At 69.1% G+C, this 55,256-nt stretch carries 54 protein-coding genes, 1 tRNA gene and 1 pseudogene (1 of these 56 running past the window's edge); 20 read left to right on the forward strand and 36 right to left on the reverse strand.

Annotated elements, in window-relative coordinates; all coding sequences use genetic code 11:
* Nucleotides 1-39: 39 nt before the first annotated feature.
* From QZX79_RS16840 to QZX79_RS16850, 3 genes are all read right to left on the reverse strand, one after another.
* A complete protein-coding gene (locus QZX79_RS16840; protein WP_294570104.1) occupies nt 40-2,421 on the reverse strand; it encodes an excinuclease ABC subunit UvrA in 2,382 nt (793 codons plus the stop codon).
* A 140-nt stretch (nt 2,422-2,561) separates the two neighbouring features.
* Complete coding sequence (locus QZX79_RS16845; RefSeq protein WP_294570105.1) at nt 2,562-3,587, reverse strand: zinc-dependent alcohol dehydrogenase family protein; 1,026 nt, start codon at nt 3,585-3,587, stop codon at nt 2,562-2,564.
* 180 nt (nt 3,588-3,767) lie between these two features.
* Nucleotides 3,768-4,310: a hypothetical protein gene (locus QZX79_RS16850; protein WP_294570107.1), complete on the reverse strand. Its 543-nt coding sequence runs from the start codon at nt 4,308-4,310 to the stop codon at nt 3,768-3,770.
* 309 nt (nt 4,311-4,619) lie between these two features.
* On the opposite strand from QZX79_RS16850, the gene QZX79_RS16855 reads away from it, so the two are divergent.
* The 4 genes from QZX79_RS16855 (at nt 4,620) to QZX79_RS16870 (ending at nt 8,151) form a co-directional block, all read left to right on the forward strand.
* Nucleotides 4,620-5,945, forward strand: coding sequence for an amino acid permease (locus QZX79_RS16855; protein ID WP_294570214.1), 1,326 nt, complete (start codon nt 4,620-4,622; stop codon nt 5,943-5,945).
* A gap of 99 nt (nt 5,946-6,044) precedes the next feature.
* Entirely contained in the window at nt 6,045-6,617 is a 573-nt protein-coding gene (locus QZX79_RS16860) for a dienelactone hydrolase family protein (RefSeq protein ID WP_294570109.1), read from the forward strand.
* Between the two features lie 212 nt (nt 6,618-6,829).
* Nucleotides 6,830-7,480 carry an AAA family ATPase gene (locus QZX79_RS16865; RefSeq protein ID WP_294570111.1) on the forward strand — a complete coding sequence of 217 codons (651 nt, stop codon included), beginning with the start codon at nt 6,830-6,832 and terminating at the stop codon, nt 7,478-7,480.
* Between the two features lie 20 nt (nt 7,481-7,500).
* A complete protein-coding gene (locus QZX79_RS16870) occupies nt 7,501-8,151 on the forward strand; it encodes a peptide deformylase (RefSeq protein WP_294570113.1) in 651 nt (216 codons plus the stop codon).
* Between the two features lie 23 nt (nt 8,152-8,174).
* Here the strand turns inward: QZX79_RS16870 and QZX79_RS16875 are convergent, their stop codons facing one another.
* Complete coding sequence (locus tag QZX79_RS16875) at nt 8,175-10,211, reverse strand: S9 family peptidase (protein WP_294570115.1); 2,037 nt, start codon at nt 10,209-10,211, stop codon at nt 8,175-8,177.
* A 46-nt stretch (nt 10,212-10,257) separates the two neighbouring features.
* Between QZX79_RS16875 and QZX79_RS16880 the strand changes: the two genes are divergently transcribed.
* Complete coding sequence (locus tag QZX79_RS16880; protein WP_294570116.1) at nt 10,258-11,094, forward strand: putative RNA methyltransferase; 837 nt, start codon at nt 10,258-10,260, stop codon at nt 11,092-11,094.
* A 29-nt stretch (nt 11,095-11,123) separates the two neighbouring features.
* On the opposite strand, the gene QZX79_RS16885 is transcribed toward QZX79_RS16880, so the two are convergent.
* A complete protein-coding gene (locus tag QZX79_RS16885; protein ID WP_294570117.1) occupies nt 11,124-11,753 on the reverse strand; it encodes a YitT family protein in 630 nt (209 codons plus the stop codon).
* A gap of 98 nt (nt 11,754-11,851) precedes the next feature.
* Between QZX79_RS16885 and QZX79_RS16890 the strand changes: the two genes are divergently transcribed.
* From QZX79_RS16890 to QZX79_RS16900, 3 genes are all read left to right on the forward strand, one after another.
* On the forward strand, nt 11,852-12,394 hold the full coding sequence (locus QZX79_RS16890) for an NfeD family protein (RefSeq protein WP_366485108.1): 543 nt from the start codon (nt 11,852-11,854) through the stop codon (nt 12,392-12,394).
* Nucleotides 12,395-12,446: 52 nt separating this feature from the next.
* Nucleotides 12,447-13,391, forward strand: coding sequence for an SPFH domain-containing protein (locus QZX79_RS16895; protein WP_294570118.1), 945 nt, complete (start codon nt 12,447-12,449; stop codon nt 13,389-13,391).
* Nucleotides 13,392-13,580: 189 nt separating this feature from the next.
* On the forward strand, nt 13,581-13,928 hold the full coding sequence (locus QZX79_RS16900; protein WP_120168085.1) for an RNA polymerase-binding protein RbpA: 348 nt from the start codon (nt 13,581-13,583) through the stop codon (nt 13,926-13,928).
* 93 nt (nt 13,929-14,021) lie between these two features.
* On the opposite strand, the gene QZX79_RS16905 is transcribed toward QZX79_RS16900, so the two are convergent.
* The 18 genes from QZX79_RS16905 to QZX79_RS16990 all read right to left on the reverse strand — a co-directional run bounded on the left by QZX79_RS16905 (nt 14,022) and on the right by QZX79_RS16990 (nt 34,789).
* The gene (locus QZX79_RS16905; protein WP_294570120.1) at nt 14,022-14,750 is read right to left on the reverse strand and encodes a polyprenol monophosphomannose synthase; all 729 of its coding nucleotides are present in this window, start codon (nt 14,748-14,750) and stop codon (nt 14,022-14,024) included.
* Between the two features lie 442 nt (nt 14,751-15,192).
* Nucleotides 15,193-16,830, reverse strand: coding sequence for an amidohydrolase (locus QZX79_RS16910; protein WP_294570122.1), 1,638 nt, complete (start codon nt 16,828-16,830; stop codon nt 15,193-15,195).
* A 52-nt stretch (nt 16,831-16,882) separates the two neighbouring features.
* A complete protein-coding gene (locus QZX79_RS16915; RefSeq protein WP_294570124.1) occupies nt 16,883-19,696 on the reverse strand; it encodes an RNA helicase in 2,814 nt (937 codons plus the stop codon).
* Nucleotides 19,697-19,754: 58 nt separating this feature from the next.
* Nucleotides 19,755-20,582 carry a twin-arginine translocase subunit TatC gene (gene tatC, locus QZX79_RS16920; RefSeq protein ID WP_294570126.1) on the reverse strand — a complete coding sequence of 276 codons (828 nt, stop codon included), beginning with the start codon at nt 20,580-20,582 and terminating at the stop codon, nt 19,755-19,757.
* 5 nt (nt 20,583-20,587) lie between these two features.
* The gene (gene tatA / locus QZX79_RS16925; protein WP_294570128.1) at nt 20,588-20,908 is read right to left on the reverse strand and encodes a Sec-independent protein translocase subunit TatA; all 321 of its coding nucleotides are present in this window, start codon (nt 20,906-20,908) and stop codon (nt 20,588-20,590) included.
* 187 nt (nt 20,909-21,095) lie between these two features.
* A complete protein-coding gene (locus tag QZX79_RS16930) occupies nt 21,096-21,431 on the reverse strand; it encodes a hypothetical protein (protein WP_294570129.1) in 336 nt (111 codons plus the stop codon).
* Nucleotides 21,432-21,452: 21 nt separating this feature from the next.
* Nucleotides 21,453-23,435, reverse strand: coding sequence for a YafY family protein (locus tag QZX79_RS16935; RefSeq protein WP_294570130.1), 1,983 nt, complete (start codon nt 23,433-23,435; stop codon nt 21,453-21,455).
* 114 nt (nt 23,436-23,549) lie between these two features.
* A complete protein-coding gene (locus tag QZX79_RS16940; protein ID WP_294570131.1) occupies nt 23,550-23,945 on the reverse strand; it encodes an FKBP-type peptidyl-prolyl cis-trans isomerase in 396 nt (131 codons plus the stop codon).
* Between the two features lie 39 nt (nt 23,946-23,984).
* Nucleotides 23,985-24,920, reverse strand: a complete 936-nt coding sequence (locus QZX79_RS16945; protein WP_294570133.1) for an FKBP-type peptidyl-prolyl cis-trans isomerase — start codon at nt 24,918-24,920, stop codon at nt 23,985-23,987.
* A 127-nt stretch (nt 24,921-25,047) separates the two neighbouring features.
* Entirely contained in the window at nt 25,048-26,409 is a 1,362-nt protein-coding gene (pafA, locus tag QZX79_RS16950; RefSeq protein WP_120168099.1) for a Pup--protein ligase, read from the reverse strand.
* Nucleotides 26,409-27,134 carry a proteasome subunit alpha gene (gene prcA, locus QZX79_RS16955; RefSeq protein WP_294570136.1) on the reverse strand — a complete coding sequence of 242 codons (726 nt, stop codon included), beginning with the start codon at nt 27,132-27,134 and terminating at the stop codon, nt 26,409-26,411. The genes pafA and prcA overlap by 1 nt, the downstream gene beginning before the upstream one ends.
* A 3-nt stretch (nt 27,135-27,137) precedes the next feature.
* Nucleotides 27,138-27,959 (reverse strand): proteasome subunit beta, encoded by an 822-nt coding sequence (gene prcB, locus QZX79_RS16960; RefSeq protein ID WP_294570220.1) that lies wholly within the window; start codon nt 27,957-27,959, stop codon nt 27,138-27,140.
* A gap of 8 nt (nt 27,960-27,967) precedes the next feature.
* Nucleotides 27,968-28,171 carry a ubiquitin-like protein Pup gene (locus tag QZX79_RS16965; RefSeq protein ID WP_294570138.1) on the reverse strand — a complete coding sequence of 68 codons (204 nt, stop codon included), beginning with the start codon at nt 28,169-28,171 and terminating at the stop codon, nt 27,968-27,970.
* 33 nt (nt 28,172-28,204) lie between these two features.
* Nucleotides 28,205-29,824, reverse strand: a complete 1,620-nt coding sequence (dop, locus tag QZX79_RS16970; RefSeq protein WP_294570223.1) for a depupylase/deamidase Dop — start codon at nt 29,822-29,824, stop codon at nt 28,205-28,207.
* A gap of 23 nt (nt 29,825-29,847) precedes the next feature.
* The gene (gene arc, locus QZX79_RS16975; protein ID WP_294570140.1) at nt 29,848-31,611 is read right to left on the reverse strand and encodes a proteasome ATPase; all 1,764 of its coding nucleotides are present in this window, start codon (nt 31,609-31,611) and stop codon (nt 29,848-29,850) included.
* Between the two features lie 106 nt (nt 31,612-31,717).
* Entirely contained in the window at nt 31,718-32,812 is a 1,095-nt protein-coding gene (locus QZX79_RS16980) for a tRNA (adenine-N1)-methyltransferase (protein WP_294570142.1), read from the reverse strand.
* Between the two features lie 70 nt (nt 32,813-32,882).
* Nucleotides 32,883-34,049, reverse strand: a complete 1,167-nt coding sequence (locus tag QZX79_RS16985) for a site-2 protease family protein (protein WP_294570144.1) — start codon at nt 34,047-34,049, stop codon at nt 32,883-32,885.
* The gene (locus QZX79_RS16990) at nt 34,046-34,789 is read right to left on the reverse strand and encodes an HAD family phosphatase (RefSeq protein ID WP_294570146.1); all 744 of its coding nucleotides are present in this window, start codon (nt 34,787-34,789) and stop codon (nt 34,046-34,048) included. Before QZX79_RS16990 ends, QZX79_RS16985 begins: the two co-directional genes overlap by 4 nt.
* Nucleotides 34,790-34,896: 107 nt before the next feature.
* Here QZX79_RS16990 and QZX79_RS16995 point away from each other — a divergent pair, with 107 nt between their 5' ends.
* Nucleotides 34,897-35,787 (forward strand): PAC2 family protein, encoded by an 891-nt coding sequence (locus QZX79_RS16995; protein WP_198810228.1) that lies wholly within the window; start codon nt 34,897-34,899, stop codon nt 35,785-35,787.
* 65 nt (nt 35,788-35,852) lie between these two features.
* Here QZX79_RS16995 and mshC read toward each other — a convergent pair whose 3' ends face one another.
* Together mshC and QZX79_RS17005 are read right to left on the reverse strand one after the other, a co-directional pair.
* A complete protein-coding gene (mshC, locus tag QZX79_RS17000; protein WP_294570151.1) occupies nt 35,853-37,130 on the reverse strand; it encodes a cysteine--1-D-myo-inosityl 2-amino-2-deoxy-alpha-D-glucopyranoside ligase in 1,278 nt (425 codons plus the stop codon).
* Between the two features lie 57 nt (nt 37,131-37,187).
* The gene (locus QZX79_RS17005) at nt 37,188-38,012 is read right to left on the reverse strand and encodes an undecaprenyl-diphosphate phosphatase (RefSeq protein ID WP_198810226.1); all 825 of its coding nucleotides are present in this window, start codon (nt 38,010-38,012) and stop codon (nt 37,188-37,190) included.
* Nucleotides 38,013-38,062: 50 nt separating this feature from the next.
* On the opposite strand from QZX79_RS17005, the gene QZX79_RS17010 reads away from it, so the two are divergent.
* Nucleotides 38,063-38,998 carry an aldo/keto reductase gene (locus QZX79_RS17010; RefSeq protein ID WP_294570154.1) on the forward strand — a complete coding sequence of 312 codons (936 nt, stop codon included), beginning with the start codon at nt 38,063-38,065 and terminating at the stop codon, nt 38,996-38,998.
* Nucleotides 38,999-39,109: 111 nt separating this feature from the next.
* Here QZX79_RS17010 and QZX79_RS17015 read toward each other — a convergent pair whose 3' ends face one another.
* Nucleotides 39,110-39,412 carry a hypothetical protein gene (locus QZX79_RS17015; protein ID WP_294570155.1) on the reverse strand — a complete coding sequence of 101 codons (303 nt, stop codon included), beginning with the start codon at nt 39,410-39,412 and terminating at the stop codon, nt 39,110-39,112.
* A gap of 41 nt (nt 39,413-39,453) precedes the next feature.
* Here QZX79_RS17015 and QZX79_RS17020 point away from each other — a divergent pair, with 41 nt between their 5' ends.
* Nucleotides 39,454-39,687 (forward strand): DUF5703 family protein, encoded by a 234-nt coding sequence (locus QZX79_RS17020; protein ID WP_133402452.1) that lies wholly within the window; start codon nt 39,454-39,456, stop codon nt 39,685-39,687.
* On the opposite strand, the gene QZX79_RS17025 is transcribed toward QZX79_RS17020, so the two are convergent.
* Both QZX79_RS17025 and QZX79_RS17030 read right to left on the reverse strand, forming a co-directional pair.
* Complete coding sequence (locus tag QZX79_RS17025; RefSeq protein ID WP_294570158.1) at nt 39,684-40,844, reverse strand: acyl-CoA dehydrogenase family protein; 1,161 nt, start codon at nt 40,842-40,844, stop codon at nt 39,684-39,686. The genes QZX79_RS17020 and QZX79_RS17025 overlap by 4 nt on opposite strands.
* A gap of 7 nt (nt 40,845-40,851) precedes the next feature.
* Complete coding sequence (locus tag QZX79_RS17030) at nt 40,852-42,153, reverse strand: M20/M25/M40 family metallo-hydrolase (protein WP_294570160.1); 1,302 nt, start codon at nt 42,151-42,153, stop codon at nt 40,852-40,854.
* 228 nt (nt 42,154-42,381) lie between these two features.
* On the opposite strand from QZX79_RS17030, the gene QZX79_RS17035 reads away from it, so the two are divergent.
* Nucleotides 42,382-42,465, forward strand: a tRNA-Leu gene (locus QZX79_RS17035).
* 402 nt (nt 42,466-42,867) lie between these two features.
* Here the strand turns inward: QZX79_RS17035 and QZX79_RS17040 are convergent.
* Nucleotides 42,868-44,346 (reverse strand): HNH endonuclease signature motif containing protein, encoded by a 1,479-nt coding sequence (locus tag QZX79_RS17040; protein WP_294570162.1) that lies wholly within the window; start codon nt 44,344-44,346, stop codon nt 42,868-42,870.
* A gap of 335 nt (nt 44,347-44,681) precedes the next feature.
* Between QZX79_RS17040 and QZX79_RS17045 the strand changes: the two genes are divergently transcribed.
* The 3 genes from QZX79_RS17045 to QZX79_RS17055 are packed head-to-tail and all read left to right on the forward strand — an operon-like array spanning nt 44,682 to nt 45,920.
* On the forward strand, nt 44,682-45,101 hold the full coding sequence (locus tag QZX79_RS17045) for a hypothetical protein (protein WP_294570164.1): 420 nt from the start codon (nt 44,682-44,684) through the stop codon (nt 45,099-45,101).
* Nucleotides 45,098-45,277: a hypothetical protein gene (locus QZX79_RS17050; RefSeq protein ID WP_120168128.1), complete on the forward strand. Its 180-nt coding sequence runs from the start codon at nt 45,098-45,100 to the stop codon at nt 45,275-45,277. The genes QZX79_RS17045 and QZX79_RS17050 overlap by 4 nt, the downstream gene beginning before the upstream one ends.
* A 52-nt stretch (nt 45,278-45,329) precedes the next feature.
* Entirely contained in the window at nt 45,330-45,920 is a 591-nt protein-coding gene (locus tag QZX79_RS17055; RefSeq protein ID WP_294570168.1) for a GNAT family N-acetyltransferase, read from the forward strand.
* Nucleotides 45,921-45,991: 71 nt separating this feature from the next.
* Here the strand turns inward: QZX79_RS17055 and QZX79_RS17060 are convergent, their stop codons facing one another.
* A complete protein-coding gene (locus tag QZX79_RS17060; protein ID WP_294570170.1) occupies nt 45,992-46,534 on the reverse strand; it encodes a TetR/AcrR family transcriptional regulator in 543 nt (180 codons plus the stop codon).
* A gap of 128 nt (nt 46,535-46,662) precedes the next feature.
* On the opposite strand from QZX79_RS17060, the gene QZX79_RS17065 reads away from it, so the two are divergent.
* Entirely contained in the window at nt 46,663-47,172 is a 510-nt protein-coding gene (locus QZX79_RS17065; protein WP_294570172.1) for a hypothetical protein, read from the forward strand.
* Between the two features lie 82 nt (nt 47,173-47,254).
* The gene (locus QZX79_RS17070) at nt 47,255-47,794 is read left to right on the forward strand and encodes a GNAT family N-acetyltransferase (RefSeq protein ID WP_294570174.1); all 540 of its coding nucleotides are present in this window, start codon (nt 47,255-47,257) and stop codon (nt 47,792-47,794) included.
* 21 nt (nt 47,795-47,815) lie between these two features.
* Here the strand turns inward: QZX79_RS17070 and QZX79_RS17075 are convergent, their stop codons facing one another.
* Nucleotides 47,816-48,763: a phosphotransferase gene (locus QZX79_RS17075; RefSeq protein ID WP_294570176.1), complete on the reverse strand. Its 948-nt coding sequence runs from the start codon at nt 48,761-48,763 to the stop codon at nt 47,816-47,818.
* A 92-nt stretch (nt 48,764-48,855) separates the two neighbouring features.
* On the opposite strand from QZX79_RS17075, the gene QZX79_RS17080 reads away from it, so the two are divergent.
* On the forward strand, nt 48,856-49,491 hold the full coding sequence (locus tag QZX79_RS17080; RefSeq protein WP_294570178.1) for a hypothetical protein: 636 nt from the start codon (nt 48,856-48,858) through the stop codon (nt 49,489-49,491).
* 23 nt (nt 49,492-49,514) lie between these two features.
* Here QZX79_RS17080 and QZX79_RS17085 read toward each other — a convergent pair.
* A pseudogene (locus tag QZX79_RS17085) lies at nt 49,515-49,745 on the reverse strand (RidA family protein); the annotation flags it as partial.
* 46 nt (nt 49,746-49,791) lie between these two features.
* Entirely contained in the window at nt 49,792-50,583 is a 792-nt protein-coding gene (locus QZX79_RS17090; RefSeq protein ID WP_294570226.1) for a ZIP family metal transporter, read from the reverse strand.
* Between the two features lie 317 nt (nt 50,584-50,900).
* Between QZX79_RS17090 and QZX79_RS17095 the strand changes: the two genes are divergently transcribed.
* Nucleotides 50,901-52,055, forward strand: coding sequence for a N(5)-(carboxyethyl)ornithine synthase (locus tag QZX79_RS17095; RefSeq protein WP_294570180.1), 1,155 nt, complete (start codon nt 50,901-50,903; stop codon nt 52,053-52,055).
* Nucleotides 52,048-52,491 (forward strand): MarR family winged helix-turn-helix transcriptional regulator, encoded by a 444-nt coding sequence (locus QZX79_RS17100; protein ID WP_294570182.1) that lies wholly within the window; start codon nt 52,048-52,050, stop codon nt 52,489-52,491. Before QZX79_RS17095 ends, QZX79_RS17100 begins: the two co-directional genes overlap by 8 nt.
* A 19-nt stretch (nt 52,492-52,510) precedes the next feature.
* Here QZX79_RS17100 and QZX79_RS17105 read toward each other — a convergent pair whose 3' ends face one another.
* The 3 genes from QZX79_RS17105 to QZX79_RS17115 form a co-directional block, all read right to left on the reverse strand.
* Nucleotides 52,511-53,254 carry a GAF and ANTAR domain-containing protein gene (locus QZX79_RS17105; protein WP_294570184.1) on the reverse strand — a complete coding sequence of 248 codons (744 nt, stop codon included), beginning with the start codon at nt 53,252-53,254 and terminating at the stop codon, nt 52,511-52,513.
* A gap of 91 nt (nt 53,255-53,345) precedes the next feature.
* The gene (locus QZX79_RS17110) at nt 53,346-54,596 is read right to left on the reverse strand and encodes a kynureninase (RefSeq protein WP_294570187.1); all 1,251 of its coding nucleotides are present in this window, start codon (nt 54,594-54,596) and stop codon (nt 53,346-53,348) included.
* Nucleotides 54,597-54,605: 9 nt separating this feature from the next.
* A protein-coding gene (locus tag QZX79_RS17115; protein ID WP_294570188.1) for a MaoC/PaaZ C-terminal domain-containing protein crosses the window boundary here: on the reverse strand, nt 54,606-55,256 show its 3' portion. 336 nt of this gene lie beyond the right edge of the window; the window shows 651 of its 987 coding nt (coding positions 337-987); its start codon lies off the right edge, out of view; its stop codon occupies nt 54,606-54,608.

Raw genomic sequence — 55,256 nt, forward strand, 5'->3', positions numbered from 1 at the left:
CGAAGACCGCGATGTACGGCATTGACGCGTACTGACCGTTCAGGCGCCGACGTAGGCCGCCAGGTGCTCGCCGGTGAGGGTTGAGCGCTGGGCGACGAGGTCGGCGGGCGTACCCTCGAAGACGATCCGGCCGCCGTCGTGCCCGGCACCCGGGCCAAGGTCGATGATCCAGTCGGCGTGCGCCATGACCGCCTGGTGATGTTCGATGACTAGAACCGATTTGCCGGAATCGACGAGCCGGTCCAGCAGGCCCAGCAGGTTCTCGACGTCGGCGAGGTGCAGGCCGGTGGTCGGCTCGTCGAGGACGTAGATCCCGCCCTTGTCCGCCATCTGGGTGGCCAGCTTGAGCCGCTGCCGCTCGCCGCCCGACAGCGTGGTGAGCGGCTGGCCCAGACTGAGGTAGCCCAGGCCGACGTCGGCCAGCCGGGAAAGGATCGCGTGTGCTGCGGGTGTGCGCGCCTCCCCCGCACCGAAGAACTCCTCGGCCTCGCTCACCGGCATGGCCAGCACCTCGCTGATGTTCTTCCCACCGAGGTGGTATTCGAGCACCGACGCCTGGAACCGCTTGCCCTCGCATTCCTCGCAGGTGGTGGCGACCCCGGCCATCATCGCCAGGTCGGTGTAGATGACGCCGGCGCCGTTACAGGTGGGGCAGGCGCCCTCGGAGTTCGCGCTGAACAGCGCGGGCTTGACCCCGTTGGCCTTGGCGAAGGCCTTCCGGATGGGTTCGAGCAGCCCGGTGTAGGTGGCGGGGTTGCTGCGCCGTGAGCCCCGGATGGCCGCCTGGTCAACGGAGACCACGCCGTCCCGCCCGGAGACCGACCCGGCAATCAGCGAACTCTTGCCCGAACCGGCGACCCCGGTGACGACGACGAGGACCCCCAGCGGAATGTTGACGTCGACCCCGCGCAGGTTGTGTGCGGTGGCGCCCCGGACCTCCAGCGCCCCACCGGCCGTCCGGACCGACTCCTTGAGGGACGCCCGGTCGTCGAAGTGGCGGCCGGTGAGGGTGTCGCTGGCCCGCAGCCCCTCCACGGTGCCCTCGAAGCAGACGTTGCCGCCCGCGGTGCCGGCGCCGGGGCCGAGGTCCACGACGTGGTCGGCGATGACGATCGCCTCCGGCTTGTGCTCAACCACCAGCACGGTATTGCCCTTGTCGCGCAGGCGCAGCAAAAGGGCGTTCATGCGCTCGATGTCGTGTGGGTGGAGTCCGATGGTGGGTTCGTCGAAGACATAGGTGACATCCGTGAGCGAGGATCCGAGGTGGCGGATCATCTTGGTCCGCTGAGACTCGCCCCCGGAAAGCGTCCCGGTCGACCGGTCGAGGCTGAGGTACCCGAGGCCGATCTCGACGAAGGAGTCGAGGGTCTCCCCCAGGGCCGTCAGCAGCGGCGCCACGGACGGTTCGTCCAGCCCGCGTACCCATTCGGCGAGGTCGCTGATCTGCAGGGCGCAGGCGTCGGCGATGCTGATCCCCCGGATTTTCGACGACCGGGCGGCCTCGCTGAGCCGGGTTCCGCCGCATTCGGGGCAGGTGGTGAACGTCACTGCCCGGTCCACGAAGGCCCGGATGTGCGGCTGCATGGCCTCCCGGTCCTTGGCGAGCAGGGATTTCTGGATCTTCGGGATCAGGCCCTCGTACGTGAGGTTGATGTTGTCGACCTTGATCTTGGTCGGCTCCTTGTAGAGCAGGTCGTGGAGTTCCCGCTTCGTGAACTTCCGGATCGGCTTGTCTGCGTCGAAGAAACCGGAGCTGCTGAAGATGCGGCCGTACCACCCGTCCACGCTGTACCCCGGGATGGTCAGCGCGCCCTCGCTGAGCGACTTGCTGTCGTCGTAGAGCTGGGTGAGGTCGAAGTCGGTGACCGATCCCATTCCTTCGCAGCGCGGGCACATGCCGCCGGTGACGCTGAAGCTGCGGCGCTCCTTCGTGGTCGTTCCACCGCGTTCAAGGGTCACGGCGCCCGATCCGCTGATCGAGGCGACATTGAAGGAGAACGCCTGCGGTGACCCGATGTGCGGCTGGCCGAGGCGGCTGAAGACAATGCGCAGCATCGCATTGACGTCGGTGGCCGTCCCGACGGTGGAGCGGGGGTTGGCGCCCATCCGTTCCTGGTCGACGATGATCGCCGTGGTCAGGCCGTCGAGCACGTCGACGTCGGGCCGGGCCAGGGTCGGCATGAAACCCTGAACGAAGGCGCTGTAGGTCTCATTGATCATGCGCTGGGACTCCGCCGCGATGGTGCCGAAGACCAGGGAGCTCTTGCCCGAGCCGGAGATACCCGTGAACACCGTCAGCCGGCGCTTCGGGATCTCAATGCTGAGATTCTTGAGGTTGTTCTCCCGCGCGCCCTGTACGCGGATCACATCGTGGCGGTCGGCAGTGTGGAGCGGCTGCGCGTCGGTACTCGCCATGCTCATGGTGACTCTCCGTCTGTGAAGCGGGCCGTGGAACGGTCTCCGGCGTCGTCTGGGTCAATCTAACCAGCTTGGTGAGCCGGCACCAGCCGGCGCTTCGGAGGGCCGGTGCCGGGCGGGTCTCCCCCGCCATCGATGCACGGTCAGGGGCGGACGAGCACCTTGAGCGCTTCCCGCTCCGCCATGGCCCGGTAGCCCTCGGCGATATCGTCAAGTTTCACGGTGCGGTCGAACACCCGGCCGGGCTGGATCCTGCCGTCGAGCACCTCCGGGAGGAGCTCCTCGATGTAGGCCCGCGCCGGCGCCACACCGCCGGTCAGGGAGACGTTCCGCATGAACACGGACGGCATCGGCACCTCCTTGTACTGGGGCACCCCGACGCGGCTGACGAAGCCGCCGTCGCGCACCGCGGCGAAGGCCGTCTCGATGGCCGGCAGGGTACCGACGCACTCGAGGACGGCGGCGGTGCCGTCTCCCCCGGTCAGTTCCTTCACCCGCGCGGCACCTGCTTCACCCCGTTCGGACACCACCTCGGTGGCGCCGAAATCCCTTCCCAGGTCGGTCCGCGCCTGGTGGCGGCCCATCAGGATGATCTGCTCCGCACCGAGCCGCTTGGCCGCAATGACGGCGGACAGTCCCACCGCCCCATCGCCGATCACGGTCACGGTCGATCCCTTCCCGACCTTCGCCGTCACGGCACTGTGGTGGCCGGTGCACATCACGTCCGAAAGCGTCAGGAGCGCCGGGAGGAGGTCCGAGTCCTCGGGGACCGGCACCTTCACGAGGGTTCCGTCGGCCTGCGGAATCCGGGCGGCCTCGCCCTGGCCGGCGTCGGGATTGCCCCAGTTGCCTCCGTGCCGGCACGACGTGTGCAGGCCCGCCTGACAGAAGTCGCAGGTGCCGTCGGACCATACGAACGGTGCGATCACCACATCCCCGCGCTTGAACGAGGCAACGTCGCGGCCGGTGTCTTCAACGACGCCGATGAACTCGTGCCCCATCCGGAAGCCGGCCGAGTTGGGCTTCATCGAGCCGTACGGCCAGAGGTCGCTGCCGCAGATGCACGAGACCAGCACGCGGACGACGGCGTCGGTGCTCTTCTCCAGGGTCGCGTCGGGAACATTCTCCACCCGGACATCTCCGGCTCCGTACATCAAGGTTGCGCGCATGGTTTCCTTTCCCGGGGCTGCCCGGCGGCGGCAGCGTCACTTTCCTGTCTGCGGGGCCTCCGGCCGCCTGCACCTGCCGGATGCCGGTCAAAAATGGGGCTTCCGCGGAGCCGACGAAAAGGCGTGGGCCCTGCCGCCGGCCGATCGCCTGGACCGGGGTGCCGGGCCACCTCCCCGAGACTACCCCGGCCGAACAGGCGGGGAACAGTCCCGATCGGCGGGGTGCCGGCGCCGGCGGACGGCCGCACGGGCCCAGGACAGCATCGCGGTCCCGCGGGCCGCGATGAGCGTCGCCAGGAGGGCGGCCGCCGCATGCGCGTACAGCATGGAGTGCAGATCCTGCCCCGGCGCCCCGGTCGCAGGGGCAGGACCAGCCGCCCCCGCTGCGGCACCGTGTCCGTGGGCGGGTACGACGTCGGCCGTTCCGCCAACGAACGCGCTGAAGGCGAAGTGGAGAAGCTGCTGGGTCAGCCCGCACAGCACCAGGATCGACCACCCGGGCAGCCGCACACGCGCCAGCATTGATGCCGCGAGGCCCAGCAGTGCCGTGAGGGTAAGGAGCAGGGCCAGCGCCGGCACGACGCCGCCGGAGGCGACATGCGCACCAAGGCCGGCGGCCACGGCCAACGGGCCGGAAAGCCACGCGAGGAAGACCTGCGGTCTCCCGCCTGGCAGGCCCGTGGACACCCGGTCTTCCATGCCGTCCTCCTCCCCCATCGACATTGCACCTCGGTCCGTCCCCCGGTCCCGGCGGACGGATCGGCACGCCGGGCCACCCGGCCCGCGGCACCGTTCCTCCCTCCTTGCTACCGCCACCACCCGCTGCGTGCAAGTGCCGGCGTCAGTGCCCGCCCGACCCCAGGGGCCAGCCCTCCCGGGCCAGCCTTCCAACCTGACGGGGGTTCACAATGTGACATCGGTGACATATAGGCCCCCGATATGCCGTTGACCCCGCCGGTCGGATAGAAAGGAATGATGTCCACCCCGCCAGGAGAAGCAGCAAACCGTCAACCACTTCGGGCGACGCTGCTCATGAAGCAACGGCAGCTGACCATGATGGGGCTCGGAAGCGCCATTGGCGCTGGGCTCTTCCTCGGCTCCGGTGCCGGAGTCCAGGCCGCCGGCCCCGCCGTCCTGATCTCCTACCTCGTGGCCGGCACGCTGATCATCCTGGTGATGTGGGCCCTGGGCGAGATGGCCGCCGCCCACCCCAGCAGGGGTGCGTTCTCGGTCTACGCGGAGAAGGCGATGGGCCCGACCGTAGGCTCAACCATCGGCTGGCTGTGGTGGTTCCAGCTCGTGGTGGTCATCGCGGCCGAAGCCCTCGGCGCGGCCGCCCTGCTCTCGACGATCTGGCCGGCCCTGCCGGTCTGGGCGCTGGCCCTGGTTTTCATGATCCTCTTCACGGCGATCAACCTCACCGGCGTGCGCAACTTCGGGGGGTTCGAATACTGGTTCGCGATCTTCAAGGTCGCGGCGATCGTCGTCTTCCTCGCCATCGGCGCCGCCCTCGTCCTGAATCTGCTTCCCGCGGTGCAGTCGCCGGGATTGACCAACCTCACCACCGATTTCGCCCCCGCCGGGCTCGAGGGCGTCGCTACGGCCTTGTTCATCGTCATCTTCGCCTTCGGCGGCACGGAGATCGTCAGCGTGGCCGCAGCCGAGACCGAGGATCCCTCCCGGAGCATCGGCCGGGCCGTGCGGACCGTGGTCTGGCGCATTCTCGTGTTCTATGTGGGTTCCGTCCTGGTGATCATCCTCGTGCTGCCCGCCACCTCGCCGGCACTGGCCTCGCCGTTCAGCGGGGTGCTCGACGCTGCGCGGATCCCGGGAGCGGGCACCGCCATCACCATCGTCGCGGTCCTGGCACTGCTCTCGGCCCTCAACGCCAACCTCTACGGCGCCTCGCGGATGATCTACTCCCTCGCCGAGCGCGAGCAGGCACCCCGGTACATCCAGCATCTCAGCCCCGCCCGGGTGCCACGGCGGGCGGTGACCGTCTCGGTGGTGTTCGGCTTCGCCGCAACCGTCCTTGAACTGTTGTTTCCGGAACGCATCCTGCCTGCCCTTTTTCAGCTCCTGGGTTCCACCTGCCTTGTCGTCTGGGGTTCCGCCCTCGTGTCGCAGATCATCCTTCGGCGGCGGGCGGACCGCGCCGGCACACCCCTGCCGGTGAGGATGAAGGGATTCCCCTGGCTCACCGGCTTCGCGCTGATCATCCTGGCCGCGATCTTTGCCGTGGGGCTCAGCGCCGAATCGAGCCGCACCCAGCTGATCAGCACCGCCCTCCTCATCGCCGCCATCGCCGCCGCGAGCACCCTGTTCCGCAAGGCACGTTCCCGCCAGCCGGCTGCCTGAAGGCAGCAGCCGCGGTGCCCGCACCGGGATACCTTGCCCGGCGGAAAGACACCGGCCTATAGTGGCGGATCGTTCAGGCTGCCTGGTAGGAGAGCTGAGATGGCCGAGATCCTGATGTTCCACCACGCCCAGGGGCTGACCGCCGGGCTGAAAGAGTTCGCCGGCACCCTCCGAGCCGCGGGCCATACCGTCTCCACGCCGGACCTGTTCGACGGGCGGACCTTCGACTCCCTCGACGGCGGCCTGGACTACGCAGGCACGCTGGGCTTCGACACCGTTCTGCGCCGGGGCGTCGAGGCTGCAGCCGATCTCCCGGCCGGCCTGGTCTACCTCGGCTTCTCCCTTGGGGTGATGCCGGCGCAGCTGCTGGCCCAGACCCGCGGAGGCGCCCGGGGCGCCCTCCTCCTGCACTCCTGTCTCCCGGCCGGCGAGTTCGGCGGATGGCCCACGGGGGTGCCGGTCCAGGTCCACGCCATGGAGCAGGACCCGTTCTTCGCCGGCGAGGGTGACCTCGAGGCCGCCCGTGCCCTCGCCAGCGCAGCGGCCGACGCCGGCCTGTTCCTCTACCCCGGTGCGGAGCACCTCTTCGCCGACAGCTCCCTGCCGTCCTACGACGCCGCCGCCACCGCGCTGCTCACCTGCCGGGTGCTCGACTTCCTCGACACGCCCTAGGGGCGAGGGCTGCTGGGCCGCGACGGCGGCGGCACACGCCCACCGCCCGCGGCGCGGAGGTTTCGCCGCCGGAAAAGCGGCGTTGTCAGGGCTCAACGAGGGTGTACCCAGCACCGGCACAGCTTTCTGGCGCATCCTAGGAGGGAACACCGCGGAAAATCCGGGACGCCCGGCCCGCCACCACCGGCCCGCACGTCCCTGAAAGGACCTCCATGACCCTGGTGCTGATCGGCATCGACGGCGCAGGAAAGACGACGGCCGCGCACGCCCTGGCCGCCCTTGTGCCGCCGGGCACCGGCGTCCTGGTGCTGGGCAACTACTCGGGGCGGAAGACCTTCACCCGCTGGGCCCGGCGGTTCGGCCTGCAGCCGCCGGCCCGGCTGCTCGACACCGCTGAGACACTGGTGCGCCTGGTCAACGTGCTGCTGAACTCCGCGCGGGCCGCCCGCTTCGACGGCCTGGTGATCATGGACCGGCACCTTCACTGCCAGCTCGCACTGAGGGCCGCGCGCGGCCTGCGCCGCGGCGTCCTCCTGCCGGCTGCGCTGAGGCTGCTGCCGCGGCCCGACGCCGTCGTGCTCCTCGACCTGCCCGCCGAACAGGCCCAGCTGCGCATCGCGGCGCGCGGCACGGACAGCGAAAACCTCGACGAACTGCAGGCGTACCGCACGGCGTACCTGGCTCAGGCGGTGGAAGCCGGGCACCTGGTGATTGACGCCGGAAGAGCACCAGAGGCGATCATGGCGGACCTGCGGGGCGTCCTGGCCGGGCTCCGCCTTGATCCCGCCCTGGAGCCGGCGCGGACGGGTCAGGGTCCGAGCGGTCCGGGTCCAAGCGGTGCGGGGCCGGAGCTCCCCGGGTGAGTTCCTCGTACGATGAGTCCATGGAGACTCCGTCCGCGCCCGCTGCCAGCTACACCCCCTCCCAGCTCCATGACCTGGTGCATTCGGTCCTGGGCCAGGAGCTGCCGCCGATCGTCCGGGCCGGGCACCCGGTGCTGCGGATGCAGGCTCAGGCCTTCGACGGCCAGCTGGGCGATGCGGACCTGGCGGCCCTGATCATCCTGATGCGCCGGGTGATGCATCACGCCCCCGGTGTGGGGCTCGCTGCTCCGCAGCTGGGCATCCCCCTGAGCATCGCCGTCGTGGAGGACAAGGGCGTGGAGGACGACGCCGTCGCCATCGAACGCGGCCGCACTCCCCTGCCGTTCTTCGCCATGATCAACCCCCGCTATTCCGCGGCGGGCGCGGCCACCGCGTCCTTCTACGAGGGGTGCCTGTCGGTCCCCGGGTATCAGGCCGTGGTGGAGCGGCACCGGGAGGTTGCGCTGGAGTACACCACGGCCGACGGCCGGGGCGTGACGACGCGCCTGAGCGGCTGGCCGGCGCGCATCGTGCAGCACGAGACGGACCACCTCAACGGCATTTTGTACCTTGACCGGGCCGAGACCCGGTCCCTCGCCGACAACCTCGAATACACGCGCCGCTGGGCGCATCCATCGATCGAAGACGCCCGCCGGGGCCTCGGGTTCTAGGCCCCGGCGGCTGCTCCGCCGGCCTACCGCTCCGGGCTTGAGTCCGCCCGCTGGTTCCGCCCGCTGGGCAGCCACTCCGCCCACCATCGAAGGATGTGCTCAAACCGCTGGCGGCGGTGCCAGGGGGTGCCGGAGCGGGAGAGCTCGTGGTTCTCCCCCGGGAACAGGAGGAGTTCGGTGGGTACGCCCTGTTTCTTGAGCGCCGTGTAGTAGCGCTGTGCCTGCTCGACCGGGCACCGCAGATCCTCCTCCGAATGGATCACGAAGGTCGGGGTGTCCACCGAGCCGATCTGGGCGAAGGGATTCTGGCTCCGCACCTTCTCGGGGTCGGTGCCCGTGTACTCGTCGGAGAAGAACCAGCCGATGTCCGAAGAGCCGACGAACGACGGCGGGTCGAGGTAGCCCCGCTCCACGATGGCGGCTGTGAACCGGTGGTCCTGCGAGATGGTCCAGGCGGTGAGGTAGCCGCCGTAGGAGCCGCCCATGATGCCGACCCGGCTGCCGTCCATCGCGGCGTACTTGCCGAGGGCGCCCTCGAGGAACGCCAGGACGTCCTGGAGGTCGAGGGTCCCCATCGCCTCCTTGATGGCCCGCCCGTGCTCCTGCCCGTATCCGGCCGACCCCCTCGGGTTGCACATCAGCACGGCGTAGCCGGCGCGGGCGTACACCTGGGCCTCGTCGAAGTAGCCCCAGCCGTACTGCGAGAAGGGGCCGCCGTGGATGTTCAGCAGCACCGGGTGGGGGCCTTCCCCCTCGGGCAGGAGCACCCAGCCGTGCACCTGGGCCCCATCGGGCGCCGGGAAGGTTTCCTCGACCGCGGGTGAGACCGTCGTGGCGCTGCGAAGTTCAGCGGAGAAATCGGTGAGGGGCTCCAGCCCGTCCGGGCCCACCAGCGCCGCGTCGCCGGCCGTGCCGGGGCCGGTGTAGCTGACGAGGACGCGGCCGGCGGCGGAGGCAGCGCCGGTCACCACGACCGGTCCGTCGACGAGCGTGGACGCCGTGCCGTCCGCGTCGACCTCCAGCAGCTCGCACGCACCGCGGGCGAGGCTGATGACCAGCACCGAGGAGTCCCCGTGCGGCACCACCTCGAGGACCTCGCCAAGGTTCACGGTTTCGGCGTCGGTCAGCCGGCGGGCCTCCCCCGGTGAGTCCATCGGCGCGGCATACAGTCCGGTGTTGCGCGCCACAAAGTCGAGGCCGGTGGCGGAGAGCTCACCGGCCAGGTAGAAGAGCCACCGGCCGTCCCTGCTCTGGACCGGCGCCGCGCAGTCGAGCCGCTGGGCCGCAGAGAACCCCGAGAGCTGCTCCCTGCCGGTACCGTCCCGGCGGACCGAGTAGACCTCGCTGGCCAGGGTCGAGTCCGCGTCGGGGCTGAGGGCCGCGGTGAACAGGATCCGGGCGCCGTCGGAGGTGAACCGCGGGCTGTTGTGGTCCGCTGGGTCCGAGGTGAGCTGGACGGGCTCGGGCAGAGGACCGGGACGGTCCGCGCCGGCGTCCTTGGCGGCCCGGCCCACGGGCTCGATGAAGGGTTCGGCGTCGAGGCTTGGGACATCGACCAGGAAGAGCTGGGCCCGCTTGTCCGCCGTGTAGCCGAGCCCGTTGGCGCGGTACTGGAACGTGGTGATCCGCCGTGGGTCCTCGGCCGAGGCGCCGACTCCCTCGACGGTGCCGTAGCGGCCGGCCTCGGGCACGCGGGCGACGAACACGATCGAGCGCGAATCGGGCGCGAAGCGGAAGTCCTCGACTCCGAGGGGCTGGTCGGTGACCTGCAGCGGCTCACCGCCGCGGGCGTCCATAAGGTGCAGCTGCGGCTTGTCGCCCGGGCGGGACCGCAGGAAGCCCAGCAGCGAGCCGTTCGGAGAGAACTGGGGTGCGGTGTCGCGGAAGCCGCGGGTGAGGCGGCGGTGCGAGCCCGAGTCCGTCTGGAGCTCCCATAACTGGCCCACGTACGCGTCGGCGTCGAAGTCAGGGCGGGTCACGGCGAACACCGCCCGTCCGCCGTCGGGGTGGAGCGTCGGGGTGCCGACGGAGTGCAGGAGGTTCAGCTGATCAGGTTCCATCCATCCGAGACTAATGCGGTAAGTCCGCTCCGCCTAGGATGGTGGGATGCCCGCCGCGCCCGAGACCCTGCTCCTGTGCCCCGTGTGTGGTTCCTTCCTCCGGCCGGACGGGCGCGGCCTTGCCTGCGCTTCAGGGCACCGGTTCGACGCCGCCCGGCAGGGCTATGTCAACCTGCTGACCGGCAGGGGAACGCCGTTCGAGGCCGACAGCGCCGCGATGGTGGAGGCCCGGGCCAGGTTCCTCGCCGCCGGACACTACGCGCCTCTGAGGGACGCGATCGCGGAGGCCGCGCAGCGGCACGCGCCCGAGCCGGGCGTGATCGTCGACGCCGGCGCCGGGACCGGCTACTACCTGCGCGGCCTGGCCGACCGCTTCCCCGGGGCGCTGCCGGTCGCACTCGACATCTCGAAGTTCGCCCTGCGCAGGGCCGCCCGCGAGCTGCCCGGTGGCATCGCGCTCGTATGGGACCTGTGGCGGCCGCTCCCCCTGTCGTCAGGCAGCGCGGACCTGCTCCTGAATGTCTTCGCTCCCCGCAATGTCGACGAGTTCGTGCGCGTGCTCTCCCCGGGAGGGCTGCTGGTGGTGGCGACGCCGCTGCCGGGGCACCTGGCCGAGGCTGCCCGGCTGGTCCCGATGCTCGAGGTCCCGGCCGATAAGGCCGAGGACCTCGCCGGGTCGCTGGACGGGCGCCTGACCGAGGTGGAGCGCCGGGAGGTCGTCCACGAGATGCGGCTGTCCCCGGAGGAGCTCGTGGACGTGGCCGCCATGGGCCCGGCGGCGCGGCACCTCGAGCCCCGGCAGATTGCGGCCCGTGTCGAGGGGCTGGATCCGGAGGTCCCGGTGACCGCCCGCTTCACCGTCCAGGCGTTCCGCCACTCCTGACCGGCCGCGGGAACCCGGGGTCCGGCCCGCTAGGCCTTCCCGCCGGAACCGCCGCGCAGTGGAACATGAAGCGCCCGCAGGGCCTGCTGGACGAGCGGGCCGATGGCCAGCGCGAAGATGACGGTGCCGAGCCCGACGACGCCGCCCAGCAGGAAGCCCACGACGACGACCGTGAGTTCGATCGATCCCCGGACCGTCCACACGGGCCAGCCTGTCAGGCGGACCAGGCCGGTCATCAGGCCGTCCCGGGGGCCGGGCCCCATGCCGGCGCCGATATACAGCGCCGTCGCGACGGCGAGGAGCACCAGCCCGGCCGTGAACATGAGCCCCTGAAGGACCAGCTGGTCGGGAGCGGCGAGCACCCGGAGGACGACGTCGGCGGCAAGGCCGACCAGGACCGTATTGGCGATCGTTCCCCAGCCGGGACGCTGCCGGATGGGAATCCACAGCAGGAGCACCCCGATGCTGATCAGCACTGTCGCGATGCCGAAACTCAGGCCCGTGCTCCGTGCGAGTCCCTGCCCGAAGACATCCCAGGGCGAGGCCCCGAGGTTCGCGCGGACCATCAGTGCGATCGAGGCACCGTACAGGAACAGTCCAAGGTACAGCCGGAGGTGGCGCAGCAGCAGGTTTGGCGAGGTGAGGAGGCGAAAGAGCACGCTCAAGTCTCCCACCGCGGCCCCCAACACTCTCAAATCGATAACGACCGGGCCGGGCGGGCCTCCGGGCCTAGGTATTGCCCGGCCACTTTGGCACAATGAGCAGCACATCCGACAGCAGCCGTGCCGCCGGATTCGCCCGCCGTTCCGGGAGGGAAACGATGTTTGGTTGGCTGGTGGAGAACCCCTGGATTCTCTGGCTCGTCCTGTTCCTCGGCCTTGCTGCCGTCGAGACGCTCACGCTGGACCTGATGTTCCTCATGCTGTCGGTCGGCGCGCTCGCCGGCCTGATCGCCTCCTTCGTGACCGGTTCCTTCTTCCTGCAGGGCCTGGCGTTCTGCGTCGTGGCGCTGATGATGGTGCTGCTGGTCCGGCCCATCGCGCTGAGGCACCTTCGGGGAGCCACCGGCGACCAGCGCTCCAATATCGACCGCCTCATCGGCGAGCCGGCGCTCGCCCTCGAGACCGTCACCTCCTCGTCCGGGACCGTCAAGATCGGCGGGGACACCTGGTCGGCCCGCACCCTGGACGGGATCTCCGTGCCCGCCGGTGCGCGGCTCGCGGTGGCGCGGATCGAAGGAGCCACCGCCGTCGTGGAGCCGGCGGCGGAAAGTCCCGATCCGGACGCCGACCACTTCTAACTTTCCTGCGGGACCACCACGGTCCCGCAGTCCACTCAATCAAAGGGGATCCATGAACGGCGACACCGGGACCATCGGACTGACAATCATCCTGATAGTCCTTGTCCTATTCGTTCTCACAGTGCTGGTGAAATCGGTGCGGATCATCCCGCAGGCCCGGGCGGGGGTGGTTGAGCGCCTCGGCAAGTACCAGCGCACCCTGCTGCCGGGACTGACCATCCTGATTCCGTTCGTTGACCGGCTGCTGCCGCTGCTCGACCTCCGGGAACAGGTCGTTTCCTTCCCTCCGCAGCCGGTGATCACCGAGGATAACCTGGTGGTCTCCATCGACACCGTCGTGTACTTCCAGGTGACCGATGCGCGGGCGGCGACCTACGAGATCGCCAACTACATCCAGGCGGTCGAACAGCTGACCACCACCACCCTGCGCAACGTCGTCGGCGGGCTGAACCTCGAACAGGCGCTGACCTCCCGGGACCAGATCAACGGCCAGCTGCGCGGCGTGCTCGATGAAGCGACGGGCAAGTGGGGAATCCGGGTGTCACGGGTCGAGCTCAAGGCGATCGATCCGCCCCACTCCATCCAGGATTCAATGGAGAAGCAGATGCGGGCCGAACGCGACCGGCGTGCTGCGATCCTGACGGCCGAGGGCACGAAGCAGTCCGCGATCCTCACCGCCGAAGGGCAGCGGCAGGCCGCCATCCTGGCCGCGGAGGGCGACGCGAAGGCGGCGATCCTGCGCGCCGACGGTGAGGCCCAGGCCATCCAGAAGGTCTTCGATGCGATCCACCTGGGCAACCCGACGCCGAAGCTGCTCGCCTACCAGTACCTGCAGACCCTGCCGAAGCTCGCCGACGGGTCCTCCAACAAGCTGTGGATCATCCCCAGCGAGATCGGTGACGCGCTGAAGGGGCTTGGCAGTGTTCTCGGAACGACGACGTCGGACTCCCCCAACGGCCAGGTGGCCGAACAAAATGCGCAGAAACGTGACGCCTGACGTCGGATCCGGGTATAGTTGGTGGTTTGCCGGAAATTCTCGTCGCCGGCAGGAACATTCCCGCTTGATGCGGAGTTATACAGTATGCGTACCATTTCGGCTTCGTGCTGCCTTCAACGGCGGCGGGACCGCGGTGTTCGCAGATCGGTGCCGGCTCAGCCGGAAGCCACTCGTTGAGTAGGAGAAAATATGAGCGATCGCAGCCTGCGCGGCATGCGCCTCGGAGCGCAAAGCATGGAAACCGAATCGGGTGTGGAGCCCGCTCCGCGCCAACGGGTTGAGTACCGCTGCGAGGACGGTGAGCGGGTCTTCGTGACGTTCGCCGCCGAAGCGGAAATCCCCCCGGTGTGGGTTTCCAAGACCGGTAAGGAAGCGCTCCTGGTCGATGGGGAGCGCCCCGACACCTCTAACGACAAGCCGGTGCGTACGCACTGGGACATGCTGCTTGAGCGCCGCTCCGTCGACGAACTCGAGCAGATCCTGCAGGACCGCCTGACGATCCTGCGTGAGCGCCGCGGCGAACGCCGCTCGGCCTGACGCCAGAATTCTCACGGCCGATGCCGGTGACGCCACCTTCGGGTGGGGTCACCGGCATTTTTTGTGCCCGGCATTTTTGTGTCCGGGCGCGGCTTAGCCGTCGCGGCGGGTCAGCTTCCGCCACCGGGCCGCCAGGCCCCACCGGGTGACGCTGACGATCGCCTCAAGCACGATATTGCCGCTCATCTTCGAGTCGCCCAGCTCCCGCTCCACGAAGGTGATGGGCACCTCGGTGATCTTCAGGCCGAGGCGGGCCACTCGAAACGTCATGTCCACCTGGAAGCCGTACCCGACCGAGTCAACCGCCGACAGGTCGAGCTTCTCGAGGGTCCCGCGGCGGAAGGCGCGGAAGCCGGCGGTGATGTCCCGCACGGAGAGGCCGAGCATGAGGCGGGAGTATGTGCTGCCCGCCCGGGACAGGAGCTTGCGGTGCGCCGGCCAGTTGACCACGCTGCCGCCGGGTACCCAGCGTGAACCGATCACCAGGTCGGCGCCGTCGACGGCGTCGAGGAGACTCTGCAGCTGCTCCGGCCGGTGGGAGCCGTCGGCGTCCATTTCGACCAGGACGTCGTAGCCGCGTTCGAGGCCCCATCGGAACCCGGCGATGTAGGCCGCACCCAGCCCCGCCTTGCCGGTGCGGTGCAGCACGAACACCTGGGGATCCGCCGCCGCCGCCTCGTCAGCGAGCCCTCCGGTGCCGTCCGGGCTGTTGTCGTCCACAATCAGCACGTCGGAGGCGGGTACTGCCTTCCGGAGCCGTCCCAGGGTCAGCGGGAGGGATTCGATCTCGTTGAAGGTCGGAATGATGGTGAGAACGCGCAAAGCGAGGGGGGCCTTTCCGAAGGGAGACGCAGGGACCGCTGGTGCCTGCCAGGTCAAACGGCAATTATAGGCGACCTACCTGTACGGCCCGGCGGGCGGCGGCTGCGCGGAGACCCTCCATCGAGCAGGCCCGCCCGCCTTCGTACCAGAAACGGTGAACCGGATCTGTTCTCTGATGGCGTGCGGGCCTGCTCTTGATGAGTGCCGTCACCGTCCTCACAATGCGGCGGTTGAGCCGAACGGGAGGTTGATTGCGCCGGTGGGCGGCCAGGTCAGTCCTCGAGGAGTTGCTCCAACCCGTAGGAACTCAGCTTACGTGCTGAGGCCGGGGTGTCAATGCGCCTCTGACCTGCGCAAACGTCCTTCCGTGCAGGTCAGCGTCCGGTCCGGGAACGGGCTTTTTTGGTTTGTTGACAGCTCTTGACTGATGGGCCCGGGGCCACTAAACGCCGCTTCCGCCGTCCTCCGAAAACAGGGTCCGGCCGTAGTGGACGGTCTCGATGCAGTGAGGCGGATTCTCGGTATCGAGCGCCGGCAGCAGCGGGGTCCCCGCCCGGGGATCCGTGCTCCAGGACTGCACCCGGTTGTCGGGTGTCTGGACCATGAGTTCGTCAACCCGCCAGACGGCGAAGGAGGCCGGCGAGCCCGGTGCCAGCTGGCCCAGCATCGGGTTCACCGCACCGGCCGACCGCCAGCCGGCCCGGGTATGGGCGATGAAGGCCGCCCGCGCCGACACCGCCTCGGCGGGATTGCTGTGTTCGATGCAGGCCCGCACTGAGGCCCACGGGTCAAGGGGCGTGACGGGACTGTCCGAGCCCATGGAGACCGGCACCCCGGCCGCCAGCAGGGACCCGAAACGGTTCATGCCCATCCGGCGTTCATCACCGAGGCGCTGCGCGTACAGCCCCTCCGGGTGACCCCAGAGCGCGTCGAAGACCGGCTGGGCGCTGACTGTCACCCCGAAGTGGACCAGGGCGGCGATCGCGGCGTCGTCGGTCATCTCGACGTGCTCGAGCCGGTGGCGGGAACGGCGCACCGCCTCGATGCCCAGCCTCCGCTCGGCCTCCCCCAGGCCGGCGATGACGACGTCGAGCCCGGCGTCGCCGATCACATGGAAGCCGGCCTGCACCCCCTCGGCGGTCGCGGCCGTGAGGTGTGCGCCGACGGCCGGCGCGTCGAGGAAGACGTGTCCGCGGTTTCCCGGGTCGTCGCTGTAGGGATCCCGCAGGGCCGCGGTGCGCGAGCCGATCGAACCGTCGACATTGAGGTCGCCCGCGAGGCCCGCCAGGCGGCCGTCGAAGGAGGCGAGCAGGCTCCGGACCTCCTCCGGGGAGGAGACGGCCTCGGCCCAGTAGGGAATCACCCCGGGCAGGTCCTCGCCGCCGTCCGCGGCGCCGAGGGCGAGCAGGCCTTCGAGGTCCTCCCGGGGCGAGATGTGCGGTGCTGCCATCTCAACGACGGCGACGATGCCGCGGGAGGCGGCGTGGGCGAGGGCTGCGCGCTGCAGGGCGGCGCGGTCGGCGGGGGCCAGGGCGCGGGTCGCGAGCCGGGCCGCCGTGTGGGCGGCGCGCACCAGGAAACCGTCGTTCCAGCCGTCGAGCCCCGCAAGGCCCAACGAGGCGGCAAGGGTCCCGGACACGACGGCCGAATGCACATCCGCCCGGGCCAGGTAGACAGAGCGCCCGCCCGAGGCAGCATCCAGCTCGCCGGCCGTCGGCACGCGCCGTTCGGGCCACCGGGACTCGTCCCAGCCATGGCCGAATATCGGACCCTCGTGCGCAGCGGCCGCGGCACGGACGCGCCCGAGCAGGTCCGCCAGGCTGGTGCAGGCCGACAGGTCGACCGAGGTGAGCCCCAGTCCGGTCTCGGTGGTATGGAAATGGGAGTCCACGAAACCCGGGGCGATCAGGGCGCCGTCGAGGTCGACGGTGCGGACCCCGGGCCCGCCGAGGTTCGCCGCGGCATGCTCGCCACCGATCCAGGCGACCGTGCCGCCGTCGACGAGCATGGCGGTGGCAAAGGGGTCGGCTGGGCTGTAGACGGAGCCGTTGCGGTACAGGACGGGGCGCTGGGAATCCATGGAGTGGTACTGGGGCTTTCGCTAGGAGGGGGAGATCGTGGGGTGGTGCTGGCTATTCGGTGATGTTGGAGTAGGCGACGACGCCGCGGCGGATCAGGGCGATGGCCTTGACGCAGCGCCCGTGAAGGCCCTCGGGCAGGTCGCGGACCTTGGCAAGCTGATCGAGCAGGTCGATGACCTGCTTGGCCCAGCGGACGAAGTCGCCGGCGGCGAGTTCCGTGCCGCTGAGGGCGGCCTGCAGCGGGCGGCCCTGGGCCCACTTGTACATGGGCCAGACGAGCCCGAGTTCGGGCTCCCCCGTCACGGGCAGGCGGTGCTGCTCCTCGCTGTCGGTCAGGCGGGACCATTCACGGATGATGATGTCCACCGAATTTTCGAGCCCGAAGCTCGGCAGAACCGGGCGCAGTCCGCGCTCCTCACGCTTGGCCTGGTACACCAGCACCGAGGCGACCGCGGCGAGCTCGGCGGCGTCGAGTTCGTCGAAGGCCCCGTTTTCAACCGAAAGGGCGATGAGGAGGTCCTTCTCCCCGTAGATGCGGCGAAGTTTCTGCCCCGCGGGGGTGATCTTCAGGCCGGTCTCGGCGTCCGGTGCCACGTAGCCGTAACCGGCCAGCACCTCGGAGACCCGGTCGAAGGTCTTCGCGATGGTGTTGGTCCTGCCGCGGATCTGCCCGGCGAGCCGGTCGGTCTCCTTGCGCAGCTTCAGCCAGCGCTCGGACCAGCGGGCGTGCTGTTCACGCTCGCTGCAGCCGTGGCAGGGGTGGGCGCGCAGGCGCCGGCGCAGGTCGGTGATGGCCCGCTCCTCGGCGGCCGCAGTCGAGGAGTGAAGCCCGTTCCCCCGGTCGGAGCCGCGGCGCGGCGGCCGCTTCTCCTGCAGCGCGTTGCGCAGGGAGGACGTAAGGTCGCGGCGGTCCTTCGGGCTGCGGGCGCTGAAGCTCTTGGGGATGCGGATGCGCGAGAGGATTTCGATGGGCCCGTCCAGGTCCTGGACGCCCACCCGCCGGATCTGCGTGTCGATGGTCAGCACGGTGGGACGCGGCTCCCGGGAGGGATCGCTGTCGAGCACCACGGCGTACCCCTGGCTGCGGCCGCCGGGCACATCGATGACGTCGCCCGGCCGCAGCGCCTCAAGTGATGCCTCCGCCGCTGACCGTGCGAAGCGGGAGCGGTCGCGGGAGGCACGCTGTTCGAGGTCGGAGAGTTCCCGCCGCAGGCTGGCGTACTCGCGGAAGTCCCCGAGGTGGCAGGTCATCGACTTCTCATAGCCGCGCAGGGATTCCTCCCGGCTGCGCAGCTGCTTGGCCATCCCGACGACGGAGCGGTCGGCCTGGAACTGCGCGAAGGAGGTTTCGAGGATCTCCCGGGAGCGTTCCTGCCCGAACTGGGCGATGAGGTTGATGCTCATGTTGTAGGTCGGGCGGAAGCTCGAGTTCAGCGGATAGGTGCGGCGGGAGGCGAGCCCGGCGACGGCCCCGGGGTCGGTGCCCGGCTGCCACAGCACCACGGCGTGGCCCTCGACGTCGATGCCGCGGCGCCCGGCCCGGCCGGTGAGCTGGGTGTACTCCCCCGCGGTGACGTTGACGTGGGCCTCGCCGTTGAACTTGTCGAGCTTCTCCAGCACCACCGAGCGGGCCGGCATGTTCACGCCCAGGGCGAGGGTTTCGGTGGCGAAGACGGCCTTGACCAGGCCGGCGGCGAACAGCTTCTCGACGACCTCCTTGAAGGTCGGCAGCATGCCGGCGTGGTGGGCGGAGAAGCCGCGGATCAGGCCTTCGCGCCAGGTCCAGAAGCCGAGGATCTCAAGGTCGTCCCGCGGAATCTCCTGGGTCGCCTCATCGATGGTCCCGCTGATGGTCGCCCGCTCGTCCTCCGTGGTGAGCCACAGGCCGGCGTGCAGGCACTGGGTGACGGCGGCCTCGCACCCGTTGCGGGAGAAGATGAACGTGATCGCCGGCAGCAGGCCGGCGCGGTCAAGCGCGGTGATGACCTGGGGCCGGCTCGCACGGCGCACGAGGGTCTCCTGCGGCCGGCGCGCGGGCGCCCTTCCCCGGCGTCCGGAGCCCCAGCCCGCGCGCTGGTTCAGCCGGACCTCGTTGCTCGCCAGTTCGAGCAGTTCGGGATTGACCTCGTAGAAGTCCCGGGCCCCGCCCTCCGGGCCGGACGGCGCCGCCTCGTCGAAGGCCACGTCGCCGGCGAAGAGGTCAAGCAGGTTCGATCCGACCATCACGTGCTGCCACAACGGCACCGGCCGGTGCTCGGACACGACGACGTCCGTGTCGCCCCGGACCGTATCGAGCCAGGCCCCGAATTCCTCTGCATTGGACACCGTGGCGCTGAGGGAGACAAGCTTCACCTCCGTCGGCAGGTGGATGATCACTTCCTCCCAGACCGCACCGCGGAACCGGTCGGCCAGGTAGTGCACCTCGTCCATGACGACGTACCCGAGGTCATCGAGCGTCTCGGAGTTCGCATAGAGCATGTTCCGAAGGACTTCGGTGGTCATGACGACGACGTCCGCGTCGGGGTTGATGGTCGTGTCCCCGGTGAGCAGTCCCACCCGCTCCGAACCGTGGACCGCGGCCAGTTCGGAGTACTTCTGGTTGCTGAGGGCCTTGATCGGTGTGGTGTAGAAGGCCTTGAGGCCCTGCTGCAGGGCGAGGTAGACGGCGAACTCCCCCACGACGGTCTTCCCGGCTCCTGTTGGCGCGGCGACAAGGACTCCTTTGCCGGCTTCGAGGGAGGTGCAGGCGTCCCGCTGGAAGGGATCGAGTTCGAACGAGAGCGTGTTCTCGAAGGCGAAAAGCTGGGTCCGTGCCATCGCGTTGCGGATCTTGGCCGCCTGATAGCGCTCTGCGGGGGTGCTCATCTTTCAACCCTAAACGCTGGGCCGGGGCGGGGCACGCATCACCGGCCCCTGGACGCCGCTACAGTCCCTCGATGGTTGAAGCCGAGTCGGCGGTGGCGTCCAGCTCGGCCTCGCGGGCGGCGTTGCGCCGGGCGCGCCGCTTGTCGTTGAGCAGGCACAGGCCGATGGCGGCGAAGAAGAGCACGAGCATCGGCACGGCGAGGTAGAACATGCTCACCGCATCGGCGCCGGGTGCGGCCATCGCGGCGAAGAGGCAGACGAGGAAGACGGTGATGCGCCAGGCCTTGAGGACCTGCCGTCCGGAGATCAGTCCCACGAGGTTCAGCCCGAACAGCACCACCGGGAGCAGGAACGCGATCCCGAAGGCGAGCATCAGGCGCAGGATGAAGGTGATGAACACCGACACCGTGATGATGTTAGTGAACCCGCCGGGAGTGAAGTCGGTCAGGACCCTCACCGCGTTGGGCAGGACCAGCCAGGCGAGGTAGATGCCGGCGAGGAACAGGGGTACGGCCACCGCGATGAAGGACAGCGAGATGCGCCGCTCCTTGGCGTGCAGCCCGGGCGTGATGAACGCCCACAGCTGGTACAGCCAGACCGGGCTGGAGATGATCAGCCCCAGGAAGACCGAGACCTGGATGAGCAGGTCGAACGGGGAGGCGACGGCGTCGAAGTTCAGGGCCGCACTGCGGCCCTCCCGCTCGTTGAGGTCCTGGATGGGCGCCGCGAGGGCTTCAAGGACGGGGTTGTAGATGAAGAAGCCGACCACCGTGCCGGCGACCACCGCCAGCCCGGACTTGAACAACCGGATGCGTGCTTCGCGCAGGTGTTCCTTGAGAGCCATCCGCCCTTCGGGGTTGGCCTTGCGCCCTCGGGTCCGTGCCATGGTGCCTAGGGGGTGGAGCCCGGCGTTCCGCCCGGTGCCGAAGGAGAGCCACCGGCCGCTCCGGGGGGATTGTGCGGGGCGGCCGTCGGCTGCCCCGGCGCGCCGTGGGTCCGCGCGTCAGGACCGGAGGAGACGATGTTTCCCTCGACAGGCGCGCCTGCGGTGCCGCTGCCGGTGTTGTTCTCGTCCTTCATCTGCTTGACCTCGGACTTGAAGATGCGCAGCGACTGGCCGGCGCTGCGCGCCAGTCCGGGGAGCTTCGGCGCACCGAAAAGTAGGATCGCGATCACGATAAGAATGACGATGTGCCAGCCTTCGAGCCTCATGCCAGGTTCCTCTCCTAGGTCCTCTTCAGTTTAGGTCATAGATCGGGGCCGCCGTGCAGCGACCGGGGCCGCCGCCGGTGCCGGTCCGGCTCCCGGCCGCGGGATGCACGGGCCGGGACGGGACTGGGCCGTTCCGTGTCCTCCGCGAATTCATTCAACGTTAAGGCGCTTCGTACGCGGAGGCGGCTCAGAGGTGCGGAAGGTCGCGCAGCAGCTGGGGCCGCCGGTTCTCGGCCCGGCGCCGGATCCGCCGCTCGCGCCGCCGCCCCTGGCGCAGCAGCCGGGCTTCGTGGTTGGCCCGGCGGACCTCCGCGGGCTGCTCAAAAACGGCGGGGCCGGGGGAATCGGAGGCCTCCCCCGCGGCGGAACCGGAAGCACGCGTGGGAGGCGCAGCATCGAGAAGCGATGACGCCTTCTCGAACTCGTCCAGCGTCCTCATCGCCTTCCGGAAGACCCGGAAGCCCACGGCGAGCAGGAACAGGGCGCTGACCGCCACCAGGGCGATCCACAGAACCAACCACATCCACCACCACATTGCTTCAGTCTAAGCCGCGGTCGACGCCAGGGCCGCCTCGAGCCAGCGCAGGACCTCGGCACGCAGGTCCCGCGGCCCGGCCACGGCCGCCGAGCCGCCGAGCCCGGCGATGAGGCCGGGGAGCCATGCCACCGAGCCGACCCGCAGTTCGGCGGCGAGGGAGCCCGCGCCCAGTTCCTCGGTCCGCACGGCGTTGTACTGGGCCGCGATCCACCGGGCGGGTTCCTTCAGCACCAGCACGATGCGCCGGTCATCCGGCGAGGGGGTGTAGAGCCCTGTGGACGGTGCCGCGTTCGAGGGCGGCCCCGCCTCGCCGCCCCGGGTGACGGGCCGGTCCGTGAGGCGGACGTCCTGGATGCGGTCGAGCCGGAAGTTCCGGAACCCGGCCGATCCGATGCACCAGGCCTCCACATACCAGCGGTCGTCCTGGGAGAAGGCACGGACCGGTTCGATGACCCGCTCGGTGATCTCGTCGCGGGCCGGCACCAGGTAGGACATCTCCACCTGGACGCCGCGCCGGAGGGCCTCCTGGAACAGCTCGAGGTGGGGCTGAACCTCATCCTCGCTCAGCCGGGTCCCGACGACAGTGCCCATCCGGGCCGCATCACCGGCCGCCGCGGTGAGCTTCGCCTGGGCCGTGGACAGGGCCGGATGGGCGGCGATGCCCGGCAGGTCCCGCAGCGCCTGGAGGCCGACGATGAGGGTGCATGCCTCGTCCATCGCCAGGCGCACCGGCTGGGAGAGGTTGCGGGCGTTGCTCAGGTAGATCCTGCCGCCCTCGACGTCCACGTCCATCAGTCCGTCGGGGTAGTGGCGCGGACCGCTGACGAACAGCAGGTCGAGGTCGCGGGTCAGCTGGGCCTCGCTGACCTCGAACCGCTGCGCCGTCTCCCTGAGGTCGGCTCCGGGGTGGGCCAGCAGGTAGGGCACCAGGTCGAGCAGGCGCAGCAGATGGTCCTGGGCCGAGGATTTCCGGCGCGGCGCCGTCCCCTGCCCTCCGGTGAGCTCGACCTCCGGTGCGGTGCGGGCGGCGTCGAGGGCTCCGGTGAGCAGCCCACGCACCCGGGCGCCGAGCTCGGCCGGTTCGACGACGGAGGCGTTGGCGCCGAAGCCGGCGACCTCCGCGGCGAGGGCCGGCAGGCCGGTGTAGGGGACGCGGAGGCGGTCCCAGTCCTCGCCGTGTTCGACGAGGGTCGACCCCCGGCGCACCCGCAGGATGTTGCAGGTGCCGGGGCGGACGAGCAGTTCGGCGGTCCCCTCGGCGTCGCGCCGGGTCAGTGAGGCCAGGGCCGCGTTGATGTCGAAGGACTCGGGCGGCTCGAAGCCGCCTTCGCGCAGGGTCGGCGGTGACGTCATCCGGGACAGGCGGAAGAACCGTTCGGCCTGCCGGTCCGCGTCGAACCCGACAAGGTACCAGTGCCCGAACCGCGAGCCCATCCCCCACGGCCGCACCGTGCGTTTTTCCTCGCGTCCCGTACTGGCTGCCCGGTAGGTGAACGTGATGGTCCGGCGGGCGGCCATGGCGCGCCACACCTCGTCCCAGTACGGTTCGCTGGTGCGGATCCTCGGCTGGACGGGCAGCAGCGCGGGCGGCTCGGTGCCCGGGGTCCGCAGGCTGAGTTTCCGCATGGCCCGGGAGGCGGCGGAGTCGAGCGAGGCCGGGTCCCACATCCCCGCCGCGAGGCTGAGGAAGGTGTACTCCTCGGCGGTGAAGGTCACCCCCGTGAGCTGGTACTCCTCGGCGTTGATGCGGTAGCGCTGCACCGTGTTGTCGGTCTCGAAGAGGGGATCCTCGCTGAAGGACTCAAGCGGAATGCCCTGCTCCCGCAGCATCGCCTTGTCCCGGTCGAAGAGCTTCTCCCGGGCAGCCGGCGTGGGCGCCTCACGGTACAGTTCGATTTCCTCGAACAGTTCCTCCTTGCTGAAACCGCGTTTGCTGGACAGCAGCAGGATCACCAGGGTCAGGAGTCGTTCGGTTCGTTTTGCGGACACGGGAGTTACCTTACCTGCCTCCGAACCGCCGCCGGACCAGCCCTTTCCCTGCCCGGAAACAGCACTGCCGCCCGGCGCCGGGGCGCGGGCGGCAGCTGCCGAAGGTGGAGAGGCTCAGCGCACGTCGAGCAGGTCGACGACGAAGATCAGGGATTCGTTCGGGCCGATCGCCGAGCCGGCGCCGCGGTCGCCGTAGGCAAGCTCGGAGGGGATCTCAAGCCGGCGGCGGCCGCCGACCTTCATGCCCAGCAGGCCCTGGTCCCAGCCCTGGATGACCTGGCCGACGCCGACCTTGAAGTCGAGCGGTGCTCCGCGGTTCCAGGACGCGTCGAACTCCTCGCCGGTGGAAAACGCGACGCCGACGTAGTGGGTGGAGACGGTGTCCCCGGGCGTGGCCGCCTTGCCGTTGCCTTCAATGAGGTCCTCGATGACGAGTTCGGTGGGTGCGCCGTGGCTCGGGAAGTCGATCTCCGGCTTGGACCGGTCGAATTCGCGCTGTCCAAATGACATGGTTCTCCTTCGCAGGGTGGGGGTGTTCGGGTGGTGCGGTTACTTGGCGGCCTTGCCGGTGATCTCCACGAAGAACACGAGCGTGCCGGAGGGGCGGCCCTCGGGTGCCGGGTCGCCGTAGCCCCAGGCGCCGGGGATGACCAGCAGGACCTGTGAGCCGACCTTCTGGCCGGCGAGGCCCTTGGTCCAGCCCTCGATGACGCCGGTCAGCGGGAACTCGGCGGGCTCGCCGCGCTCGAAGCTCGAGTCGAACTGCTCGCCGTCCTCCCAGCGCCAGCCGCTGTAGTTGGCGGTGATCGTGTCGGACTCGGCGACGACCTCGCCGTCGCCCTCCTTGAGGACCTTCACCACGAGGTCCTTGGACGGCTCGTTGTCGGGGATGGTGACCTCGGGCGCGCCGTCCTTGGCGAACTTGAACGTGGGCAGCTTGCCCTCGTCGTCGAGCTTGCTGACGTCCTCGGGAGACAGGATCTTGGGCTCCGGGGCGGGGTCCTTGGCGGAGATGATCTTCAGGACCACCAGCTGCTGCGGGGTGGCCTCCTGGCCTTCGGCGGGTTCCTCGATCGGGCGGGTGTACCCGACCTGGGCTCCGACCTTCGTGCCGACCAGGACCTCGTACAGCTCGGCGTCCTGCTCCTTGAGCGTGTCGTCAACGGGCAGCGGCTGAGGCTGGCCGCCTTCGTAGGTGTCACCGAGCTTGCTGCCGTCCTCGGCGTTGAAGAACGCGGCGTTGAAGGTGATCTGCTGGCCGGCCTTGATGGCCTTGCCGTCGCCCTCGACGAGGGTCTTCACGGCGGGAGCGGTGACCTTCAGGGGCGTGTCGAACTCGACCTTGGGGGCCTTCTTGTCACTGCCGCCGCTGACGGTGACCGACTCGAAGACGTCGGCGTCGCCGGCCGACTTCCCGGTCGACGCGCCACCGCATGCGGTGAGCGCGAGCAGCAGGGGCAGGAGGAACAAAAGTATCCGTCGCACAGAACTTCTTTCGCAGGAGTTGTCGGTAGTTCAGGCAGCGCCCATCCGGACGGGCATCTTCAAGCCTAACGGTTTCCGGGCGGCGTTTTCTCCCCCGGCCCGCACCCCGCGGTGCCCGCCGGTGTGTTCAGAGGTGCTCGAGGAGGGCCTCGACCCGCTCATCGACCGATTTGAAGGGGTCCTTGCAGAGGATGGTCTGCTGGGCCCGGTCGTTGAGTTTAAGGTGGACCCAGTCCACGGTGTAGTCGCGGTTGGCTTCCTTGGCCCGCCGCACGAACTCCCCGCGCAGCCGGGCCCGGGTGGTCTGCGGCGGGGTGTCGACGGCCTCCTTGACGACGACGTCGTCGACCACCCGCAGCGCCTCCCCCCGGGCCTGGAGCAGGAAGAACAGGCCCCGGCTGCGGGAGATGTCGTGGTAGGTCAGATCGAGCTGCGACACCCGGGCGGAGTCGAGTTCGACCCCGTTGCGCTCCATGTACCGGTCGACGAGCTTCTTCTTGATCGCCCAGTCCACCTCCCGGTCGATCGCCGAGGTGTCCCCCGTCTCGATCGCGTCGAGGGTGCGCTCCCACAGGCTCAGCACCGCCGGGACGTGCGCGTGGTGCGCACCGTTCGTGTCAACGAAGGCGCGGGCGCGGGCGAGGTACTCCCGCTGCATGTCCAGGGCGGTGATATGGCGACCGTTGGCGAGCTTCAGCAGCTGCCGGCCCGAGAGGTCGTGGGAGATCTCCCGGATGCTGCGGATCGGGTTCTCGAGGCGGAAGTCACGCATCATGGCCCCGGCCTCGACCATGCGCAGGATCAGGTCGACGGAGCCGATCTTCAGGCGGGTCGTCGTCTCGGACATGTTGGAGTCCCCGGCGATGATGTGGAGCCGGCGGAAGAATTCGGCGTCGGCGTGCGGTTCGTCGCGGGTGTTGATGATGGGCCGGGACCGGGTGGTGGCCGAGGAGATGCCCTCCCAGAGGTGGTCGGCGCGCTGCGAGAACGCGTACAGGGAGCCGTTCTGGGTCTTGAGCACCTTGCCGGCGCCGACGAGGAGCTGCCGGGTGACCAGGAACGGGATGAGGATGTCGGCGAGCCGGCCGAACTCCAGCTTGCGCGGTATGAGGTAGTTCTCGTGGCTGCCGTAGGAGTTCCCGGCCGAATCGGTGTTGTTTTTGAACAGGTAGATATTGCCGTTGTAGCCCTCCTGCCCGAGCTTGCGCTGGGCCTCAACCACGAGGTCCTCGAGGATCAGCTCGCCGGCGCGGTCCTGGGCGATCAGCTGCGCCAGGTCGTCGCATTCGGCCGTCGCATACTCCGGGTGCGATCCCACATCGAGGTAGAGCCGTGACCCGTTGGTCAGGAACACATTGGAGGACCGCCCCCAGCTGACGACCTTCCGGAAGAGATATCGAGCCACCTCCTCGGGCGAGAGGGGGCGCGAGTTGGGCCCCGAGTAGGAGATGCCGAACTCAGTTTCGATTCCGAAGATACGCCGGTCCATTAGACAGGGCTTTCCCGAGAGGTGAGCATGGTTTCGAGTTCAGGGATGCCGATGCGCCGGAACGCCCGGTGGGTGCCGCGGGCCACTTCCGGGTCGCGGTCGAGCACCGCCACTTCAAGCGATTCCGGCCCCAGCTGGGGGCCGGCACCCGTGGAGCCGTCCTGCCGCAGCGAGTGCACCGCGGCGCGGACGGCCTGCGGGAAGTCGAGGTCCTCGGAGAAGCTGCTGCGCAGCACCTCCACCACGGCCTCCGCCGCGCCGCCCATCACGACGAACCCCTTTTCGTCGGCGATCGAGCCGTCGAAGGTGAGGCGGTACAGGTGGTCCGCGGCGGGCTGCTCCCCCACCTCGGCGACCACCAGTTCGACCTCGAACGGTTTGCTCTCGGCGGTGAAGACGGCGCCGAGGCTCTGGGCGTACACGCTGGCCAGGCCGCGGGCGGTGACGTCTTCGCGGTCGTAGGAGTAGCCCCGGACGTCGGCGTAGCGGATGCCGGCCTGCCTCAGGCTCTCGAACTCGTTGTACTTCCCCACGGCGGCGAAGGCGATGCGGTCGTAGATCTCGCCGAGCTTGTGCAGCGACGGCGATGGGTTTTCGGCGACCAGGGCGATGCCGTCGCGGCAGCTGAGCACGATGACCGAGCGGCCGCGGCCGATCCCCTTCCGCGCGAAGTCGGCGCGGTCCCGCATGAGCTGCTCGGGCGATACGTAGAACTGCTGGGTCATGGTCTAGGCCTCCCGTCCTGCAATGGAGCGGCTTGCGATGACATTCCGCGCCGTCGTCTCAAGTTCCCGGTCCGGAATCCGCCGCGTGCCCGCACTGTTGACGGTGTACACGACCGGCCACAGCTCGCGGACGACGTCGGGTCCGCCGGTGGCCGAGTCGTCATCGGCGGCGTCGTACAGGGCCTCGACCGCCACCTGCACCGCGGAGGCTTCGTCGAGGTTCGGCTTCCACAGTTTCTTCAACGAACCGCGCGCAAACGCCGATCCCGAGCCGACGCTGTGGTGCTCCTGTTCCTCATACCGACCGCCGGTGACGTCGAAGGAGAAGAGCCGCCCTTCATGGCGGCTGGTGTCGTAGCCGGCGAAGAGCGGCACGACGGCGAGCCCCTGCAGCGCCATGGGAAGGTTCTGCCGGACCATGGCGGCCAGCCGGTTTGCCTTCCCGTCGAGGCTCATGCGGGTGCCTTCGATCTTCTCGTAGTGCTCGAGTTCGACCTGGAACAGGCGGGTCAGGTCGAGGGCGATCCCGGCGGTGCCGGCGATGCCGAGCACCGAGAACATATCGGCGGGGAAGACCTTCTCGATGTGCCGGCTGGCGATGACGTTGCCCATGGTGGCCCGGCGGTCCCCCGCCATCAGCACCCCACCGCCGAAGGTCAGCGACACGATCGTCGTTGCGTGCGGGGCGAGGGCCGGGCCGGCGCCGGAGGCCGGGAAGTCAACGCGGCTGCGCGAAGCCAGCAGGTCGGGGTGATGGCGCCCGAGATGGTCCGAGAACGACGTCGATGCCGCCCGGGCGACCGTTGCTGCAGCTTCTTCCGGCATCATTGCCTTTACTGCCCACCCTTCTGGACGAAGCCCCTGACGAACTCTTCGGCGTTGGACTCAAGCACCCCGTCAATCTCGTCGAGCAGGTCGTCGACGCCCTGGGTTTCCGCGGTGTCCGAGGCGGAGGCGGGAGCGGCGGGAGGCTCCGCCGGGGTCTCTTCCTGCTCCTCGGTGCGTGTGCCTGTGGCCTTGTGATCCTGTGTTGCCATGATGAGCACCCTTCGGTTTCGGTTCTGCTGCTTCTATGGTGCCACGCGCGGTTCCGGCCCGCTCAACAATCGGGTGAGGAAGTCTTCGGCGGTGGCGGATTCCTGAAAAAGCCTCTCCGTGAGCTGAGCGGTGCCGCGCAGCGGCTCCCGCGTCTGCACCCGTTGAAGCCGGTTCTGCGAGGGAATTTCGAAGATGATCGAGTCCCAGCTGGCCCCGACAACCTCCGCGGGGAAGTTGGCGATGCACTTGCCCCGGAAGTAGGCGCGCGTGTCCCGCGGCGGCTCGGCGACCGCACGCTCCACCTGCGCCGGGGTGACCAGCAGTTCCACCTGCCCGCGCTGGGCCAGCCGGTGGTAGATCCCCTTGCTGGGCCGCAGGTCGGCGTACTGGAGGTCGACCAGGGCGAGCCGGTGATTGTCCCAGCCAACCGAGTCGCGGTCGCGGTAGGCCTGCAGAATCTTCAGCTTCGCGACCCAGTCGACGGAGGCCGCGGCGTCCATCGGGTCGCGCCGGAGCACCCCGATCAGCGTCCCCCACCGGTCCAGCACGTCCCGGGTCTGTGGATCGGCGCCGCCGGCGCAGGCCGCCGCGGCTGCGTCGAAGTACATCTCCTGGAGATCCAGCGCCGTGACCTGCCGCCCGTCGGCGAGCCGCACCGTGCTCTGCAGCGACGGGTCGTGGCTGATGTCCTGGAGGGCGTGGACGGGCTCTGCGAGTTCGGGCACCGGACACAGGTCCCGTTCGATGAGGGAGAGCACCAGGGAGGTGGTGCCCAGCTTCAGGTAGTTCGACACCTCGTTGAGGTTCGCGTCGCCGATGATGACATGGAGCCTCCGGTACTTCTCCGCCACCGCGTGGGGTTCGTCGCGGGTGTTGATGATGGGCCGGCGGACCGTGGTCTCCAGCCCGATCTCGTTCTCGAAGAAGTCGGCCCGCTGGCTGATCTGGAAGCCGGGCCGCTGGTGGGTGGCACCGATGCCGACGCGGCCCGCCCCGCACAGCACCTGGCGGGAGACGAAGAAGGGGATCAGCGCCGCGGCCAGGTTCCCGAAGGGGACGCTGCGGGGCACGAGATAGTTCTCGTGCGACCCGTAGGAGACGCCCTTGTTGTCGGTGTTGTTCTTATAGAGATGGACGGGTGAAAAGCCCGGGGTGCCGGCGATGCGCTCCATGGCCGCCAGCGCCACCCGGTCCCCGGCCCGGTCCCACAGGACGGCGTCGAGGGGGTTGGTCACCTCCGGGCTCGAGTATTCGGGGTGGGCATGGTCCACATAGAGGCGGGCGCCGTTGTTGAGCACCAGGTTCATCAGCACCGCGGTGTCCTGCGGGTCGGCGCCCTCGGCCAGCGCCACCTGCTCGGCCGTGAGCACGGGCGGCTCGTCCGTCAGCTGCGAGGGATGGGCCGACCCCCGGTCAACGAGCCAGCCCCTCGCGTCGGTCAGGGGCGCTTCGTCGGTGTAGTCCCACCGCGTGCCGGCCAGGTTGCCGAGGCCCTCCCGCAGCGTCGCGGCGTAGGCGTTGACCACCTGGGAGGAGAGCATCGTGGGGTTCGCCGCGGGCAGGCCCGGGGCGATGATGCCGTATTCGGTCTCCGTACCCATGACCCGGTGCACCGACACCCCTCCCGTGGAGTCCGGCCCGACCGGGGCCATCCGGTCCACTCCTGGAGTTGGGATCATAGATACTGGCCGGTGTTTGCCGCCGTCTCGATGGCCTTGCCCGGTTCCTGCCCGGCCTTGCCCTGGACGATGGTGCGGATGTAGGTGATCCGCTCCCCCTTCTTGCCCGAGATCCTCGCCCAGTCGTCGGGGTTGGTGGTGTTGGGCATGTCCTCGTGCTCGCGGAACTCGTCGACGACCGCACGCATGAAGTGCTCGATGCGCAGCCCCTTGCTTCCCTCGAGCAGCAGGTCCTTGATCGCGTACTTCTTGGCCCGGTCGACGACGTTCTGGATGACCGCCCCGGAGTTGAAGTCCTTGAAGTACAGCATCTCGGTATCGCCGTTGGCGTAGGTCACCTCGAGGTACTCGTTCGACTTCTCGGTCGAGTACATCTTCTCGACGGTGCGCCGGATCATCTCCTGCACGGTGACGGCCACGTTCCCGCCGTGTTCGGCCAGGTCGTCGGCGTGCAGCGGCAGGTCCTCGGTGATGTACTTCGCGAAGATCTCGGCCGCCCCCTCGGCGTCCGGGCGGTGGATCTTGATCTTCACGTCGAGCCGGCCCGGCCGCAGGATCGCCGGATCGATCATGTCCTCGCGGTTCGAGGCACCGATCACGATGACGTTCTCAAGCTTCTCCACGCCGTCGATCTCGCTGAGCAGCTGCGGGACGATGGTGGTCTCGACGTCGGAGGACACCCCGGTGCCGCGGGTGCGGAACAGGGAGTCCATCTCATCGAAGAACACCACGACGGGGCTGCCGTCCGAGGCCTTCTCGCGCGCGCGGGCGAAGATCAGCCGGATGTGGCGCTCGGTCTCCCCCACATACTTGTCGAGCAGCTCGGGACCCTTGATGTTGAGGAAGTAGCTGCGGACCTGCTCAGTGCCGGCGCGTTCGGCGGCGCGGGCGGCAAGCGAACTGGCCACTGCCTTGGCGATCAGGGTCTTGCCGCAGCCGGGAGGCCCGTAGAGCAGGATCCCCTTGGGCGGCTTCAGCCCGTGCTCGCGGTAGAGGTCGGGGTGGAGGTAGGGCAGTTCGACGGCGTCGCGGATCTGCTCGATCTGCGGCCCAAGCCCGCCGATGTCCTCGTAGCCGATGTCGGGGACCTCCTCGAGCACGAGGTTCTCCACCTCGCTGCGGGCCACCTTCTCCAGCCCGTACCCCGACTTCGTGTCGACGGCCAGCGCATCACCGACGCGGATGCGCTGGGACCGCAGCGGCCCGCTGAGGCGAATGACCCGCTCGTCGTCGGTCCGCCCCACGACGAGCGCGCGGTCCTTGCCGAGCAGTTCCTTCACCGTCACGATTTCCCCGGCCCGCTCGTAGCCGAGGGCGGCCACGATGGTCAGTGACTCGTTCAGGAGCACCTCCTGGCCCGGGGAGAGCTGGCGGACGTTGATCAGCGGGCTCACCGTCACCCGCAGCTTCCGGCCGGACTGCAGAATGTCCGCGGTGTCCTGCACCGTGGCCTGGGTGGTGGTTCCCGGTTCGGCGGGCTGCTGGACGTTCACCTGGATCACCGTGGCGAAGCTGAAGGGCGCCGCGCCCTCCTTCTCAAGTGCGGCTTTCAGCCTCACAATCTCGGTCCGCGCCGCCTCGAGGGCTCCGACGAGCCGGGCATTGTTCTGCGTAGCCGTCGCCAACTGCCTGTCGATGTACCGAAGCTTGTCCCGCAGCACATTCAGCTGCCGCTGGACCACTGAGTTCTCCGCAGCCGCGGCGGAGTGGTGCTGGCCGGTCCGGTCGGGTTGGGAAGCGTAGTCTTCAGAGTCCGACATATCGTGTCGCCACCTTCACTCGGCATTGAACTATAGTTCGACCATAGCGCAGGACCGGCGGCAAATGCCCGCATCGTTGCCTAATTGTGGCGGGCGCACCTACCCCCTATAGGCCGGACCCGGCGCTCGTTCCGGCGTCTTTTTCCGTGTCCTTTTCCGCGTCCCGGCGGGCCTGGGCCTCCTCCGGCGGGAGCGCCCCGCGCTGGATGGTGGAGGACGCGTCCCGGGCGACCCGGCGCAGCCTCTTGTCGGAAACCTCCCGCTCCCCTACCGCCTGCGGGGTCCATGCGTTAAGGTCCTCGTCGCTGAAGTCGGTCTTGGACGGCCGCCGCTTCTGGACCAGGCCGGTGGCGCCGTCGGCCAGGCGCCGGGCGGTGAGCAGGAACCCGGTGTGCGCCACCATGCGGTGGTCGGGGCGCACGGCGAGGCCCTCAAGGTGCCAGCCGCGCACCATCGATTCCCAGGCCTCAGGCTCCGTGAACCGCCCGTCGGCGCGGATGGCCTCCGCGGTGCGGGAGAGCTGGGTGACCGTGGCGACGTAGTTGATCCAGACACCGCCGGGGGCCAGCACGGTGGCGACCGCGTCGAGGCATTCCCAGGGCGCCAGCATGTCGAGCACCACCCGGTCGACGCTTCCGGGCTCCTCCTCGACGAGCACCTGCTCCTGGAAGTCGCCCAGGGAGACCCGCCAGGCGGGGTGCGGTCCGCCGAAAATCGTCTCCACGTTGCCCTTGGCGATTTCGGCGAACTCCGGCCGGCGCTCGAAGGAGTGAAGGTACCCGGCGTCCCCGACGGCACGCAGCAGCGAGATGGACAGTGCGCCGGAACCGACGCCCGCCTCGACCACGCGCGCACCCGGGAAGATGTCGCCCATGGTGACGATCTGCGCGGCGTCCTTGGGGTAGACCACTGCGGCACCGCGGGGCATCGAGAGCACGAAGTCCGAAAGCAGCGGCCGGAGCGTCTGGTACAGCTGGCCGGTGGTGTTGGGGAGGACCGTGCCCTCGGGCTGACCGATGATGGTGTCGTGCAGCAGGAACCCCTTGTGCGTGTGGAACGCCCCGCCGGGGGTGAGGGTGACCGTGTTCATCCGGCCCTTCTCGTCGGTCAGCTGCACCCGCTCGCCTGGCCGGAACGGGCCCCGTCGGCTCGCTGCGCCGTGCGGCGGGTTCTCGGCAGGGCTGGAGGCGGGGTTGTTCATTCAGGAAGTCCTTTGGTTCGTGTCGGGCGGGATCAGTGTCGGGCGGGATCGATGTGAGGCGGAGCCTCTGTCAGGCGGAGCCGGGCGTGCGTTTGCCGGTGAGCGCGTCGATGACGGCCAGCCGGTGGAGGACCCCGGTCACGGTGCCCTGTGCGTCGGTGACGGGGAATTCGAAGCCGTCCGATGAGTCAAGGAGCTTCAGGAGCTCCGTGCCGGAGGCGGACTCGTCAATTCCGGCCGTTGAGGCGAGGGGACGCACCGAGGTGCTGGCCCGGGTGGTGCCGGCCGCCTCCTCGGGAACATCGGCCAGGGCGCCGAAGTCGACGACGAACTCCGGCCGTCCCTCGGCGTCCAGGAGCACCGCGGCCAGGTCGGGCCGGCCGGCGGCGAGCCGGCGGAGGTCGCTCACCGTGCTCGCGGACGGCAGGCCGATGGCGGGCTGCTTGAGCATGCCCGCGGTGAGACCGGGGATGCGCAGACGGATGTGGGCCGTCCGGATGGCCTCGCCGGCCCCGGCCCACATGAAGGTGGCGACGAGGACGCTGATGATGACGAGGGTGAACTGGGGTGCGCGGCCGGAGAGCAGCGGAACACCGAGCACCAGGCCGACGAACAGCAGCACGATGATCCGGCCGGTCCAGCCGGCGGCGATGGTGCCCCGATCCTGGCTCCCGGTGGCCTTCCAGACGGCGGATTCCACGATCCGGCCGCCGTCAAGGGGAAGCCCGGGCAGGACGTTGAAGACGGCGAGGATCAGGTTTGCCCAGAAGAGGGTGTTGGCCAGCAGGTCCACCACGGTGCCCTGCTCGGAAATGAGGATGATGCCCCAGCTCACCAGGGCCAGGAGGAAGTTTGAGGCCGGTCCGGCCAGCGCGACGGCCAGCGAGCGGCCCGGGGAGGAGCTGAAGTGCTCGAACTGGGTGTGCCCGCCCCACAGGTTGAGGACGATCCGCCTGGTGGGCCAGCCGAAGGCCCGCGCCGAGAGGGCGTGGGCGAATTCGTGGATCAGCACCGACAGGGCAAGGAGCAGGGCGTAGCCAAGGGCGACGGCGTACGCGCCGATGCCGATGCCGGGGAAGTTCGCCTCGACCCTCGGCCCGAAGAAGACCGCGATGATCACCGTGACCAGGAACCAGGGCCAGGTCAGGATGACCGGAATGCCTGCGATGCGGCCCAGCGAGACCCCCAGGCGGCGCTCCCTCGGCCCGGCGCCGGGTGCGGCGGCCGGTCCGCTCATTGGCCGCGCGCGGCCGTGTCGCGCACCACGCCGTTCAGGTCCTCAAGGGTCCTGCCTTCGAGGGTGGTCCAGTCGGTCCGGGCGGGATCCTTGGGCAGCGGGACGAAATGGGGTACGGCGAGGGTCACCAGGCCGGCGGCAAGCGCCGAGGTGACCCCGGGGAGGGAATCCTCGATGGCGACCACCCCGGCCGGTGAAAGGCCGGGACGGTCCTGGGCCAGCCGGTCGAAGGCGGTGCGGTAGGCCTCGGGGTCCGGCTTTCCCCGCTCGACCATGTCCCCGGTGACGAGGAACTCGAAGGTCCCCTCCGGGAGCTGGGCGGCGATCTCCGTGGCGAGGAGGCGCTCGGACATGGTGACCAGGGCGCACGGGATGCCGCTGGAACGGAGTTCCTCGAGGAGCTCGCGGGCGCCGGGACGCCAGGGAACCTCAACCCGGACCTTTTCGACGACCCGTGAGATGAGGTGGTCGATGATCTCCCGCTCGGTCAGGTCGACCCCCGCCTCCTGCAGGAGGCGGGCGGAAAAGGACAGCGCCTGGCCGACCAGGGCACTTGCCTGGCCGTCGGACCAGGTTCCGCCGTGATCCTTCACCAGCTGGGTTTCTGCTTCGATCCAGTAGGGCTCGGTATCGACGATCGTGCCATCCATGTCCCACAGGACGGCCTGGACTCCATCGCCCGGCGGGACGGCCCCGGCCGGGTGTGAGGTGGACGGAGTCTGGAGAGCGCGGGTTGCCATGGTCCAAGTCTACGGTGGCCCGGCCCGGCGTCCGCCCGCCTCCGCTGTGCGCGAAGCGGCTTCCGCGGTGACTGACAGGTCCGCGGGGGGAGGTTTAGGGTGAAGAAGTGAACACCTTCGACGAGAGCCAGCCACGCGGAGTCCGCGACCTCTTCCAGGATGCCTCGGATCCGACCCGGCGGGTCACCATCATGCTCGCCGCCTTCGAGGGCTGGAACGACGCCGGCGAGGCCGCCAGTGACGCGCTCCGGTTCGTTGGCAGGTACCTCGGCAGCGAGAAGATCTCGACGATCGACGCAGATGAGTTCTACGACTTTCAGTTCACCCGCCCGCTGATCAAGCGCAATGCCGCGGGCCAGCGGCGGATCAAGTGGCCGACAACGAAGATCAGCCGGGCCTCGGTCCCGAACTCGAACATCGACCTGATCCTTGTCCACGGCGTCGAGCCGTCCTATAAGTGGCGGGCCTACACTGCCGAGCTCGTCGCCTCGGCGAAGGAGCTCAAGGTCGACTGCATCGTCCTCGTCGGGGCGCTGCTGGCCGACGTGCCGCACTCGCGGCCTATCCCGGTAACCGTGACCTCCGACGATGACCTGGTCCGCGAGAGCCTCGACGTTGAGCCCTCGACCTACGAGGGGCCGATCGGCATCGTCGGCGTGCTTGCGGAGGTGGGACTCCTGGCGGACATCCCCACCCTGTCCCTGTGGGCGGCGGTGCCGCATTATGTGGGGCAGTCCCCCTCGCCGAAGGCGCAGCTGGCCCTGCTGAACCGGCTCGAAGAGCTGCTGCAGGTGAGCCTCGAGACGCAGCTGCTCAGCGAGGAGTCCGAGGCGTGGGAGCGCGGAGTGGACGAACTGGCCACCGAGGACCCCGAGGTGGCCGCCTATGTGCGCCAGCTCGAGGAAGCCAAGGACACCGTTGACCTGCCCGAGGCAAGCGGCGAGTCGATCGCCCGCGAGTTCGAGCGCTACCTCAAGAAGCGCCGGCGCGAGCAATAGAGCGGCCCGGGCGCCGTCCACGGTCCCTCGGGCCGGGCAGTCCTTCCCCGCCCGGCGCCGGCCCCCTAGAGGCGGATACCGAGCAGCGCGTCCAGCGCCGCCGCGACCTGCGCGGCGCCGGCGGGAGTGCCTTCGGCGGAGGTCCGGGCTTTGTCGGCCCAGCGGTCCACGGCGGCGACCGCGGCGGGGGCGTCGAGGTCACGGGCCAGGGCCGCCCGGATCTCGGCCATCAGGGCGGAGGCAGACTCCTCATCCGCCTGCGGCAGGGCAGCCCGCCAGGACTCGAGCTGCGCCGTGGCCCGGGCGAGCACGTCGGAGGTCCAGGACCAGTCGCTGCGGTAGTGGTGGTTGAGGATGCCGAGCCGGATCGCCGCCGGGTCCACTCCCTCCCTGCGGAGGGCTGAGACGAGTACGAGGTTGCCCTTGGACTTGCTCATCTTCTCGCCCTCGAGGCCGACCATCCCGGCGTGGGCGTAGTGCCGGGCCAGGGGGGCGCCGCTTCCGGCCCAGGCGTGGCCGGCACTCATTTCGTGATGGGGAAAGACCAGGTCGCTGCCGCCGCCCTGAACCGTGAGCGGCGCAGGCAGGAAACGCTGGGCGATGACCGAACACTCGATGTGCCAGCCCGGGCGTCCCTCACCCAAGGATCCGCCCTCCCAGTGCGGCTCACCCTCGCGGGCGACCCGCCACAGCAGGGGGTCGAGGCGGTGTTTCTTCCCCGGACGTTCGGGATCTCCCCCGCGCTCGGCGAAGAGTTCGGCCATCTGGTCCTCGGAAAGGTGCGACACCAGGCCAAGGGCCCAGCGGGACGGGTTCTCCGGATTGAGGGCGGAGGCGGCCTCAACCGAGAAGTACACATCGCCGTCAGGGGCCCCGTCGGTTCCCGCCATGCGGTAGGCCAGGCCCTCCTCCAGCAGGGACTCGATCTCGGGGACGATCCATTCGATTGACTCGACGGCACCGACGTAGTGATCCGGGGCGAGGACGTTCAGCGCCTCCATGTCGGTGCGGAAAAGCTGGATCTGGTTCGCGGCAAGCTGCTGCCAGTCCACGCCGGTGGCGGTGGCCCGCTCCAGGAGCGGATCGTCGACGTCGGTGACGTTCTGAACGTAGTTCACGCGCGCGCCGGTATCGCGCCACACCCGGTTCAACAGGTCGAAGGCGACGTAGGTCGAGGCGTGCCCGAGGTGGGTCGCGTCATACGGGGTGATGCCGCAGACGTACAGGCTCGGATTCTCCTCGGGTGCGAGTTCGACGACGCGGCCCTCGGCCGTGTCGTACAGTTCGACGCCGGACTGCCGGCCGGGAAGGGTTGGGACAGGGCTGGAGTTCCACGCAATCACACCTTCTACCATACGGTCTTGGCGGAGCCGTTCCGGCCGGATGCGGGCCCCGGAGGGTTAGGCGCTGATCACATTGAAGCCGAGCAGGATGAACAGCAGCATGCCCAGCAGGATGCGGTACCAGACGAAGACGCCGTAGGTGCGGGTCGAGACGTATTTCAGGAACCAGCCGATGATCGCGAAACCGACCAGGAACGCGATGACGGTCGCCAGGGCCGTCTCCCCGGCGTCGTAGGGACCCCAGTCCCCCAGGCTGCTGCCGAGCTGGTACAGGCCGCTGCCGAAGACCGCCGGAATGGCCAGCAGGAAGGAATACTGGGCGGCGGCTTCGCGGGAGTATCCCATCAGCAGCCCGGCCGTGATGGTGCCGCCGGAACGGGACACGCCGGGGATGAGTGCCAGCGCCTGCGCGAAGCCGAACAGCACCCCGTGGGGGACGGTCAGCTGGTCCAGCCTGCGGGTGTGCTTTCCGACGGCGTCGGCCACGGCGAGGAACACCCCGAAGACGACCAGCATGGTCGCGACGAGCCACATGCTGCGCAGCGTGCTTTCGATCTGGTCCTGGAACAGCAGCCCCAGGACCGCGATGGGGACGCTTCCCACAATGACGAGCCAACCCATCCGGGCATCGGGGTCCTGCCGGCTGACCCGACCGCGGAGCGAGCCGAACCACGCGCGGACGATCCGGACGATATCGCCCCAGAAGAAGACAACGACGGCCGTTTCGGTGCCGAGCTGGGTAATGGCGGTGAAGGCCGCACCCGGGTCCTGGGCGTTGGGAAGGAGTTCGCCGACGATGCGCAGGTGCGCGCTCGAGGAGATGGGGAGGAACTCCGTTAGTCCCTGAACAAGGCCCAGGATGGCAGCTTCGAACCAATTCACATGTTAAGACCCTAAGGCACCATTCGACCCCGAGGCTTTAGGCTGGGCCTATGCAACGGCGAAACGTGGGGACGAGCGGCCTTGCCGTGTCGGTATTGGGGCTCGGCACGATGTCCTGGGGGCAGGATCTCGACGACGAGGCGGCGCGCGAGCAGCTGCGGATTTTCGCCGACGCCGGCGGCACCCTGGTCGAGACCGCCGGAGGCTACGGGGCGGGGCGCGCCGAGGCGATGCTTGGCAGCTTCTTCGGTGACACCGTGGCGCGCTCCGAGCTGGTGCTGGCGGTCCAGGCCGGCGCCATGCGCGCGGGAATGCACCGGGCCGATTCCTCCCGCCGGGGCCTTCTCGATTCACTCGACGCGTCGCTGTCCCGCCTCGGCACCGACCACGTGGACCTGTGGCTCGCGCCGGCGCCGGATCCGCTGGTTCCGCTCGCTGAAACCCTCAGTGCGCTTGAGGTGGCCTACTCCTCGGGCCGGGCCCGGTACGTCGGCGTGTCCAACCACGCCGGCTGGGAGTTCGCGCGCGCCGCCGCCACCGCCGGGATCCCGCTGATCGCCAATGAGATCGAATACTCCCTGCTCAACCGTGGAGCCGAACGCGGCGTCGTGCCCGCCGCGGCCGCCATGGGCGCCGGCGTGCTGGCCTGGGCTCCGCTGGGCCGCGGGGTGTTGACCGGGAAGTACAGGGTGGGCACCCCTGCCGATTCCCGCCGGGCCTCCGACGTGTGGGCGCCGTACGTCGAAAGCTATCTCGAGGGAAGGCCGCTTCGGGTTGTGGACGCGCTTTACACGGCCGCCCGAGGCCTCGACCTGCAGCCGCACGACCTCGCCCTGCGGTGGCTGCTGGGCCGCCCAACCGTTGCAGCCGCCGTCGTGGGTGCCAGGACCCCCCAGCAGCTCAAGGAGCTTCTGGGGACAACCGCTGAACCGATCGCCGGCCAGATCGCCGAGGCCCTCGATGAGGTCTCGGCGCCGCTGGTCTAGGGGATAACCCGCTCTGGCTGATCCTGGGGACGCCTCCTGCAGGCGCCATCTTCCGTGGCGGGTAAATTCGCCCGGCTGGATCAGTGCCAGGTTAGGTCTGTAACAGGCAGGTCAGTCGCGGGTGGCGTTGACGTCGTCCGTCTCGACTTCGACGTCGGCCTCGTCATCGACTTCGTCGAGGTCGTCGTCCTCAAGGTCGACATCCTCGTCGGACTCTTCATAGATCTCCAGCGGGGTCACCTCGCCGTGGGCGTCGTAGAGGGCTTCCTCATAGGCCTCGAAGGCATCCGCGATGGCGAGATAGGCGGCTTCCACGGCTGGGTCGTCGTCCATCCGTCGTGAGGCGGAGGCCGCTAGGTGCTCCTCCAGGGCTGTGACAAGGGTCTGGAGCGCGACACGCGGATCTATGCTCATGAGTTAGACGTTATCGGTAAAGTGGTCGAAATTGGAGGAATATGAGAGAGCAATTTCTGAACTCAACCGCCGTCCGTAAACGGGATTTCGGCCGCCAATACGAGTACCTCGTGCTCACCGTCAACGCCGGCGAACCGGTGGGTGCGGCACGGAAGGTCCTCACCGAGCACGCCGAGTACGGCAAGTGGGAACTCGAGCGCAGCTGCATCTACCTCGGCGGCAGCCGACGCTACTGGCTGCGCCGCAAAGTGCTGCGGGTGGAGCGCACCGCCTAGCTCTCCAGCGGTCCCAGCCACGCAGTGGCCACCGTGTTGTGCGCCGAATCCTCGTTCGAGGGATGAAACTGCCCGGCGAGGGCGTCCCGGTGCAGCCGCGCGATCTCGCTCGATGCCGCATATCCCGACCCGCCGGAGACCTGCAGCCCCGTCTCGGTGAGGCGGCGCGCGGTGTCGACGGCCGCTGTCTTCAGCCCGACAAGCTTCGCGAACCAGTACGGGCCGTGGTCGGTCCCCGCGTCCAGGTCGGCCGTCACGGCCCTCAGCTGCGCGTCCAGCGCATCCACCCGCATCGCCCCGGCGCCGATGCGGTGGCGCATCACCGGGTCCTGGGCCGCACTGATGCCCCGCACCCGGGAGGTGCGCCGGCGCGCGGCCTCCACCGACAGCTCAAGGGCCCGGTCGGCAATGCCTGAGTACACGGCGGAGATCAGGGTCTCGAAGGCCGCAAAGACCGCGAAGATGAACGGGTCGGCGTTCGGTCCCACCGGGAGCCTGCGGAAAACGGCGGAGGAAGGCACCCGCACCCCTTCGAGCCGGGTGGTGTTGGACTGGCTGGCGCGCATTCCGAGAGGGTTCCAGTCCTCGATGATGGAGACGCCCGGGGTGCCCCGCGGCACGAAGGCATGGACGAGTTCGTCCTCCCCGTCGGCACCGGTTCCAGCCTCCTTGCCGAACACTCCAAGGCGCGTCCACGCCGGGGAGAGGCTCGTGAAGATTTTCGTGCCGGTGAAGCTGAGCGAACCGTCCGGGCCCGGCTCCGCGGCGGTCGTGGAGTCGAAGAGGACCGCGTCGTTGCCCGGTTCCGAAATGCCGAAGGCGAAGACCTCCCCCGCGGCGGCCTCGGAGAGGATGAAGCCGAGCGAGTCGTCCCCGCGGTCCCTCAGGAGCGCGGCGATTGCCGTCCAGACCAGGTGCATGTTGATGCCAAGGGCCGTCGCCGGCGCGGCAGCGGCCAGCCGACGCTGGGCGGCGGCCGCCAGCCGCATTCCCGCGCCGGACCCGCCGTCGTCGACGGCGCAGAACAGCCGGAGGTACCCGGCCGCCTTGAGATCCGCGAGATCCTCAGTGAAGAAGGTGTTTTCGACGTCGTACCGCGGGGCGCGCTCCCGGAAACGTTCGAGGAGGGCGTCGGTCAGCAGGTCGGCGGGTTGCACTGCGGCCCTAGTAGGTGCTCAGGAGGCGGGTGAGTACCCGCGAGCCGAAGCGCAGCGAGTCGGCCGGGACCCGCTCGTCGACACCGTGGAACATACCCGTGAAGTCGAGCTCATCCGGCAGTTGCAGGGGCGCGAAGCCATACCCGGTGATGCCAAGGCGGCTCAGCGACTTGTTGTCGGTCCCGCCTGAGAGCGTGTAGGGCAGGACTTTCGCGCCGGGGTCCTCCCCGTGGAGGGCATCGATCATCGAATCAACGAGGTTGCCCGAGAACGGCACCTCGAGGGACACGTCCTGGTGGGCGTAGGAGACCTCGACACCGGCGCCGGCGAGTTCGCGGACGATCTCCAGCACCTTTTCCTGTTGGCCGGGAAGGGTGCGCACGTCGATGAGGGCCTCTGCCGTGCCCGGGATGACGTTGTGCTTGTATCCGCTCTTGAGCATTGTGGGGTTCGCGGTGTTCTGCAGCGTCGCCCCGACGAAGCGCGCCACCGTGCCGAGTTCGGCCAGCAGCAGCTCGGGATTGTCCGGGTCGAATTCGACGCCGGTGAGTTCGGTGACACCGTCGAGGAACTGCCGGGTGGTGGGCGTCAGTTCGATCGGCCAGGTGTACTCCCCGATCCGGGTAACGGCGCGCGCCAGCCGGGTCACGGCGTTGTCGGTATTGATCTGTGAGCCGTGGCCGGCCCTGCCGTGGGCGAGCAGGCGGAGCCAGGAAATGCCCTTCTCGGCTGTCTGCAGGAGGTAAGTGCGTTGACCGCCGATGGTGGCGGAGAATCCGCCGACCTCCGAGATCGCTTCGGTGGCCCCGTCGAAGACTCCGGGTTTGTTGTCAACGAGCCAGGACGCGCCGTAGTTGCCGCCGGCTTCCTCATCGGCGAAGAAGCCGAAGATGAGGTCCCGCCGCGGCCGGGTCCCGCTGCGCTGGAGATGGCGCAGCACCGAGAGGATCATCGCGTCCATGTCCTTCATGTCGACGGCTCCGCGGCCCCAGATGAGCCCGTCGCGTTCCTCGCCGCTGAAAGGGTCGACGCTCCAGTCCTCCTTCTGTGCCGGCACGACGTCGAGGTGGCCGTGAACCACGAGGGCCGGCAGTGAGGAATCGGTCCCCTCCATGCGGGCGATGACTGAGGCGCGCCCGGGGGCGGCCTCGAAGATTTCCGTCGTCAGCCCAACCTCTTCGATCAGCCCCGCCGTGTACTCGGCGGCAGCCCTCTCCCCCGGGCCGGCGTTGTCGCCGAAGTTTGAGGTGTCGATCCGGATGAGCTCCTGGCAGATGCGTACAACTTCGTCTTCGGGCGTGATCGCCATCGCTGGGTCCTCCTCGTGTGTGGTTGATCCCAGCCTACCGAGGTGCCCGGTGTGCTGGCCTAACCTGCGCCGAGCCGCTGCACAGGGTCTGCGCGCTGTGGTGCTCAAAACCCCCGGAAAATCAGGCCTTGGCACGCCCGCCGCTCCCCCGATTCAACTTCTGGGCCGATGTCGTGTTAGAGTTTTTTTCGCCGCTTTCGAAGGTTTTGAACTGGAAAAAGCCCACCCGCGCGGGTGGCGGAATGGCAGACGCGCTAGCTTGAGGTGCTAGTCCTCTTATTGAGGGTGGGGGTTCAAGTCCCCCTCCGCGCACAGTGAAGGCCCCGGTCAGAGAGATCTGACCGGGGCCTTTTTGTTGCTGTTCTCCCGGGCGATTCTTTGGGTTGTGGTGGACTTCCAATCGCCGGGCGTTCCCGCCCACGCAGGACACATCCGACCCTGCCGTTTCTCCCCCGGCCAGTCGCTTCTTCCCTGCAGGACACCTTCGAGCTGTGGAACACCACGGCGGTGTATTCCATCCGATGGAAGCTTTGCGCAACGTGAAGCGAAGCCTGCCCTGGCTGAAGATGGATTTGTTGCAGCTGATGGCGGACCGGTCGTCGGTGATGGTGGATGCGTTTCAGTCGATGCCGGGGCTCGTGGGGTGGGATCTGCCCCGCACGCATCTGACTCCCATCGATCAGCATTCAGCGCACGGAGGCGCAACGCTTCTCGCTAGCCGGGGACGGGTTCGGGGTGGGTTTGGTAGGTGCGGCCGGCCGGGGAGGTGGCGGTGATGACTCCGGGTGAGGGTTGGTCGTAGTGCCAGAGGCCCTGGCTTTTGAGCATGTGGTGTCTTCGGCACAGGTGGGCGAGGTTGTTGTGGGCGGTGGTCCCGGCCCGGGACCAGGGGATGGTGTGGTCGAGTTCGGCGGCGGCGGCGGAGCGGTTGCAGCCGGGGTGGCGGCAGGTGCGGTCCCGGACCCGCAGCCACTTTTTCAGGTCCGCCGGCACCGTGTAGGTGTCCCGGCCGACGCTGAGCACGGCCCCGGTTTCGGGGTGGGTGAGCAGCCGGGTGAAGGAGGGGGCGTGGGCGGCCAGCCGGCGGGCCAGGTCGGGGTCGATGGGTCCGTAGCCTTCGAGCTCGCCGGGGGCGTCATCGACATCGAGCAGGGTCAGCACCGGCACGGTGACGTGCACCTGGGCGTGGATCCCGTTCCAGCCGGGCGGCTCCGCCGGCCGACCCGAAACCCTGCCCGCACCGACGGCACCGGCTGCTCCCGCCCCGGCTGCTCCCGCCCCGGCCGTACCCTGGCCGGCCGTATCCGGCCCGCCCGGGGTGGCGCCGGCGGCACCGGCGGGGAGGGTGCCGGTGCCGGTGCCGGTGCCGGTGCCGGTGCCGGTGATGGTGGGGTCGGGGCAGGTGTGGGTGAGCAGGTCGGTGAGGACATCGGTGCGCAGCTGGGCCAGGGTCCGGGTCTCCTGGGGGCACTGCAGCGCCCGGGAGAGGCGGGTCAGGCGCCCGTCGACGGCCACGGCCTTCTCCGCCGGCAGGTACACGTTCAGCCAGGCCATCCCGTCGTGGTCGGGGTGGAAGTCCACCCGGCGGTCCTTCCGGGCCGCCCGGGTCCGGTCGGTGAGGGCCTCGGGGTGCAGTTGCGCGCGCAGCCGGCGGGCCCGGTGGGCCAGCTTCGCCGCGGTCGTGTCCCGGGCGACCGGAACGAGTTTCTCCTCGAAGTAGGGCAGGGCGAAGCCGGGCAGACCGGCGCACTCCTCGATGAGGGTCACTGCGTGCCGCCAGGAGATGGCCCCGGCCTCCAGGGCGTCCAGGGTTGCCGGCAGGTGCCCGGTGAGCACGAAGGCGTGCTGGACCAGGGTGCCGGCGGTGCGTTCGGGGATCCGCAGGGCGCAGGCGACCTCGGAGGCGGCCAGGGTGTCGGCCAGGGACCCGGCCTGCATCCCGCGCTGCTCGAGGTGTTCTGCGGTGAGGCACCGGATCCGCTCGGTGAATCTGGCGCTCTGGGCATCGGCCCAGTTCTTCAGCCGCGCCAGCGCCTCCAGCCCGCCGAGGGCCTCCTCAAGGTCGGCCGTTTCCGCCGGTCCCCCGGTGAGGAACCCGGCGCCGAGGACCTGCGCGGCGGCCTCAAGCCACCCGGGATCCTGGTCCTGCACCGTGGGATCCACCCCCGGATCCGGGGTTCCTGCCCTGTCCATAAGCCAAGAATGTCATCTCCCACCGACATTCTTCGGCCAAGAGAACCAGCAGGAAAACCAGCCAAGAAACGAGCCGAGCCACCCGGAGAACCAACCGATCCGCCCGACTTCACGGCGGCACAACTGGCCCGCACATCAGCAGGGAAGCCAGCCTGGACAATAGGGCACCAACACGGGTGACAACGGGCAACCGAGCTGAGAACCCGCCGGAAACCAGCCCGCGGGAGCCAGAGTGTGCCAGCGGCGGATGACCGGCCCGGTAGGCGGTCATCACCACTCGAAGGGTGCGTGTGGCCATCGACGGTGGCGTCACCGCTCCCGGTTAGGCTGGGAACATGCTGCCGTCCGTTACGACCCCGCCCGACCCCGTTCGGGTCGACATCGTCTCCAACGGCACACCCTGGTGGGAGGTGGTCAGCTCGTTCGGGCCGCTGGCCATCCTCCTGACGGCGGTCATCACCGGCGTGATCGCGTGGCGGAACGTCCGGGACCGCCGGGAGGCGGACCAGCGCTCCCAGTGGTGGGCGCGGGCCGAATGGGCGCTGGATGCGGCCATGTCCGAAGACCCTTCTCGTCAGGAGATCGGGCTGGGTGTCCTGGACAGCCTCGCCGCCAGCGATCTCGCCGGCCCCGAGGAGGTGGCGATCCTCGAGGTCGCCTGGGCACGGTTCCTCCCGTCGGAAGTGGACGGGGTTGACGGCGTGGGAGAGAATGGAGCAGCAGGGGAACCGATCGTGGAGGAGGCAGGGCAATGAGCGCAACCGCAAGCCGCAATGTGAACGCGGGACGCCGTCAGGCCGCCGACCACCCCGCCCAGGGCGACGAGCAGCGGGTCCGGATCCGTGCCGCACGCCTGCGGCTGACCACCGACCGGAAGCTGGGCAAGGAAACGCCCTCCTGGGTGAAGCAGCTGGCCAAAAAGCCGCTGTAGGACGCGCCCCCGGGCGAACCGGGCAGCACGTCGGCTGTGCTTGGATGATTCCATGGCTTTCAAACCCCTGACGCTCACCGGTTCCCGGGTTGTCCTCGAACCCCTCGCTCACCGCCATTACCAGGGGCTGGTCGATGCCGTCCGTGACGGTGAGCTGTGGAAGCTCTGGTACACCAGCATTCCCTCTCCCGAAGGCATGGCGGAGGAGATCGACCGCCGGCTTGCACGCCAGGCGGACGGCGAAATGCTTCCTTTCGCGACCCTGGACGCGCAGACCGGCGCGGTGCTGGGGATGACGACCTTCTGCGACATCGACAGGGCGACGCCGCGCGTGGAGATCGGCTACACGTGGAACCGGCTGTCGACCCAGCGGACCGGGACCAACGCCGAAAGCAAGCTCCTGATGCTGACCCACGCCTTCGAAACCGAGGGCTGCGCCTCCGTGACCTTCACGACCCACTGGCATAACCTCCAGTCGCGGGAGGCCATCGCCCGACTGGGGGCCCGTCAGGACGGCGTGCTCCGGGCCCATAGCCGGATGGCGGACGGCAGCCTGCGGGACACTGTTGTTTTCTCGATCACGGCACCGGAGTGGCCGGCAGTCGCCTCCGGCCTCCGGCACCGCCTCAAGCAGGCCCGGTAACACTCCTCCGGGCTGGGAGGCTGTCCGCCTGCCCGGTCGTCACTGTCCTCAGGGCCGCTTGGGCGTCGCCGTCACTCGAGGGCAGCGGATACCACGAGGCTGAACACCGGACGCGGATCCGTTTCGTCGTGCCGGGCGATGCAGTGCAGCAGGAGACCCTCAAAGCAGGCCATGACCGCTGCGGCGGAGGTGCGGGGATCCCGCGCTCCCAGCCCCGCAAGGGCCGGCAGGAGTGCGGATTCCATCGCCGCCCGGCCACGCACGACGGCGTCCCGGATGGCAGGCTCGTGACCCGCCTCCATGAACAGGGCGAGGCGTGCCGCCGTCAACGTCCGGTTGACGCCGCTCGTCTGCCCGAACAGGATGCAGAGCCCGTCGACGAATTCGGCCGCCGAGCCCGGAGCGAGCCGCGGACCGTACTCGTCGAGTTCCCTCTCCACGATGCGGTCCACGACCCCCGTCAGCAGTGCACGGCGGGTCCTGAAGTAGTTGGAAGTCGACCCCCTCGGCAGCCCGGCCCGTTCATCGACCCGGGCATGGGTGAGTGCGCGCAGGCCGGAGGAACCCAGGAGGTCGACGGCAGCGTCGAGGGCGCGGAGGCGGATCGGTTGCATGGTTCTACTATAAACATAGTGACCCTTCACTATAATCGTAGTAGCCTGCTTCCATGTCGTCCGATGTGATGCATCTCCCCCAGCCTGACTCTTCCAACGCTGGTGACCCGGAGGCTCCGAGCTCCGGGGTGTACCAGCGGCTTCTCGGGGCGCTTGAGCGCGCAGGCGGCCTGGACAGGTACGTCAACGCCGCGGCCCCTGCAGCCCAGCGCCTCGTCGTCCGCGAGCGCGCACGGCGGCTCTTCCACGGCGACACCACGGGCATACCCCTGCACGTCATCGTCAAGGATCTTCCGTTCGGTGCCTGGTTCATGGCACAGTTCCTCGACCTGTTTCCCGATCCCGGCTCACGGCAGGCCGCCACCCGGCTCGTGGCGCTCGGACTCGCCTCCGCCGGGGCGGCGGGGATCACCGGCTGGGCCGAGTGGGCGATGGCCGACCGGCCCACACGCCGCTTGGGAATCGTGCACGCGGCAGCCAACGGCATGGCCGTTCTCGTCTTTTTTGGCTCCTGGTGCGCGCGAATACGGGGCCGGCATGGCCTCGGCGTGGGTCTGGGCCGGCTTGGCGGAGCGCTCCTGGTGATCGGCGGCTTCCTCGGCGGCCATATGGGCCGGGGCCGGTCAGCCCGCCCGTAGCGTCCTGGATCGGACGGACGGCCTCAATTCACGGGCCACGCACCTCCCACGGTCGGACGTGTGCTGCCCATAGGATCCGTCCATGCACATCACCCTAAGGGCCATGGGCTCGGACGACGCCGATGCCGCAGTGGAGTTCCTCACCTCCAACACCTTCCCCTTTCACCTCCTGACCTCCCCCACGCCCGGCGGCCTCCGCTCCGGAGTGCAGGCAGGACGCTTCTGGAACGAGGAAACCCAGGGTTATTGGATTGACGATGCAGGACGCTGCATCGGCATGGCCGTCCTTCAGGACCTGCGCGATGACACGCCGATGTTTGACCTGCGCCTGGGCGACTCCCACCGGGGACGCGGTGCCGGGACCGCGGCCCTGCGGGCGCTGTGCGCACTCGTTTTCACCACTATGCCCGACGTCGTCCGCTTCGAGGGCCAGACGCGCGAGGACAACATCGCCATGCGCAGGACCTTCCTCCGGGCCGGATTCCTGAAGGAGGCGCACTACCGTCTGGGATGGCCGACCGCCGATGGAGGGAGGCTGGCCTCGGTGGCGTATTCGATCCTCCGGCAGGACTGGGAGTTCAACACCGTGACGCCGCTCAACTGGGATGACCTGCCGGACTAAAACGAACGCTGCCGCCCGCCTTCAGCTGCGTGCGGCGAGCCTCTCGCGGAGCCAGCCGAGAACGGCATCGCCCTGCTGCCGTTGGAAGGACCGCAGCGTGGGCAGTCCGTCCGGCGGCGGCTGACGGGCGGCGTCGGTGAAGTAGCCGCCGAACCCGGAGAGAACGCCGTCGATGCTCTCCGGAGCCACACCGTCGAAGATTGGATGGCTCCGGATGATGGGCTCCACCTCGAACAAGGGATCGAAGACCCGAGTGTTGATCAGGACACTCAGCGCGTCGAACCACCCGGCACCCACGCACGCCCACGGCCAGTCCACAAGCACCGCGGCGTTGGCGCGGGTGATCAGGATGTTGTCGGCCCGAAGATCGGTATGTACAAGGCACTCGCCCCGGAGGTCCTCCACTCCGCGTGCGGCCAGCCGTTGCAGGACATCAAGGTTGTCCAAGACCCAGCTTGGGGCGTCCTGCGGCGGATCGGCCCGGACGCGCTCCCAGCCGGCGAACTCCGGGCCGACGTCCGAAGCCAGGTCGGGAAGCTGGCTCAGCCCGGGGAGGACCGGTGTCCGCGCGACTGTCAGCAGGGCGTCGAGGACCAGCCCCACCTCGTCGGGCTGCCAGGGGAGGTAGGGGTGGCGTCCATTAACGTCGGTGAGCACCAATGCGATCCATTCGCCGTCGTCGAAGGTGCCGATCAGCGACGCCGTGGGCAGGCTCTTTGGCAGGACGGCGGCGACCGCCGCTTCCCTCCGGTGGATCCCCGGTGAGGCTGCGTTCAGGGCCGGACCCACCGCCTTGACGAACGCCCGCAGGCCGGTGGGGGTCACCACCCGGTCGGCGCTGCCCGGCGAAAATCCTCCCTGCTGGCCGGCGAACTCGGCCACAGGCTCCCCAAGGACTTCTTCGACGCCGGCCCGGACGTGGGCGGGCAGGTCGCTCCAGCCGATCCGCGGGCTCCACTGTGGCTGCATGCGCCTCATTATGCCCGCCGGCTCTTGGCGGGTCGGCACTGTCGCCGCGTGGCGTCGCCGCTAGACCACCGAAAGGGGGCTAGGTTGTGCCAATGGGGTTGGAAGCGGAGGCGTTCTACATTGACGGACAGCGGACCGGTGCGTTGTTGCGTGAGACCGGAGGCGGCTCGCTCCGGACCACGGTCGCGTTTCTGCTTCCGGACGGACATCTTGTCCACCTGAACCAGGAGACCCGGTATGAAGGAAACGTCCTCGGCTGGACGTCATACCGCTATGTGGACTCCGGCTCCGACGTCGACATCACCGGATTCCCCGCGGACCACGCGGGAAGTGCAGGCCCCCGTCCGGTTCCCAGCTACGCGGCGCACCTGCTCCTGGTGCAGGCACTGCGGGCCGGGAAGGATCGGATGGCGTTCAGCCAGTTCATTGAGGACGGGGACGGGAGGGCCCTCGGCGCGGTCTTTGCCGTGCGGGGGCGGGAAACAGTCGACACTCCGTGGGGCCGCCGCGAGGCACTTAAGGTCCTGCTGGAGGTGGAGGGCGAGCCGCGGAACACGTTCTGGTGGGACGGGGAAACGGTCGTCAGGACCGACTGGCAGGGAGGCGTTTCCTATGCGGCCCACGATCTGCCCCTGCTCCTCAGCGGGCTCGATCCGAGGGTCCGGTCGGCCCTGGACCCCGTACTGCCTCCACCGGCACGACCGGACCGCCGGACTGGCCGCCGCTGACCGGTGCGCTGGAGTGATGCCGGTCAGGGAGCAGGTTGCGGGCAGTCGTGAGCCGGAAGGGCAGCGATAGCCTCGACCTCCACCAGCTGGTCCGGGTATCCAAGCACCGTGACGCCGAGGAGCGTACCGGGCACGTCCCGGTCCCCCATCCTTGCCCGAACCACGTTCCAGACCTCGGTCAGGTCGTTCCGGTCACCCGATGCCACGAAGACGGTTGTCTTGACGAGATGGGAGAAATCGGCGCCGCCGGCGGCGAGCGCGTGGAGAAGCCCTGCGGCACGGCCGAACTCCTCCCCCGCCTCACATGAGGGAGAGCACGAAGGACAGCAGGAAGCCGGCGGCGGTGCTCAGCGCCACGGCGGGCCCGCCGTTCTCATAGGCCTCGGGCATCAGGGTGTCGGCCAGGGAGGCGATCACCGCGCCGGCGGCGAAGGCAAGCGGAATGGAGATGGTCTCGGGGTCGCTGCCCGACAGCGGTCCGGCCCCAATGAGGACGGCGATCACCAGCAGTGCGGCACACCCCACCCACAGGCCGACGGTCGCGGCCGAGGACTTCCCCTGGTCGCGCATCGAGGACGCGCCAACGAGTGCCTCCGGGAAGTTCGAAACGAAGATGGCGGCAAGGAGGGCCAGCCCGCCGGTCCCCTCCCCCAGGGCGACACCCAGGGCGACGTTCTCGGGAACGCCGTCGAGGGTCACCGCCGCCAGCAGTGCCAGGCCCGCTGCCCCCTTAGTCGAGGCCTTCGAGGACGGTCGGTCCCGGGCGGCGGAGTCGGTGTCGAGCTTGGCGCTGCCCTGGTATTCGTCCGCCGGGGTATCCTGCGATCCGGCCTGGGCCCAGCGGTCCAGCAGGGCACTCAGGACAGTGAAGACGATGGCCCCCGCGGCGAGCCCGATCGCGGCCCGCCAGATCCCGCCGTGCTCAAACGCGTCCTCGAACAGCTCGAAGGCCAGTGCCGTGATCAGCGAACCGGCGGCGAAGGACAGGAGGATGGCCAGCAGCCGCTTGGGGAGGTTGAAACGCACTCCGATCAGCGCCCCGATGACCAGGGCGCTCGATGCCACGACACCGAACAGGAGCGACATTGCCACACCGAAAGTATAGAAGCCGCCCGCAAAAGCGGTAGGACGCACACCTCTTGACTTCCGAGGAGGATCAGGGTTGACGGACGGCCGCGGCCTGTTCGGCACGCGTGGGCGGCGCTTCCGCAGGGTCACCGAAGAAAGGGTGAAGGGGCACTCCCTGCTGGGTGTAGTGTCAACGCACGGAACCCCCCGGTTCCTCCTAGGGAGCAACGATGATCCAGACCTGCCCACATTCGGTTCCACCGACGCCCTGCACATCGTTCCCACCGGGAACGCGGGATCCGGTGTCAGCGGCCCCCGCCGGACCAGGGAGGGCGTAAACCATGACGGAACTGCGCCTTGGTGTCCTCGCCCTCTCCAGCAAGCCGGACGAACGCCGGCTTCCCCTCCACCCTCACCACTTCGAACGCATCGACGCCGCAGTCCGCGGGCGGATGCGCGTTGAGCAAGGCTACGGTGCCCAGTTCGGGCTCTCCGATGCGCAGTTGGAGCCGCTCGTCGGGCCCCTGCTGAGACGCGAGGAGATCATCGCCTCCTCCGACGTCGTGCTGCTTCCCAAGCCGCAGGCGTCCGACCTCGCCTCCCTGGCCGACGGCCAGGTGCTCTGGGGATGGCCCCACTGCGTCCAGGATCGCGAGATCACCCAGCTGGCCATCGACAAGCGGCTCACACTGATTGCCTTTGAGGCGATGAACCACTGGACGGAGGACGGCGGGTTCTCCCTCCATGTCTTCCACAAGAACAACGAACTGGCAGGGTACTGCTCGGTCCTGCACGCACTGCAGCTCTCCGGCCTCACCGGGGACTACGGCCGCCGGCTCACCGCAGCCGTCATCGGCTTCGGAGCCACCGCCCGTGGCGCCGTCACTGCCCTGAACGCCCACGGCGTCAGCGATGTGCAGATTCTGACGAGCCGGGGAGTGGCGGCCGTTGGCTCACCCATCCACTCGGCCCGCATCGCCCAGCTGGAAGCCAGCCCCGAGGCGCCGGAGCGGAACGAGGTCCTGACGGAGGAAGGCCGGGTGCCGCTCGCCCCCTATCTGGCCCGCTACGACCTCGTCGTAAACTGCACCCTGCAGAACCCGAATGCCCCGCAGATGTATGTCGAGGAAGCCGACCTGCCGCTGTTCTCCAGCGGCAGCCTCATCATTGATGTCTCCTGTGACCGGAACATGGGCTTCGGCTGGGCCCGCCCCACCTCCTTCGCCGCGCCGATGTTCGAGGTCGGGGACCACGTCCGCTACTACGCCGTCGACCACAGCCCGTCCTACCTGTGGGACTCGGCCACCTGGGAGATCAGCGCGGCGCTGTTGCCGTTCCTTGGCGCGGTGATGGAGGGGCCGTCGGCGTGGGATGCCGATGAGACGCTGAGGCGAGCCATCGAAATCCGGGACGGCGCCGTAATCAACCCGGCCATCCTCGACTTCCAGGGCCGCGGCGCTCAATACCCGCACCAGGTCCTTGCGGGACGTGGCTGACCCGGCGCCGGAACCCGCGCTGGGTCAGCAGGACCGGCCCGTCGGCTGGTGGCTCAAGGAGGCCGACCGGCGGCTCGACGGCGCCTTTAACCAGGCCCTTGAGGGCCAGGGAAGCGACCGCCGGACATGGCAGGTGCTCGCCTCCCTGGCCAGGCGGCCCGAAAGCCCTGCCCGCCTGGTTGAGCTGCTGCGCCCCTTCGATCCGCCGGCCGTCGTCGCGGGCGTCGTCGCCGACCTGACGGAGCGAGGGCTGGTGGAGGAAGCCGCCGGCCTGCTGCGCCTGACGGAGGCTGGCCGGCACGTCCACGGCGCGCTCAGCGGGCCCGTCGCCGACGTGCGGCGGCAGGTCCGAGAGTCGCTGCCCGGTGAGGACTACGCCACCCTCCTGCGCCTGCTGGGCCGGCTCACCGAGGGCCTTGCAGGAACGTCCGACTGAGCCGGCAGCCGGGGCGCGGCTAGCCCTCGAAGTGGGTCTTCGGCGTTGACTTTCCGGTGGAGGCCACGATGGCGGTGGCGACGTCGCGCAGCTTCATGTTCCGGGTGTTCGAGGCCGACTGGAGGATTCCGAACGCCTCATCCTGGCTGCAGCGGTTCTGGCCCATGACGATCCCCACGGCGAGGTCGATGGTGGTCCGCGATTCCATCGCGGCCTTAAGGTCGTTCGCGGATTCGGTCAGCCGGGCGATGCGCACGGCCAGCCGCAGGGCCTTCGACGCCTCGTCCGCAAAGGTTTCGGCCGCGGCGATCGCATCGTCATCGAACGCGTCGACGCTGCCCGAATAAAGGTTCAGCCCCGCGTTCGCGTCACCCTCAAGCAGGATCGGGACTCCGAGGATCGAGCGGATGCCGTGCTCGGCAATGGCATCCCGGTAGTCGGGGAACCGGGTGTCCCGGGTGATGTCCGGAACGTGGACGAGCTTCTCTTCCCGGGCGGCGCGCAGGCACGGCCCATCCTCAAAGTTGTACTGGATCTCGTCCATGTTCCGCGCGTGCTCGCTGCTGCTGGCCACGGTGCCCGCCCGCTTGGGCCGCAGCAGGGTCACACCGCAAAGCATCTCGCCGTGCCGCCCCTCGAATGTTTCGGCCGCGAGCTTCGCCAGCTCCGTCAGGAATTCCTCGACATCGGTGCTGTCGAGCACCATGTCCTGGAGAAGGGTACCCACCTGCAGGGTGGGCGGATCGCCCTCGTCCTCAGCCATGCCCTTGCCTCCACTTGTCCGCACTGATCAGCCGCCCCTGAAGGCCACCCGGCACCGGTCCGGGCAATAGCCCCACAATAGACCCTGTCGCTCAACGAACGACAGGCCCTGCCCCTTTCGCGCCCATTTTGTCGGCAATGGCGCGGACCCCGACCAGTGTCTCCTCGAATGACGTGGTCAGCGGAGACAGGCCCAGGCGGATGCCCGAGGGGTTGCGGTAGTCGGGGATGATCCCCTGCTCCCACAGGCCTGGCACCATGGTGGCGAATGCCGGATGGTCGATGGTGATGTGGCCGCCGCGCTCACCCGGCACACGCGGCGAGGCCACCACCACTCCAGCCGGGCCCAGGAGGGTGTCGACGGCCTCGATGGCGAAACCGGTCAGGGCCACCGACTTATCCCGCACCGCCCCGATGCCGGCCTTCTCCAGTACATCGAGCATGTCCTGCAGTGCGAGCATGCCGAGGATGGGCGGAGTGCCGGAGACAATTTTGCGGATGCCCGGTGCCGGCTCGTAGGACCCGCCCATGGCGAAGGGGTCGGCGCTGCCAAGCCAGCCCTGGATGGGCTGATCGAAGGAATCCAGGTGCCGTGCGGCGACGTACGCCCAGGCGGGGGCGCCGGGGCCGCCATTGAGGTACTTGTAGCTGCAGCCGGCAGCGTAGTCGACTCCCCAGGCATCGAGCTCAAGGGGCACCGAGCCCACCGAATGGCTTAGGTCCCACAGCACCAGCGCCCCGGCGTCGTGCACCACCGACGTGATGCCGGGGACGTCGGCGGCGTGTGCGGACCGGTACGCCACGTGGCTCAGGACCACGAGGGCGGTCGAGGGCCCGACGACGCCGGCAACGGCCTCCGCGCTCGCGCCCCCGTCGTAAGGAACCTCAAGCCACCGAACGGTGAGGCCGCGCTCACGGGCGATGGACTCCATCAGGAACCGGTCCGTGGGGAAATTGTCGCGGTCGATCACGATTTCGGTGCGGCCCGGTCGAGCGGAGACCGCGGCACGCGCCAGCTTGTACAGCAGGACGCTGGTGGAGTCGGCGACGATGCACTGCCCGGGCGCGGCGCCCAGGACGATGCTCCCGAGCCGGTCACCGATCCGTTCGGGCAGTTCCAGCCAGCCCTCATCCCAGCCGCGGATCAGGCGGGACCCCCATTGGTGCCTCACGAAATCGGCAAGGCTCTGTTCGGTCGCCGCGAGGGGGCGGCCGAGGGAGTTTCCGTCGAGGTAGGCGGCAATGCCGTCGGCTTCGTCGGTGATGAACAGGTCACGGTACCCGGCCAGCGGGTCCTTGTCGTCGAGTTCGCGGGCGCGCTGCAGGAGCGGATCGTCAACCATTGGCCCAGTCTAAGACGACGCCGGGTCCACCGCCTGCCCGGTGACCCATCCGGTGAAGGACGGCCGCTTTGCGCCGGGCGCCCAGCCGGTGACGTCGGTGTGCCGGACGGACCCGCCGGGCGCCTCACCGGGACGGACGGCGACGGCGAGCGTACCCGGGAGCAGGGCCGGGGACAGGAAGTCCACCCCCCACGACACCGCGTCCGGCGCGGCCGGCTCCGCCAGCTCCACCATGCGCGCGGCAAGGTAAACACCGTGCGCGATGGCGCGCTTCATCCCCAGCAGCCGTGCCGAGGGCGCGCTCAAATGGATCGGATTCCAGTCCCCGGATACGGCCGCGTAGGCCCGTCCGGTGTCGGAAGCCAGGTCCCACTGTGCCGTGGGCACCGGCGGGGTGAAGGTGTCCGCGCTCCCCGACAGGGCAGTGTCGCTTTTGTCGCCACCGGCCGCCGGGCTGATGCCCGGGGATCCGTCCGGGGAGGGCTCTGGATGTTCCTCCCGGCCGCCGGCGGTCCGGACGCCGCGGGCCAGGTAGACCGAGCGCCCCGTCCAGATCCGCTCGCCATCCACCGACACCTCGGTGACGAGGTCCACCGAGGTCCCGGATCGGTGCGGGCTCAGGTTTTCGGCGTAGGCCACCGACTCGAACTTCTCCCCGAC

The organism is uncultured Arthrobacter sp. (assembly GCF_902805515.1).
In the GTDB taxonomy this organism is placed as follows: domain Bacteria; phylum Actinomycetota; class Actinomycetes; order Actinomycetales; family Micrococcaceae; genus Arthrobacter_D.

Excerpts from the sequence above, each read along its gene's own strand:
- QZX79_RS16965 (WP_294570138.1), bottom strand. The coding sequence starts at position 28,171 with ATGGCAACACAGGATCACAAGGCCACAGGCACACGCACCGAGGAGCAG.
- QZX79_RS16875 (WP_294570115.1), bottom strand. The coding sequence starts at position 10,211 with ATGGAACCTGATCAGCTGAACCTCCTGCACTCCGTCGGCACCCCGACG.
- QZX79_RS16855 (WP_294570214.1), top strand. The coding sequence starts at position 4,620 with ATGAAGCAACGGCAGCTGACCATGATGGGGCTCGGAAGCGCCATTGGC.
- QZX79_RS17010 (WP_294570154.1), top strand. The coding sequence starts at position 38,063 with ATGCAACGGCGAAACGTGGGGACGAGCGGCCTTGCCGTGTCGGTATTG.
- QZX79_RS16845 (WP_294570105.1), bottom strand. The coding sequence starts at position 3,587 with ATGCGCGCAACCTTGATGTACGGAGCCGGAGATGTCCGGGTGGAGAAT.
- pafA (WP_120168099.1), bottom strand. The coding sequence starts at position 26,409 with ATGGACCGGCGTATCTTCGGAATCGAAACTGAGTTCGGCATCTCCTAC.
- QZX79_RS16915 (WP_294570124.1), bottom strand. The coding sequence starts at position 19,696 with ATGAGCACCCCCGCAGAGCGCTATCAGGCGGCCAAGATCCGCAACGCG.
- QZX79_RS17020 (WP_133402452.1), top strand. The coding sequence starts at position 39,454 with ATGAGAGAGCAATTTCTGAACTCAACCGCCGTCCGTAAACGGGATTTC.
- arc (WP_294570140.1), bottom strand. The coding sequence starts at position 31,611 with ATGTCGGACTCTGAAGACTACGCTTCCCAACCCGACCGGACCGGCCAG.
- QZX79_RS16860 (WP_294570109.1), top strand. The coding sequence starts at position 6,045 with ATGGCCGAGATCCTGATGTTCCACCACGCCCAGGGGCTGACCGCCGGG.
- QZX79_RS16985 (WP_294570144.1), bottom strand. The coding sequence starts at position 34,049 with ATGAGCGGACCGGCCGCCGCACCCGGCGCCGGGCCGAGGGAGCGCCGC.
- QZX79_RS17110 (WP_294570187.1), bottom strand. The coding sequence starts at position 54,596 with ATGGTTGACGATCCGCTCCTGCAGCGCGCCCGCGAACTCGACGACAAG.
- QZX79_RS16880 (WP_294570116.1), top strand. The coding sequence starts at position 10,258 with ATGCCCGCCGCGCCCGAGACCCTGCTCCTGTGCCCCGTGTGTGGTTCC.
- QZX79_RS16910 (WP_294570122.1), bottom strand. The coding sequence starts at position 16,830 with ATGGATTCCCAGCGCCCCGTCCTGTACCGCAACGGCTCCGTCTACAGC.
- QZX79_RS17075 (WP_294570176.1), bottom strand. The coding sequence starts at position 48,763 with ATGCAGCCACAGTGGAGCCCGCGGATCGGCTGGAGCGACCTGCCCGCC.
- QZX79_RS16900 (WP_120168085.1), top strand. The coding sequence starts at position 13,581 with ATGAGCGATCGCAGCCTGCGCGGCATGCGCCTCGGAGCGCAAAGCATG.
- QZX79_RS16990 (WP_294570146.1), bottom strand. The coding sequence starts at position 34,789 with ATGGCAACCCGCGCTCTCCAGACTCCGTCCACCTCACACCCGGCCGGG.
- QZX79_RS16850 (WP_294570107.1), bottom strand. The coding sequence starts at position 4,310 with ATGTCGATGGGGGAGGAGGACGGCATGGAAGACCGGGTGTCCACGGGC.
- QZX79_RS16890 (WP_366485108.1), top strand. The coding sequence starts at position 11,852 with ATGAGCAGCACATCCGACAGCAGCCGTGCCGCCGGATTCGCCCGCCGT.
- tatA (WP_294570128.1), bottom strand. The coding sequence starts at position 20,908 with ATGAGGCTCGAAGGCTGGCACATCGTCATTCTTATCGTGATCGCGATC.
- QZX79_RS16940 (WP_294570131.1), bottom strand. The coding sequence starts at position 23,945 with ATGTCATTTGGACAGCGCGAATTCGACCGGTCCAAGCCGGAGATCGAC.
- QZX79_RS17030 (WP_294570160.1), bottom strand. The coding sequence starts at position 42,153 with ATGGCGATCACGCCCGAAGACGAAGTTGTACGCATCTGCCAGGAGCTC.
- prcA (WP_294570136.1), bottom strand. The coding sequence starts at position 27,134 with ATGACCCAGCAGTTCTACGTATCGCCCGAGCAGCTCATGCGGGACCGC.
- QZX79_RS16895 (WP_294570118.1), top strand. The coding sequence starts at position 12,447 with ATGAACGGCGACACCGGGACCATCGGACTGACAATCATCCTGATAGTC.
- QZX79_RS16870 (WP_294570113.1), top strand. The coding sequence starts at position 7,501 with ATGGAGACTCCGTCCGCGCCCGCTGCCAGCTACACCCCCTCCCAGCTC.
- QZX79_RS16980 (WP_294570142.1), bottom strand. The coding sequence starts at position 32,812 with ATGAACAACCCCGCCTCCAGCCCTGCCGAGAACCCGCCGCACGGCGCA.
- QZX79_RS17050 (WP_120168128.1), top strand. The coding sequence starts at position 45,098 with ATGAGCGCAACCGCAAGCCGCAATGTGAACGCGGGACGCCGTCAGGCC.
- QZX79_RS17060 (WP_294570170.1), bottom strand. The coding sequence starts at position 46,534 with ATGCAACCGATCCGCCTCCGCGCCCTCGACGCTGCCGTCGACCTCCTG.
- QZX79_RS17045 (WP_294570164.1), top strand. The coding sequence starts at position 44,682 with ATGCTGCCGTCCGTTACGACCCCGCCCGACCCCGTTCGGGTCGACATC.
- QZX79_RS17015 (WP_294570155.1), bottom strand. The coding sequence starts at position 39,412 with ATGAGCATAGATCCGCGTGTCGCGCTCCAGACCCTTGTCACAGCCCTG.
- QZX79_RS17080 (WP_294570178.1), top strand. The coding sequence starts at position 48,856 with ATGGGGTTGGAAGCGGAGGCGTTCTACATTGACGGACAGCGGACCGGT.
- QZX79_RS17055 (WP_294570168.1), top strand. The coding sequence starts at position 45,330 with ATGGCTTTCAAACCCCTGACGCTCACCGGTTCCCGGGTTGTCCTCGAA.
- dop (WP_294570223.1), bottom strand. The coding sequence starts at position 29,824 with ATGGCCCCGGTCGGGCCGGACTCCACGGGAGGGGTGTCGGTGCACCGG.
- QZX79_RS17040 (WP_294570162.1), bottom strand. The coding sequence starts at position 44,346 with ATGGACAGGGCAGGAACCCCGGATCCGGGGGTGGATCCCACGGTGCAG.
- QZX79_RS17070 (WP_294570174.1), top strand. The coding sequence starts at position 47,255 with ATGCACATCACCCTAAGGGCCATGGGCTCGGACGACGCCGATGCCGCA.
- QZX79_RS17095 (WP_294570180.1), top strand. The coding sequence starts at position 50,901 with ATGACGGAACTGCGCCTTGGTGTCCTCGCCCTCTCCAGCAAGCCGGAC.
- prcB (WP_294570220.1), bottom strand. The coding sequence starts at position 27,959 with ATGCCGGAAGAAGCTGCAGCAACGGTCGCCCGGGCGGCATCGACGTCG.
- QZX79_RS16930 (WP_294570129.1), bottom strand. The coding sequence starts at position 21,431 with ATGTGGTTGGTTCTGTGGATCGCCCTGGTGGCGGTCAGCGCCCTGTTC.
- QZX79_RS16840 (WP_294570104.1), bottom strand. The coding sequence starts at position 2,421 with ATGAGCATGGCGAGTACCGACGCGCAGCCGCTCCACACTGCCGACCGC.
- tatC (WP_294570126.1), bottom strand. The coding sequence starts at position 20,582 with ATGGCACGGACCCGAGGGCGCAAGGCCAACCCCGAAGGGCGGATGGCT.
- QZX79_RS16865 (WP_294570111.1), top strand. The coding sequence starts at position 6,830 with ATGACCCTGGTGCTGATCGGCATCGACGGCGCAGGAAAGACGACGGCC.
- QZX79_RS17105 (WP_294570184.1), bottom strand. The coding sequence starts at position 53,254 with ATGGCTGAGGACGAGGGCGATCCGCCCACCCTGCAGGTGGGTACCCTT.